This window comes from Streptomyces chengmaiensis (genome assembly GCF_029846775.1).
GTDB classification, from domain to species: domain Bacteria; phylum Actinomycetota; class Actinomycetes; order Streptomycetales; family Streptomycetaceae; genus Streptomyces; species Streptomyces chengmaiensis.
In genome coordinates this window covers 55,566-111,435 of the sequence record NZ_JARWBG010000008.1, presented here as the reverse complement: position 1 = coordinate 111,435, position 55,870 = coordinate 55,566, and the positions used below count along the sequence as shown (strand labels likewise).

Below are 55,870 nucleotides of genomic sequence, written 5' to 3'. Positions count from 1 at the left end.
CGTCCGGGCTGGTCTCAACCCGGCTGGCGCCGAGGGCATAAGACCTCCGGGAGCGCTGCTCCCGCAGGCTGCCTGAGCCAGGAATCCCCTCCCCTTCAGGGAGGGGAGGATTCAACCCTCCGGCTCTCCCTCGGCGTGGATGTGCGGCAGGATCCGGTCGAGCCAATGCGGCGCCCACCACGCGGACTTGCCCAGTAGCGTCATCACGGCGGGCACCAGCAGCAGCCGCACCACGGTCGCGTCGATGAGCACGCTGACGGCGAGGCCAAGGCCAAGCATCTTGACCACGATGTTCTCGTTGATGAGAAAGGCCGCGAACACGCTGAACATGATCAGTGCGGCGCAGGTGATGACCCGTGCGGTGATCTCAAGGGCGTGCGCCACGCTGGCCTTGGGGTCGCCGGTGCGCAGCCATGCCTCGTGGACGCGCGAGATGAGGAAGATCTCGTAGTCCATGCTCAGTCCGAAGACGATGGCGAACATCATCATCGGCACATAGCTCTCGATGGGCACGGTGCCGGAGACGCCGAGCGCGGGCCCGCCCCAGCCCCACTGGAAGACGGCTACGACGACTCCGTACGAGGCGCCGATCGACAGCAGGTTCAGCACGGCCGCCTTGACGGCGACCAGCAGGCCTCGGAAGACGATCAGGATGATCAGGAAGGCGAGGGCTACGACGACGGCGATGATGTAGGGGAGCTTGCTGGAGACGATCTCCACGAAGTCGACCTGGGCGGCGGTCGTGCCGGTGACGTACCCCTGCGCGGCGGTGCCGGAGACGGCCTGCGGGAGGACGTCGTCGTCGAGCCGGTTGACCAGGTCGGTGGTGACCTCGCTCTGCGGCCTCTCGGTCGAGTAGGCGGTGGCGATCAGCACATCGCCGTCCTGCGTCGGCTGCAGCGGGGTGATGACGGCCGCCCCGGGCACGTCGGCGAGCGCCTGCCCGGCCTGGGAGGCCAGGTCCGAGCGGTCGGCCTCCGGCACGGACGACTGGTCGATGACGATGGTCAGCGGTCCGTTCGAGCCCGGCCCGAAGGCATCGGACATCAGATCGAAGGCGCGCCGGTCGGTGAAGCTCGTGGGGTCCGCGCCGTTGTCGATGTTCCCGAGCTGCATGGAGAACAGCGGGATGGCGAGCACGGCGACGACGCTCACCCCGCCGGCCAGGAACCACCAGGGCCGGCGCTCCACCCGCTGGGCGTACCGGTGCCAGGTGCCCGACTCGATGCCTGCTTCCTCCTGCACCTCGGCGATGGGCTTGCGCACATGGAACCGGTCGATGTTCCGGCCGATGAGACCGAGCAGGGCAGGCACCAGCGTCAGGGCGCCGAGAACGGCGGTGACGACGGTGACGGCGGCGGCCACACCCAGCTTGGCGATGAAGCCGATGCCGGAGACCGACAGGCCCGCAAGCGCGATGATCACCGTGCAGCCGGAGACGAGGACCGCGCGCCCGCTGGTGTTCGCGGCCCGCCCGGCCGCGCGGACCGGGTCGGCGCCGTCCATCAGGGTCTGCCGGTGGCGGGTGAGCAGGAACAGCGCGTAGTCGATGCCGACCCCCAAGCCGATCATGGTGGCCAGGGTCGGAGAGACGGTGGCGAAGGTGAAGGCGGCTGCGAGCAGCCCCAGACCGGCCACTCCGACGACCACGCTGATCAGCGCGGTCAGCAGCGGCACCCCGGCGGCGATGACGCTGCCGAAGCCGACCAGCAGCACCAGGATCGCCACCCCGAAGCCGATCGCCTCACTGACCCGGTCGTCGGCCTCGGGCCGCGCCAGATTGCCGAGCGGACCGCCGTACTCCACCTCTACCCCGGCTGAGCGCAGCGGCTCCACGGCCCGGTCGACGCCGTCCAGATAGGAGCTGCCCAGTGTCGACGGCTGTACGTCGAACTGCACGGTGATGTACGCGGTGGCCGCGTCCGAGGACAGCGGCCCGACGTCCTGCCCGTCCTGGCCGTCCTGGCCGTCCTGGCCGTCCTGCGGAGGCGGCGTCTGCTGCGTCAGCGGGTTCTGCACGGAGAGCACATGGGGCAGCTGCTGCAGCTCGCCGACGGTCTGGGACATCTGCGGTCCGAAGTCCGTCAGGGGCCGCTCTGCGTCGTGCAGCACGATCTGACTGCCGTATCCCCCGGCCGCGGGCTCATGCTCCTTGAGCACCTGCTGCCCCTGGTAGGACTGGGTGTCCGTGAGCGTGAAGTTGTCGGAGTAGTCGCCGCCGTAGATCCGGTCCAGCGCCTGCACACCGCCGACGGCGGCCAGCCACGCCACGATGACCACGACCCAGTGCCGCGCACACCACTCCCCGAGCCTTCGCAACGCTCCCGCGCGATCCGACGCCATGTCACCACTTAAGCCGCAGAGACGCCGGCCAGCCCGCACACGTGAGCCGAACCGGTGAGCGGCCTGGAGACCACGGACGCTTCCCGTGTCGCGTGAACACACCGGCTGCCCGGCCGGGAGCCCATCGGGTGGGCCATCCGCGAAGGCCGGGCCGTACCGCACCGGCGTAGCCACTTCGGGAAAGGCCTGGGTGACCGCCGCTACCACGTCGCGCCGTCGGGCCAGGCCAGACGGCCAGCATCGGCGGAGGCCGCGGCCTGAGCCTCGACATCCACATGCACGAAGACGGCTGGCTGTCGATCCAGGTCAGCGACCCGGACCGCCTTACGGCGCTCCTGGGAACCCGGCCCGAAGGAGACTGGATCGCCGAGCACCGCCGACACCTGGAACAGGTCCGGCTGACCTGGCCCCGCGAAGTCATCGAGACCGCCTCAGGAGCCTACGAGTGGAGCCCCAACCGCAAGCGGTGACGCCCTGATCCAAGCAGCCGGCATCACGGCTTCCTTGACGGGGGTCGAGCCGTCGAGGGTGTTGCACTCGACGCCGGCTGTCCACACGGCTGCTCCGCGCGAACCAGGGTTCCCCCTCCTACTCCGTACGAGTGACGAACGACTTAGGTGAGGCCGGCCAGGGCAGGTCCTTGACGGCTGACAGGCAGTTCGTCGAAAGGAGCGAGGTATGGAACAGGCGAGGGAGAAGCAGGAGCTCGAGGCCGGCCTGCTGGTGCTCGGCTACATGTTCGGCGAGCGCCGCTACCAGAAGGCGCAGGCGTACGTCCACGACTTCAACGAGGTCTCCCAGGCGGGCATGCTCGCCTTCGGCGCGCAGCTCGAAGGCCGGCTGCGCCGGCACGACTTCTTCGCCGGGCGGTACCACGACAACCTGATCTTCGGTCTCACCGCTGAGGAGTTCTTCGCCGCGCACGGGCCCGCGCACGAGACCGCCTAGCCGGGGAGAGTCCGCCTGATACTCCCTGCCGACCGGTCCGGCACCACCAGCGGCCCACCCGCCGTCCTGATCAGACAAACGCCGAGATCCCGCCCAACCTTTCGGCTGAACGGGATCTCGTGCATCATCATGGCGCTGCCGCTGCTCTCTTCGAAGCCGAGTTCGACCCACGTCCTCTCTCAGCTGCGTGTGGGGCCTGGATGATGCTGCGGTGACGAACCTCAGCGACGACCATGTGAAGGTCCACCTCCGGTTGGACGTGGACGAGGACGGCTGGCCGCCGACGAGCATGGAGAGCTTGTGGGCGGTGGACCTCGGCGACGGGACCGCGGCACATCTCGAAGCGCGCCAAACGGCTCTCCCCGGACGAGGTGCAGGAGCTGATCAACGGGTACCAGGCGGGAGCCACGGTCTACGAGTTGGGCGAGCGGTTCGGCGTCAGCCGACAGTGGGTTGGCGAGACCCTCAAGCGGCATGGCGTGACGGCACGGCGTCAGGGGCTGTCACCGGAGCAGACAGACGAGGTGGTGCGCCTCTATGAGGCGGGCTACTCACTCGTCCGTGTCGGCGAGCGGCTGGGAGCCGACCCGACGACGGTGCTGCATCGGTTGCGGGAGCGGGCGTACGGACACGGGACACACACGGCCGAGAGCGTTCGTAGAGTGCTAAAGGACGACCGAACGGTGTGCTTCGATCAGGTCATCGATGCGCCGGTCGATCTTCTCGGGAACGTCCTCCTCGTTTTGCAGGAGGAAGGCGATGACGCGCCCGAGTTCGGCGCACTCGTCCTCCTTGAAACCGAGGCGTGTGATCTCGGCGGTACCGAGACGGAGGAATCCATCGGCGTTGATGCGATGGCGGCTCAAGTGGTCCCGCAGCCTGAAGGAGTCCTTCATCCCGTAGTCGGTGAGCACCTGATGGCAGTACGTCAGTTCCGGGAAGTTGCCGGCGTCGGCCCCGCGCAGCGGTATGCCCTCCTCGCGCAGGGTGTTCGCGAGCGCCTGGGAGTTGGCGACCACCTGCGGGGCGTACTCCTCCCACCGGGTCTCCTCCAAGACGATCCCGGTGGAGGCGATGCGTGCCAAGTGGGGGTTGCACACCAGGGTGGGGCCGTTGAGCGGGCGGAAGTTCGACAGGACCTCCACACGGCGGTGCAGGTTTTCGTCATTGGTGAGGATCAGTCCGCCCTGCGGCCCGGGAAACGTCTTGTGCGTCGAGCCCAGCAGCAGGTCCGCGCCCTCCGCCAGCGGGTCCTGGTACTGCCCGCCCGCGATCAGTCCGAGGGTGTGGGAGCCGTCGTAGGCGACCACCCCTCCGTAGCCGTGGACGATCTCCGCCACTTCGTGCACCGGCATGGGGTAGGTGACGATGGAGGAGCCCAGCACGACCAGCGGTGGCTTGACGTCCTCCAGCAGGGCGACCGTCGCGGGAAGGTCGAGTTGCCAGTCGGAGTCGGAGAAGGGCAGCGGCAGCGGGCGGCGGTCGAAGGCCTGGTAGTCGAGCGGGTATCCGCCTCCCGGGAAGAACGGGGGGACACGGCCCACGTGATCGTTGGGCTGGGTGAGCGCGAAGACCGCGGCGAGCAGACTCATGTTGCCCGAGACCGGTGACAGGTTGGCGTACCGCGCGCGGAAGACGCGCCGTGCGGCTTCCGTCGCGGTGGCCGTGATCGCCTGCGCAGGTGCGGTGCCGGAGTAGAAATCAGCCGCGTAGCGTGCCGTGATGTCCGAGCTCAAGGGGGCCAGCGCGCGCTCGGACATCCGGTTCTCACTCACGATGAGGTTGAGCGAGTCAAGGCGTGTCCTGGCGTGCTGCTCGAGCAGTTCGTCGATCGTGGTCATCTGTTGTTCCACACCATTCTTCGGTAGGTGAGCCGAGATTCGGTTGGTTCTGCAGTGCCCTGTCCGGTCCGGACGTTCGTTTCCGTTGGTGCAATTGACTCAACGGTCTTTCGGGATGTGCTGCAGCTTCGGATGGGGGGTCTTGCTGCGGCACAGCCGCAGGACCTCCGTGCCGAGGGCGGTTCCTGCCTCGGGAAAGGCATCCTGGTACCGCCTCAGGACCACCGACTCCCTAAAGAGATCCGAACGGGTTCCACCGGAATTCATCCGTTTCCGCTGGATCTCCTCGGAGACCTTCACACGCAACTGCAGCAGTTCGACGATCCGCGCGTCGAGTTCATCCACCCTTTCCCTGCGGGCGTCGATGACTCCCTGAACCTTGTCGGGAACGCTCACCCCAGCTCCTTCCATGTTCTCGACGACGCCGCCGTCGGCGTCGTGGACTTCTCTTGGGGAACAGGTGCCGTTGACGGGGCCCGGGCACCGGGCCCCGTCGATTCGTGCGCGCGGGTGCGGCCGCGGCAGGCCGATACACGTAACTGTTCAGCTTGAGCCGTTCAGGTGACCGCTGGGGCGGTCAGTCGTTGGGCTACCCATGGGAGCCGGCCCTGGGGGGCGGCTCCAACGAGGATCGCCGAGTCGTCCGACCGCCCGACACCCCCGGTTTCATTGAGCGGAACTCCCTCCGGTGTGATCTGCGTGACTACACGCGTGCACAAACCACCACGACCACCACGGCAGCCCCACGGGCGGTACCCCCGATATGTTTTCCGCGGTCCTGCAAGAGAGCCGCTGGCCTCCTGGCCCGGCATGACTGTTGCCCCCTGTCGAAGGCATGACCTGGGGGTGGTGTCGCCGGGCCCGAGGGGTGCCGTCGGAGACGCTGATTCGCAGCAGTGCCGGACATCGAACGGCAGCGACAGCATCTGAACAAGCGGCTCGGTGAGACAAACGACGACCTCACCGAGGCCGCTCGCTTGATCGAGGTGTCCCTGACACTGCTGGAGAACCCTCGCGCACTGTACGAACGATGCAGCGCCTGCCAACGGCGCCTACTGAACCAAGCGATCTTCCACAAGCCGTACGTGGATGACGACGAGGTGACGGACGTGGCCCTGAAGGAGCCGTTCGCACGGCTGCACGCGGCGCGGCAGAAAACAGCAACGTCACAGGTCGATGCCACCGCCACAAGGCCCGAGAACGCCAACAGGGCCCCTCTCCCGGAGGAGAGAGACCCTGCTTGGGCTGACACGATGGACCCTCTGACAGGTGGCATTGGTTCTGCCACGTGTTCTAGTAAGCCGTCCATGGTCGGGTGTTCGCGAGTAGCCCTGATCAGCCACGTCTCGACCTGTTGAAGATCGCTTCCGGTTCGCGAGCCGATCGTTTCCCCAGTTGGTGGGCTGCTCAGCAGTCGTAGCGGTGCGTGTACGGCATGTCGGGGCAGTGGGGGCAGAAGAAGAGGTACACGCCGCCGAGGTCGCCCATGTCCATTCCGTGGCCGATGGTGTCGACGACCGTGTGGTCGGTCTTGGTCCACCGGCTGGGGTCCGGGCTCTCGGGTTCCTGTTCGTCGAGCGGGAACCAGCGTCCTTCGACCGGTTCCGTGGCGGTGATGCTCAGGAGGTGTTCCATGCGCCGCCCGCAGCGGCAGTCTGGCCAGTCGGGCTGCTGTCCAACCGGGATACCCTCCGGCCTTGCTCTGGACGGTGGTGGCCACCTCGTAGTACGAGAAGCCGAACGCCTCCTCGACCTCATCGAATCGTCGACTCAACGTCTGTGCGAGGTCTCTCGGCAGGTCCCCGTTCGGGTACTCCACCGCCCGCGTCGGCGTCACTGTGCAGGGCCGGGGCATGAATTCCTCTTCGTACTCATACGGCTCCGGCCGGTCCGACAACACCACACCCACTGCCACCTGCCGCTCGTTGCGCCAGTAGACCCTCGGCAGCGCGGCCCCCGCTTCGTCGTCGTGGATCAAGGGGCACCACAGGACCTGCAGCACGTCCGTGCCTGCCGGGAACGGCAGTTCAGGCACGTCCCGCGCATAGAGTTGCACGACCGGCGCCATCGCCACCGGCTCAGGGCCGACCACCTCGGTCGGGGTCCGCAGCGGCTTCCAGTGACCTGGCTCGGCGCACATCGGCCACGCCTCATCGGCCGGCCACAGCAGGGGCCCGCCGATGCAACTGTCGTGCACAGTCGGTTCGCCGCTACGCGGATACAGCAGGGTCGTCTCCCGCGCGAGACCGGAGAGCTCCGGCATCAGCGATTCCACGTCGAATGGCGGTGCGGGGATGCGCCGGGGCATGTTGCCTTCCAGGTGGGGACGGGCAAGCGGGCCGTTGGCAGGTCAGCGCTAGCGGAGCTGTTCGCGCGGAGGCTGCGGAAGGAGCGTGTTCTGCAGTCGGTTGAGGCCGGAGCGTGTGTGTGCGGCGTGCATCCGCGTCCACAGCTCGGTCGTGGCCGGCTCGTCGCTGAGCCAGAGGGGTTGTACGTCTCCGTCGCCCTCATCGGACGTGACCATCCGACCGGACGGAGGGTCCAATCGGGTTTCGGGGTGCATGGGGTGGATGCTGGCGCTGTGACCGGGAGGTATCACCGAGAGGGTCCCATCACTCGATCGCGGAACTGCTGGAAAGCGTGCCAGCCCGACGTCTGCCCCGGAGTGATCAGGTCCCCTTCGGCGCAGTCGAGCGCCTTGCACCGCATTGCCTCGGCAAGACGGAGGACGGGCGTCAGCACGTCGTCGCCGGAGCCCCGGATGTGGAGCATGACGGAGTCCACCGGGTCTTCTGCGCCGATGTTGAGTTCCATGGACCAGGTGCGACTGAGGAGTTCGCCCCACGTGGGGTCGGAAAGGTCGATGTCGGGAACGGCCTCGGTGATAACTGCGAGGACGTCGTGCCGGCTGCCCAGCGGAGCGGGGGCATAGTCGTCGGGGATCTGCTGCACTGAGGTGATGTCATCGGGCAGACGGAGGAGGAGCACGTCCCAGCTCATGGTGACCTTTCGGGGATGACTCGTAGAGGGTGCAGGTGGTTCAGATCAGGCTGAGCTGTTCTCCGGGCATCTGTGGCGTGAGTACGTTCCGCAGGTTTCGGATCTGCGCGCGCCAGGGACCGCCATCCGATTCATCCCAGAGCTCCATCAGCTCGGACGGCTCAGTCATGACGCGGTCGAGGGCCTGGAGGGCAAGTTCGCGCAGGCTGGTGAGGTCGGGAAGCTGCTCTTCGGGGCCGTAGACGGGATCGGTCGGCTCACCTTCGGGGCAGTGCGCGGCAATGAGAGTGGCCGCGGCGACGGTTTCTTCGGAGTCGGGTGCTTCGAGGTAGCCGACGGTGTCGATCACGCGTGTGAGGGTGTCGCGGATGATGCCCGCGCGTGCGTCCATGGCGGCCTCATCCAGGGTGCCGCTGAAGTCGGCTGCGGTGTCGTTGTCGAAAGGCCCGACATCCCAAGTGCCCATGGTGTTCTCCTGCATCGTGGCCGGTTCTGGGCATCTTGACAGCAGCCACTGACAGGAGCCTTGCCTGGGCGGTGGGCAGGAGTTGGTCCCGCGTCGATTTCGAGTGGGCGCAAGGCGAATGTGTGCGGTCGGTTGAGGGCATCTGCGGTCACGCTCTGCGATCTTGTTGCCGCTCGCCCTACGATCTGGACGCGGGGATCATCACCGATACGCACGTGCCGTCCGAGGCGACGCGCAAGGCGCTACGGAAGCTCGGCAAGCACCTGGACAAGCCGCTGAACGCCAGAGATCAAAAGTAGCTGCTGTACTTTGCTGCTGTACGACGTGAAAGAGCCCCTGACGGATCTCTCCGACAGGGGCTCTGACGTCTGTGGACCCCACCCGACCCCACTGGAACGCAAAAGCCCAGGTAGACGCCTTGGAGGCGCTGCTACGCAAGCTACCAGACCCCTCCAGCCCAGCCATGCAACGCAAGCGGCGCGTCACTCCCCGAACTGCCAAGCAGATCAAGGGCGACCAAGCTCAGGAGCTCATCGCCGCATACAAGGCCGGAGCCACGGTGTACGAGCTTGGTCGACGCTTCGGCATCAACCGCCGCACCGTCGGCGACATCTTGAAGCGCCACAGCGTAAAAACCCGCTATCGCAAGCTCACCGCTGAACAAGTCGACACAGCAGCTCGCCTCTACAAGCAGGGCCTCTCGCTGGCACGAGTTGGCGAACGCCTCGACGTGACAGCCGACACCATCCGGAACAACCTCCTCAAACGAGGTGTGAGGATGCGAGACCGGCACGGGCGGGAGCAGTAGCTCCACTCGCCAAGAACCAAAGACGGCCGCTTCGTGTGAGCGGCCGTCTTGCACGTCCTCGTCGCTATGCCGCTTGGTCGTACTCGATGTTGAGCTTTCTGGCAGCTCGCTCGATCCAGTCTTCGTGGCGGTCGAGCTGGTGAGATATGACTGTCCGCTCGTCGCGTTCCATTTCAAGCATGCCGTGAACTTCGTCGACGCTTGATTGCACTTTGTCAATCTTTCGGTCTACTTCTTCGAAGCGACGGTCGACAGCATCGAACCGCTCATTCATGTGCTTCACGAATGACATAGCAAACTGATCGAGCTTGGCATCCATCTTCTTCTCAAGCTTCTCACTAATTCGTTCTTCGAATCCCTTTAAGACCTCCTCCAATTCTTTTCTATCCATATCCCCATTATGTACCGACCGCAGCACGAAATCAAGGCGGAAAGTCAACCCATTGACTCGTTCCGGCCTCGGGTTTTAAATAAGACTAGACATTCACCAAAACCAAAGGAGGGTTATTCAATGACTGAACAGCAACAACCAGAGGGCCAGGGCGAAGAAGCCGAAAAGAAAGTCTTCGCGCCACGGATCAGCCAGGAGTTACGTGCCCAGATAGAGGCATTGAGAGGCATCACGGGGCACACGATCAATCAACTTGGCGAAGAGGCACTACGAGACTGGACCGAGAAGATTCTCGGAGATCCAGAAGTCCGCAGCAAAGCCATGGCTGGAATCGAGGAACAACAGCGCCAGCTTCAAGAGCAACGTGCGGCTATCGAGAAGGTACTCGGCACGTCAGCGACAACCGCTTCGAGCGAGGTGCCGGCGGATACAGGGCCAGGTCGTAGCGGGCGGAGGGGAAAGTCTGCGCAAGAATAATCTTGACCTAATACCACACTCTCACCTATCGTTCGGTACCCTTTCACGAGCGTCACTCGTTAGAGTGAAGCAAGTAAAAAGCATCAATTGGATCTCCAGGATTATGCGACGCTTGAATAGCTAGGTCCAGCCCGGATCTAGCTATTGCTTACTTTTTTTGAGGGAATAGGGTTCCAGATGGCTCGCACAAGACAGCAAGATTCAGGTGCCGTGTTTTCCAGTTCCGATGTCGAACTGGCCAATACGTTCGAAAAGTTTCCCCCGAAGAGCCGAGAGCAATTGCTGCACATCTACCAGCAGAAAATGGAAGTTCAGAAGACTATCACTCGCTGGGTCTTTGGCGTCGCTTCGATTCTGGGGGCCTTCGCCCTGTCAATCTCACTACTGCTGGGCTTGAGAGGAGATCCCTTCCCCTGTGCCGGGGTAGCTACTGCAGTAATGGCAATGGTCATTGTGGTAGTAGCCACCATGGTGGGTCGCGTTCCTGAGAAGGCGATGCTCCGAGCAATCCGTCCAATTCAGCAGTAGTTACTTCCGACGCCAGGCATGATGCGTGCCCATCCAGTGAGTTGAGCTCGCTACGAGAGCGCGCATCATGTCTGCTTCCCGCGCCCACCCGACACAGCGAGCTCCCGCATCTCCCCCTCCAACACCCACACGAACGCCACGCCTCCCTTGGGGAACGTCCAGCCTTCGTAAGCAACTTCGACGCTCGGTGACGGGTCCGATGCTGAGAGGTGGGTGTACCGCGGCTGTCGTGGTCCGGAGAGGTAGTCCAGAACGTTCATGCGCCGGATACCGCAATCGCCGTACCAAAGCTCAGCCCTGAAGTCCTTGGTGGGCTGGGCGAGATCGAGGTGCAGGACGTGCCCGTGCTGCTGTACCAACACGCGGTAGGTGTACGACACGGTGATCTCCTCGTCGGACTTCGCCTCGCCGAGGTTGCAGGTGAAGACCTGCCCCTCCTTGCGCACGCTGCGACGTACCTTCTGCGGCTTGCCGTTGACGGCGATCTGCACCAGCTCGAAGACCTCGGGTGACGAGGCGTCGAGACCATCTACGGGCGGGAAGTACCACTCCGCTGCGGAAGTCGGATCGGCCAACAGGTCTCGGTACGCGTCCAAATCAGACACGCAGGAGAAGCGCAGCACCGGGCTCGACGGTACGAAGCGGTACTCCCAACGGATGGTGGCAACGAACATCGCGCCTCGGCCCTCCGCCGGCCCCTTCGTCCAGGGGGCGAGCGCTACCGCCACGTGGGCATCCTCCCAGCGTTGCCGGGCTCCAATGATCTGTTCCTTCAAGTCGCGGTAGGCGTCGGCAGCCAGCTCCTGGTCACCGAGACGGATGCTCAAGGTGTTCTCGACGATGCGGTCGAGCGTCTTCTTGGAGGCCACGTTCGTCAGGGAATCCGGCGCGAAGGCGAAGCCGTCGACCACGGCGTCCCGGATGGCTGGTGCTTCCTCCGACAGCACCTTGCGGAGACGCTGGTTGGCACGGGCCTCGGCGTCGGCCTGGTCGATGTACTCGAAGAAGATGGCGATGAGCCCGGTCGTGAAGAGAGCCGAGCCGACCTCCATCACGGGGAGGCTGTCAAGCCAGGCGCCGGCTGCGTTGCCGCTCGCCCAGTGGGCGAGGAGCATCAGAGCTATACCAACCACCGTGGCGACGGTCGCGAGGAGTGCAAGCTTGGTTTGGTATAGGCGCTCGAGCGGACTTGACATACACAAGATCAATTATAACAAACATGCAGCTCAGGGCAATGGTGAGAGCATGGGGAAGGCCCCGAGCCGCTAGGTACGGCTCGGGGCCTTCTGGGCCTGGCTCGCACGGGCGCTCAGCGCTTCGTGCCGCCGCTGCCTCCACTGTTGACGCACAGCATGGCCATCACCCCCTCCCAAGTGCCGGGGACCTTGGGCATGACTATAGGACACATAGTCATGGGATGCAGAGTGTTGGGATATATCGTCTCTGGATCTTGAGGCTTGGGACATATGTAGTTGGGCGTGGTATGGCAAAACAGCCCATCTCAGACGCTGCCCAGACCTTTGGGGCCCGAGTCCGCACCCGCAGGAACGAGCTCGGCAAGAGCCAGGAGCGCCTTGCCGACGACAGTGGTATGCACTGGACGTTTATTGGGCAGGTCGAACGAGGTCAGCGCAACGTCAGCCTGCACAACATCTTGAAGATTGCTGAGGCGCTGGGCATCGACCCAGGTGAGTTGATGCAGGGGCTGAAGGCGCCGGAGGACGTCGGCGACAGCAACGATCGAACCTCGGCTTCGTAAAAATGTATTGGCATCGCGCCACCCGCGACGCAGTAGAATTTCCGTGGGTCGCCCCTCGGACGGCCGAGAGTCCACGTGCCAAGTCTTGAGGTGCCCGTGATCTTCCGATCAGCAATGTCCGCCTTCTCGAGGCTCTTCCAGAAGTCATCAGCTGACGAGAAGGTGACTCCAGATTATCTCCTGGCTCTGGCCACCGAGTTCTATGTGCAGTCGCACGACTTTAACGGCCTACCGGTGCGCTCCCTCGAAATGGAACTGGATGACCTCCGAGTGCTCCTGCGGCCATTGGTCGAAGCGGGTACTGTTTACGTCAACTACGGTGACCGGCATCCCAACCCTCACATCTTGGCGTTCGAGCCGGAGCCCCGAGAGCAGCAGCTCGGAAAGTTGGCAACCAGCGACCTGACTGGCGCGTGTCTCTACCCCACGGTTGGTCACCTTGAATCGGTTATAGACCGCGACGCACACCGAGGTCGTCCGTACAGCCTCGAACTTGCCCTCGGGTATCCCGCCCTCGGATACCACTTCTTTGATCTCTCGATTCTGGAGTCGTACCGCAACGATCCTCGCTATTACTACAACTTCGACATCACCGGCAGGATCGGCATCCACGATGACCATTTCGGGCAGTCAACCATGCCTGAGCGGGATCAGGTGCTTCTTCAGTCATTTGGCCTGGCGCTACAAAAAGACGATGCATGGGGCGTCATCGTATTTCGCCGGTACCTATCTTCGCTCTCGCCCGAGCACCAGCAGATTTGGAAGGCCAAGCAGGAGGACGACAGAGACAAGTTCGCTCCACACCCGGACTACTTGCGGTCGAGCATCCTTGGAGAGTGGCAGGAGAAGCTCTCCTTGTTCAGGGCGTTCTTGGAAGAGATGGAGCAGATCAACGCTCTCGCGCAGCACATCGGCCGACCACCGCTCTTCCAGAATACCTACACTGAGAACTGGCCCAATGACTTTGGTTACCTGATCCGTCCGACGGGCCGCGAGCTGGCCAACTTCGCTGGCGTCCTCGACAAGATGCTCTCAGACAACATCAACCGAGAGTTCTTCCAGAACGAAGTTCCGTACGAAGACGAGCAGACCGACAAGAAGGGGCGCACGGTCGTCACACAGCGGGGAACCATCCGAATCCTTGACGAGTGGATCAAGGAGAAGGTCAGGTGTGAGAACCCTGAGCTCATCGAGCACGCCATCAAGACGTTGAAGGACGTCCGTAAAAAGCGGAACCCGAACGCTCACACGATCAGACCCGACGAGTATAACGTTTCGCTGTTCAAGGAACAGGTAAAGCTTATGCGCGACGCCTACCGGGCATTGGTGACGTTGCGGCAGATCCTTCAACTCCATCCGGCAGCGCATGGCTATGAGGTGCCGGACATTTTGGAGAACCAGGAGGTTTGGAACATCTAAAAGAGTATTTCAGATTTCACTTATAGCTCGTTAACTTGCCACTCTCTACCGCCACCCAGCTCCTGTATGTAACAGTATCGCTTTCCTTTGCCTGCCAGGGCACCTTCTAATTCTGAACTTCCGGGCTCGTAATCCGATTTGCCGCAGTCATTGGCGGAAATAAATACACTTTCACTGTTACGTCCTAGTGAATCAGGCAGGACGAGAGTCGCAATTCTTTCATCCTGCACGGTTACAGCCATGATATTGCAGTATGTGTCCTCAGGGGCTGTATGAACACTACACACCTGCTGATAAGCTGTTCCGTTCCACCAAGGCTTCAAATGGGCCACTTGGCCGGCATCACCGCCTCGCGTCTTCGAATTCTCCGCGAAAAAGCTATCATGGATCCAATTCCCCACAAAGTAGAGAATTGCTAAAAGGGTAACGGCGATCAGTAGGCCCGAAAAGCCGGATGATGCCGCGGGGGTCGCCTGGTCATTAAATTCTTCATTCATCTTCAATTCGCCTTGATTAATAGTTTACATTCTAAAAGATCAAGGCGAATTCGTCAAAATTTCTCCTGCCTGCGATCTCCTGCGCGAAACGTTTCGTGTTGGCCTAATAGCGAGCCTGCCCACCCGCCTCACCTGCCCCGCTAGCGAGCTCACTGTTGAAACACAACGATCTGGCGCAAAACACCCGTCGCCCAGTAGGATCCGCCCATGTCGACTCCTGCTGTCTGCGAGATCAATCAGTGCGGCGTGCTGGCCATCGGACGCTGTCACAACTGCGGTCTCCCCTTCTGTGGTTCTCATCAGGCCAGTGGCTACGCAGGCACGCCCATATATTCGAACGAGTGCGCGCCTTGCAACGTCAAGCTCGGCTCTCCAATTGACAGGATGAGCAGGGCAGGCATGAAGCTCCGAGAAAGCGCGGGCGCAACTACACCTGAGACGACCGACGAGAGCAACAGCTCATTCGAGGACCTGCTCAACTCCCAGCGGGCCAAGCTTTCCCGTGTCGAGAACGACGCTCAGCGGCAGGCGGACGAACAGGCAGCCAAGCGGGCATCTGATCGAAACGAAGCAGCAGAACGCGCCCAAGCTTTGCTACCCCAAGTAGAGTCCGCCGTCGCAGAACTTCGTCAGTTCGTTCCAATCGACGAAAGAATCTATCTTGGCTACTGGGAGGGCACCCCTACATTCGATGGTGGGTACCTCTACGGACGGAGCGGATTCCTACGCAAACCGGTACTCGCGAGGATCCGTTTTGGACTGCACTTCTTGAACTGGAAACGCTCATATATCACCGAGGGATGGCAGATAGGCAGCGTCCGTGTGCCGTTCGATGGCATTCCAACAACGACCGTGCACAGGACCGCCGACTTCGCCTCGTACGGCTTGAACTGGAACAACGAACCTGAATGCTCGCTCGATGAGTTGGCCCGTCTGGGAACCTACAGCTTCACTGCACCGGTCTATGACTACGATGCACGCTCTCCCAGCGGTTCGGAGCTGGTGACAGTGCGAGCAGACAAAAGGATTCAGGAATTCATCGCGTCAGCGGCCAAGATCATCGCTGAACTTGAACGAAGAGTGCTCGCCGACGAGCCGCTCTATCCGCCCACGAAGAGGCGCTGACTCCACCTGGTCGCCCTACACCCCCACACTCCCTACGCTACTCTCCATGCCTTCAACTGACGTGACAGTCCGTACCCTCGACGGCCTCCACCTGGCGGGCACCTTGGTCACACCGGAGCAACCAACCTCCCGTGCCGTGGTGCTCGTCCACGGTGGAGGCGTCACCCGCGAAGAAGGCGGCTTCTTCACGCGGTTGGCGACCGGGCTGGCCGAAGCCAGTGTGGCTTCGCTGCGCTTCGACCTCCGCGGGCACGGCCAGAGCGAGGGCCGTCAGGAAGACGTCACGCTCTCCGCCATCCTCAACGACATCCGGGTCGTGCTGGCGTACGCCCGCGAGGCGACCGGGGCCGCGGAGGTCACGCTGCTCGGAGCGAGCTTCGGCGGCGGAATCTGCGCCTACTACGCCGCCCAGCGTCCGGACGAGCTCTCCCGCCTGGTCCTCTTCAACCCCCAGCTCGACTACAAGAAGCGCACTATCGACAGCCGGCCCTTCTGGGAGAATGACTACCTCCAGGACGAAGCAGCACAGCAGTTGGCATCGGAGGGCTTCATCCAGTTCACGCCGACCCTCAAGCACGGGCGCCCCATCTTCAACGAGGTGTTCTGGCTCCGTCCCCATGAGGCCCTCGGCGACGTGCAGGCCCCGACCCTCATCGTGCACGGCACCAGGGACACCCTCGTACCGTTCGAGTCCTCCAAGTCGGCTGTCTCCCAGTTCCGGGCTCCGTGCCAACTGGTCGAGATCGAGGGCGCACAGCACGGCTTCGCCGTCCACGACGACCCGCAGTACCTCAACCCTCAGAGCCAGGAGTGGCAAGCCTTCGTGATTCGGACGGTGGCGGAGTGGGTGACCAACGTGCGTGGCAACACCGTTCGGTAGCACCAGCACTGGGAAGGCTGAGATACTCCCGGCATGCAGTCCGAGACACTTGTTGCACTCGCCGCCGCAGGAGGCGCCATCGCCGCCGCTGGCGCCTCCTGGGTATCGCTCCGGTTCGCTGCACGCGCTTCCAATGCTGCTGCAGCCCAGACTGAAATCCAGCGGGACCAGACGAGACTCCAGCAGCGGGCTGCCGATGCCGCCATGGCCCAGACTGACCTCCAGCGCCAGATCGCGGAAGAAGCTGCTCATCCCTACATCTGGGTGGACGTACGCCCGGACGAGGCCCAAGGGACGGCGTTCAACCTGGTACTCGGCAACTCTGGGCCGACGTTCGCGCACAATGTTCGGGCCACGATTTACCCGCCGCTCAGTGATGGTGGCCCCTCTTCTCGAGCCGAAGCAGCTCAAAGACGGCTACGCCACGGCATCAAAGCGCTCGGTCCGGGACGTAAGCTCGTCTGGTTCATCGGAGTTGGCTTCAAGATCGTCAAGGATGACGTCCCGCAGCGGCACACGATCACGATTGATGCAGATGGACCGCATGGCCCGATCCCTACGATGACCTACGAGATTGACCTTGCCGATCTCCGGGAAACCCGTGACGCCCCAGAGGGCAACCTGCATTACATCCGCAAGGCGATCGAAAGCCTCGAGGGAGCACTCCCGCAGCTGCGCTACCCCGTGCGCGTGATCGTCGAGAACCAGGACGGCCAGTCACCAACTGACTGACGCAACCTCTATAACCTTCACGAAGCCCGCAGAGCTTCGCGGAAGTCTCGTACCGCAGGCCGGCTACTCCACCGATCCAAGGTGTGCAGGACTTCCCCGAGGACACGCATGGTCCGCTCCGACTTCATGGTGTGCGCTACCTCGGCAGATGCCCGGCCGAGCTGGGCGGCTTCGTCGGGCTCACCGCACAGCGCCACAGCAGCCGCCCGCCGTGCGGTGAAGAACCCCGTGTCGCGTCGCGACAACGTCCCCGCTGAGATCGCCTCGCCAAACAGTTCCACCGCCATGCTCGGCTTTCCGGCCTCGGTGTACGTCACGGCGTTGCGGAGCATCAGGGTGTCTTCGGCGAAGTAGGCACCGAGCGGGTTCGGGTCATCGCTGGGCATGTTGGTCAACAAGCTGCGCGACTCGTCGAGCTTCTGCCTGACGGCATCCAGCGGTTCGCCGGTCATGGCCAAGCCGAGGGCCTCTTGCTGGGTAACCTCGGCGTGGACACGCGGCGGCAGTTGCCACCGCTCGTGACGAGCTGCCTGGGCCAAGGTGAGCACCCGCAGGGCATCTCGATCGTCATATGCCATCTGACTTTTCTTCAGCAGGACATACCCCTGCATGGATGCGTCGTCAGCCTCCTGAGCCCACTCCATGGCCCGGTTGTACCAGAAGCCGGCCTGACCTGGCTGGTGAATATCACGATATAGCCACCCAGCGAACTCCGCTCCATCCGCCCCGACCGACAGCAGCTCGCGGCGGGCCCGCGGCTTCACGTTGCGGGCGTGCTGCTCGATCGCGCCGAGCAGCCCGAGGACGACCGGCAGAGTCTTCTTGGGCCCGAGGGAGCCGTCGTCACGCTTAGCGTGGTCGAGCTGAGTGCGGAAGTAGTCGACGATCGGGCCGCCCTGGTAGCGGCGTGAATCGTCCAGAGCGCTCGCTACGCGCCGGAGCTCTTCCAGGCCCAGGCCGGGGAGGGCAGCAGCGGCGATGCCGCTGAGCAGGGTTCTACGGTGAAGCGGACTCATGGCCTCGTGTTCTGCGCTCGTGGTGCTGTCGGCTGGGATCGCCGACAGGCTGCCGAGGCCGCTGGTCGCTAGCGTGGAAGCGTCGATGGGTACGAAGACGGTCTGTCCGTCGACCACGACCGGAAGCAGCGTTGATCCCTGGGTCTGGGACGGCTGCTCTGGCCTCTGGAGATCGCTGTCCTCCCGCGGATTCGCAGGAGCGGCGAACTGACTTTCGCTACCTCGGAGCTTGAACCAAAGTAGGTCGGCCGGAACGCCGAGGCTATGCGCCCAACTCATGAGCTTTCCGAGGTCCTGCGGGGCAGGACCGTTCTCGATGCGGCTGAGCTGCGCCTGGGTGAGGCCGAGCCAGTTGGCGACGGCTCCCTGAGAGATGGGGCGCTCGTGGTGCGGGTGGGTGCGGTAGGCGTACAGAACCTTCCCGAAGTGCCAGCTCTCCAGGGCCTCGCTCATCTGCGGGTGTTGCCAGAACTCGTCGGGCAGAACGGGCGGTTGGCCGGCTGAACCGCGCTCCTGGCGGGCGCAGGCGCTACAGCGATCTCCGGCGTTATCCCTGGCCAGGCGGGTACCGCACTGGCAAAAGCGGGCTGGTGGTTGTGGTGCCATGCCGCTGTACTCCCGCCCCTGTTGCCGCTGGTTTTACCCAACCCAGCGTATTGCCATACGGGGCCCGTGGGTGGCAATACGCCGGAGGTATACCGGCGTATGCGTGGCCGTAGTTGGCGCAGGTGGGAGACCTAAGCAGGCTCGGTAGCCCCCGTTTTTCCCACCCGTCCAGCGGGGTGGGACAAGGAGCCGACCATGCGACCCACTTCACCTCGACGACTTGCCTACGGCTATCTCCGCATGCTGCCAGGGCTCGGCATCGACGACGTTCTACGACTCCAACGCGACCTGATGGTCTTTGCCGAGACCAACGGACTGGTTCTCGCAGACGTGTTCGTTGAGGCCCAGTGGCAGCAGCTCAGGGCGTGGCAGGAGCTTGTGGCCCACAGCCGCATGAAGAACGTAACCCACGTGGTGATGCCCTCGCCCGAACACCTTCACCAGATCCCGGTCCTGGCGGAGATCATGAAGGACGAGGTAGAGCGCGAGATTGGCGGCCAGCTCTGGTTGGTCGAGCCGTTCGAGGAGACCGCGCCTCAGAGCCAGGAGGCGGGCCGTGAGTAACCGACGACTGGTCAGCCGGCTGGAGCTTGCCGCCCAGCGCGACGCCTCGCCCTGGGCTCGTCGCCACGCCCGTGATGTCCTCGGTGCCTGGGGCCTGGTGCTCGAGCGGATCGACACGGTGGAGCTGTGCGTCAGCGAGCTGGTCACGAACGCTGTACTCATCTCCGAGGAGACCCTCGACGCTCCGGTGATGCGTATCTCGCTGACGCTGATCTACATGCCCGGCGAGCTTGTAGTTGAGGTAGCAGACGGCTTCTACCAACCGCCTGTGCGCAAAGGGATTGTCAGCCCCCAGGCCGAGAACGGCCGGGGGCTTTTCATTGTGGAGATGCTCGCCAAGGAGTGGGGATTCTTCCAGCCGCCGAACGGCGGCAAGGTGGTGTGGTGTCGGGTGGGGTTGGGGTGAGGGGTTCACCAACCGGGGTACACGAGCCCTGGACAGTTGAGCCCCTCGTACTGAGCGAGTTCAGACGGCCAGCCGTCCTTGAAGTCGGAAGCCGGATAGGTCAGTTCATCCTGGCTGACTTCGGCGAACGCGCCCCGATCATCAGCGCGGTAGATTGTCGTGACGCCTTTGAAGAGATCTTCCTTGGAGCGACTATCCCAGTCGCGGCTCAATGTAACAAATACTATTTCCGGATGCCCGTTCCGCGCTCGACAAGTAATCCCTGTCTGAAACCCCCATGTGCCGTGATTGAACCAGGAAGCGTCTCCCAGTCCTCGCAGTGGTCGTAGTTCACCGCTTTGATACTCAAAGTGCCAAACAAGGATCGAGCGACCACCGGCAAGACCAACAACGAAGAGATCGTCCTGATCGTCTTCGTTTAGATCGACTGGCTCTTTCCAGTTCAGCCATTTTGGCTCTGTGAGCTGGTGAGCGCTGTACTCCTTCTTGTCAACGATAATTTGAGAACGGCTTTCACCACTGCCGAACGCGACGTTGATACTCAGCTCTCCAGTTCCGTCGCCTCTTCCTTTCAAGAGCAATGCTGCTCTATCTTTTTTGTCGTCGCCGTCAAAGTCTCCTTCGCGGATCCCCAAGCAATCGTCCTGATGGGGCTCACAGGGGTCGGGGAGACCCTCTCCACGGTGAAGGAACCACCAGCCAAAACTCCCTGCTGCCAAGATGAGAAGGAGCACTGACAGTAGTCGATTCCTAGATGCCAATGCGCTCTCCCAACTAGGAATTGATGCGAGCACAGTTCGTGGTATCGGTCGTATACTGCCCAGGTTTTCCCTGGGCAATCACGCTCGCTGACTCTCCGCCCGCTAGCTCGAGCTCAGTAGGGATCCACAGCTCGCCGTACTTGATGCCCTGCACGGCTTCTAGATCAGCTTTGGAAGGGTATCCGTAGAGCCTTTCTTGCGCCGGCGTGGCCCGAGGGCATGGATCGGCTGTCAACTTGAATGTCTCTCGACCGTTTTCGTTGACGACATAGGTTCTGTACTGGCTGCCGCCCGCTTCGTAGTCCACAGCGATCTTGAAGGTGTACGCGCCCTGAAAGGCAAAGAAGGCTAGGTTAAAGGCTTCCCCATCTCCCTGGAAGCTAAGAGTCTTACGTTGCGCCTGGAAGAATGGCTCACCCGCATCGGCTCCGTCGGCCGGATAGACAGCCTCCATGGCCGGTGCGTTCATGTAGAACTCTGCATCGCCGATCCAGTCATTATTCTTGCTGGGCGGCATCAGGAAGGCACCACCTGTAGGCATAGGTTGCTTCTTGATATCTACAGGACGAATCTCAATGATCTCGATGTCCCTCTTGTCGTCATCCAATCGGTTGATTGCAAACTGGATGCGCAACTCACCGAGCAGGTAGCCGTGTTCCTCAAGTGAGTTCTGGAAGTCTGCGGGGAGCTTATCTACCCCGATAGAGTTGTAGCCCTGCAACGGCTTGGTTACCAGATCAACTTTGTCATCGGAGACGGCGGCGCTCCACGTACCGTTCATGCCTGTCACTGAGTATGTGTGCACATTAAGCGCATCACCGATGGGGAGCTTCGCTGGCGGCTTTGGTGAAGAGTTGAGTGTGTCGCCGGACCACTCTTCTCCCGTTTCCTCTGTGTCGTTAGGCCAGGGCAGGAACGTAAGAGGCAATGTCATAGCGAGAACAAGAGAAACGAAAGCCTGCCGAATGAGGAAGGTCCTTGCAGGTTCCTTGCGCTCTGGTAGTGGCTCTGGCGAGTCTGGCTCGCTGCGCTGTGGCTCCTCGGACAGCGTCAACGAGGCGTCTGATTGAACAGGTTGGTCTATTGGTGCTGGCTCATTGGCTGTTGGCTCCTGGAGGGACTCAGTCGCTGCTTTCTCAGGGAAGACGGCCACTTCGACACTGGTGGAAGGAACATCCTCCTGTACATGAGTACGGCTATTCGTTGCCGCTACTCCTGCGGGGCCATGAACAATCTGCGCCTCAGCGACAGCCCGCTCAAGCAAAGCGCTGTATTGCTTACAGATCTTTTTTGCGGCATACGTCGCAAACTTATCGAAATGTTTCCTTAGGTTTTCTACATCGCCAGCCTTGAGCTGTTTCTTCAAGTGCTGCGAGAAATCTTCACGCCGAACGCCCTTACCCGACCTTCGGCGCACCTGCCGGACATCATCAATATTGAGGTCGACCCTAATGGAGTCGCGACAGTCACTTTCATCCAAGAGGCGAACTTTTGCTTCAAACGAAGCAATAAGTTCATTCAGCTTCACAGTCAATGTCGACTGAATGTCACTCATGCTGTTGTCTGGTGTGACCCCCCAAAGAACGCACAGCTCCTCGCCTAGGATATCGAGGAGCTTTTCTTTTTCGCTCCCTGAGCGCCGAACCCCCTTTCCCTTACTAAGCTCTTGGATCCGCTTTCGCATCGCTTCTTCATTAGCTGTCAATCGCTCCTCAGTTGCCACACCGCCCCCTGACTGACATGCAACTGGCAGAATTATATCATTTTTTGCAGACCGGAAGCCCGGCCTCGGGTATCTACTATTGCATTTTTAGTCCAACTATGAAATAAATAGATACGTATGCATGGAGAACTAAATCAGCAGCGATACGAAGAGCGGAGGCGCAGGGAAGAAAGTTTGGCAGCGTCGCTTGATCGCCTGCCCATCCAGGAGTTTCTTTTCCTATATCGCGCTTGCCTGGACCAAGAAGATGGTGCGCCAAGCTTAGAGATATCGAGATTTGAAGACAGGCGCGATATTTATCTTGAAGAATCGATGGATTCCTATATCGGGTCCCTTAGTACTAGGCATCCCGAACGCGCAAAGGAAATATTCTTCAGCTTCGCTGGTAGCCCATTAAAGCAGGAGCGTCACAGAGTGGCCCACCTTGCTCGGCCGCTTATGCAAGTAGATCATGATATCGCCATAGATCTTTGGGAACGCCTTCTTCGAGATCCTGAACATGAAGTTAGAGCCAAAGCATTTGACGAGATGGAAGATGCTCTTGAAGACCCTGAGCTAACACCCGCTGACATCTTCCGCCTCACCAACGCCTATCACGAAGCAGAACAAGACGAGAACCTCCATGACCCCGTGCGTCATGCCGGAGAGCTTGCTCTGCGACGTCTGGTGAGCCTCATGGACTCCGAAAACGAGTCGTAGGAGCCCCTGTTACCACCTCCTGCTGGTATCAGAATCCCCTCATGATGTTGCTCTGACCTGCACTTTTCCCTAGTACCAATGGGAAGAGTCTTTGCCCTGTCGGACTCTCTCTGTCAGCTTTAAGCCATCGCCACAGAGCGACAGCCAAAAGGGCTCAACTGGGCTCTCAGATTCAGAACTCAACAGCGGAAGGACACTCGCCAATGAGTGAACTCATGCGCAGGCCGGCGGGCATGCCGGTCTCCCGACAAGTACACCGAGAGCTCCGGCAGGTTGCCGGAGAGCTCCACGTCGAGCAGGCCCGTACGCGGGCCGTTTCCTCCCTGGCCGAGAACGCCATGGGAGAAGTCGCCTACCTCAAGCGCCAGCAGGCGGAGTTGGAGCGAATGTGCCCCGACGCCGCAGAGGCCCTGGCCCTCATCGCCAACACGGCGGCCGGGGCCATCGCGAAGCAGGTTCACCGCTTCGGCAACGACCTGGCCTGACAAATGTCCATCTTCATCGGGCTGTGCCTGGTGCTGCTGGGTGTCGGTCTGGATCGCGTCTGGCTCTACATCCGAGAGCTCGACCGCCAGACCTACATCCAGCTCATCGAGGCGGAAGCCAAGCAAGAGATCAACGCCCAAGTACGCGACGCCGAAAGGCGGATGCGCCGAGAGGTGTTCCGGAGGAGCACGTGAGCGGTTTGGAAGTCGTGGCGGTCATCGCGGTCGCCTACGTCATTGGCCGCATCCGGCAATGGCAGAAGAACCGCGACGCCATCAAGACGGCGGAGGGCTTGGAGCGCATCGCCGACATCATGCGAAAGAAGGAGAAAGGAAGCAAGGAGTGAACCGTACTCCCACCACAGCGGTCGCCGTACCGCTGGAGCTGCTCAAGTCGAGGACCATCAGGGTTCTGACGGAATCGTTCCAGGAGGCTTTCACGGCCGCCTACGACGAGGAGCGGGCTCGCAAGGACACTGCCAAGCGCCGGCTGTTGACCGAGCTGCTGGGGGCTGACGAGTTCGCCAACCCGCAGCCCCACGAGGACTACCGTCCCGGCACGGCATGAACAACAACTGGGAAGGCATGGCGGCGACCGCTCTGCGGACGGTCGCCCTCCTGCTGGCAATCGCCATCGGGGCGAGGCTGGTCTACGAGCTCCTCGTACCTCTAATCCCGATCTTGGTCCCGCTGGTCATCCTCAGTTCAATCGGTGGAGCCGTGCTCCACTTCCGCGGCCGGCGTTGGTAGGACCGTGGCTCGCTGACATGGCGGGTCACGGTCCCTCGTAGACCATTCCACAACAAGCAAGTTCGTTGCATCTCTGCGTACCAGAAACGCGGAGCCAACAGAGAGGCACGGGCGTTTCTTCGCCTGTGCCTTCGTGCGATCTTTCGCCCGAACCAACGACTTTTCAATTAAGGCTATTTCTGTATAGCTAGAAGTGTACCCGTGCAAAAAGTACATCACGGGACGAAGAGAAAGGAGGAAGTTAGTACGTGACAAACCATCAAGTGAAGGAGGAGGGTCGGTCGCCAGACGTACCGCGCCGGTTCCGGACACTCCTCATCGATCCACCGTGGGCTGCAGGGCAGACCGGCGCAAAGGGCGCTGAGCGCCACTATCCGGTCATGTCGCTCAACCGGATTCGAGAGCTCCCCGTGGCCGAGTTGGCCGAGGACGACGCGCACCTGTGGCTGTGGACGACCAACGCCACACTCCGCGACGGCTTCGACGTCGCGGAGGCGTGGGGCTTCACGGTCCGCTCGCCCCTGACCTGGGTCAAGTTCCGGCTGGGGCTCGGCAACTACCTGCGCAACAGCACGGAGACGCTGTTGTTCGCCACCAGGGGGAACGCGCCAGTCGCGTTCCGGAGCCAGCCAACGTGGATCAACGCGCCGGTACAGGAGCACTCGCGCAAGCCCGACGAGCAGTACGCCGTGATTGAGCGGATTTCAGAAGGAGCGTTCATCGAGCTGTTCGCGCGGCGTCGTCCGCCGAGCAATCGGGACTGGTTCGTCTGGGGCAACGAGATCGCCTCGGACATCGTCGTTCCCGGCTACCCAGTGCCGAGTGACCGGCACCACAACCACCAAGCGAAGTAACAGAAGGGAGATATATGGCAAAACGAAGCAAACGAAGTCCCAGGCCCGAGCGCCGGTTCGTGGTGCGGGGCATCCAGCGCACAGAGATCGACCTACGGAAGCTTGGCCGGGCACTCATCGCCTTGGCTCAGGCCGAGGTCGAGAAGCAAGCCGCCGAAGCCCACCAGGGCATTGAGCACACCGAGGGGAAGGCTCAGCATGGCCAACCCCAGTAATGAGCTGCTGTTCTCGGAGCTGCACCTGCCCCGACCGCTCAGCGAGGCATCTGTGCTGGTGTTGCTGGGCCGTCTGGCCGCCGAGCGCACCGCCTCGCGGCTGGTGTTGGAAGCCCGAGCCGAACGCGGCTCTGTCCGCTACCTGCTGGGCTGTCGCTCGGCCGAGGTTAGTCAACTGCGGCGACTGTTCAAAGACTTCCTGCCGGGCTCTCAACTTGTGCAGTCCGACAACGGACGACCTCCGGCTCGACTTCGGGTCGACGTGGCCGGACGCTTGCGGCTCAAGCCCGCGGGGATGCCGCTACGAAGCGACGTCGCCGAGGCTACCTCGCGGGCGTTACTGTCCGCCTTGACGGCACCGCTCCAGGCCGACGAGGCCCTGGCGGTGCAGATCATCTTGGGTCCGCGGCGAGAGCCCCGGACCATGGCCAAGGATGTTCCGGACCCCGGAGCCTCCATGGTGCAGAAGCTGGTCATGGGCGAAGTTCTGGCCAGCACCGACACCAGGAGCAGACTCAGGGAACGCCAGTCACAAGCCGGGTTCGCGGCCACCATCCGGCTCGGTGTAGCCGGACCAGATACGCGCCGGCGCCGAAACCGAATCCTGAGCCTGCTCAGCGCGCTGACCGTCGCCCAAGGCGCGGGCGTGAAGATCGACCTCGTCCGCGAGTCGGCGGACCGTCTCAACAACGTGCGGCTGCCTTGGCTGTGGCCGTTGGCCCTCGGCGTCTCCGAGCTGGTCGGCCTGCTCGGCTGGCCCGTCGGTGAGGGAGACCTCCCTGGCAACCCCATGCATCCGCGAGTGCTGCGCGCGGCGGCGCACGTCCACTGTGGACCGCGAGTCTTCGCCCGCAGCGCGGCACCGGGAGATGACCGCCTGCTGGGCATCTCAGCAGCGGACCAGACTTTCCACGGCATCGCTTACGGACCAAGCGGTTCCGGTAAGACAACAGCCTTGCTGCACCTCGTCTTGGCGGACATCGAGGCTGGTCGCCCGGTAGTCGTTCTCGATCCAAAGCAGCAGCTAATCGACGACGTTTTGGCGCGAATGCCAGAGCACCGGGTGAACGACGTAGTCGAGCTCAATGCTGCCAACCAATCGCCGGTTGGCTTCAATCCGTTGGACGTCACCGGCCGTGACCTCGACGTGGTAGTCGACGGCGTCTTGTCGGTCTTCGAGAGCGTCTTCGCGGATGGCTGGGGGCCGAGGACGGCCGATATTTTCTCGGCGTCGCTTCGTACCTTGGCTCGGGGTAGCAGCCCGAAGCATCCGGCGACATTGGTGGACTTGCCGCGCCTGCTGACTGACGCTGGTTTCCGACGTCAGTACGTCGGCCAGACGCAGAACGACGTCGGCTTGGCTCAGTTCTGGGCCTGGTACGACAGCCAGTCGCCAGCGGCTCAAGCCAACATTATTGCCGCGCCCATGAACAAGCTTCGTCAGTTCCTGCTGCGGCCAGCCATGGTCCGGATGTTGGATCAGCGAGAGGGACACTTCCGGCTGCGCAATATCTTCCAAGACAACAAGGTCTTGCTAGTCCCGCTCAACGAGGGAATCGTGGGACCCGGGACGGCTTCACTTTTGGGGAGTCTGGTGATTGCCGAGATTTGGCAGGCTACACAGGAACGAGCCAATGAGCCTTACGCCAGTGAGCGACCGGGCACTGTATACGTCGACGAGGCACCGCGCTTTCTGCACTTGCCAATGTCACTAGCTGACGCTTTGGCCGTGAGCCGATCGCTATCTGTTGGCTGGTTCTTGGCCGCGCAGTTTCGTGACCAATTTCCGCCCGCCTTGCGTTCCGCAGTCGACGTCAATGCCCGTAGCAAGATTGTGTTTGCCAGCGAGTACGAAGATGCCCGGAATATGGCGAAACTGGCACCAGGGCTGGAAGCCGAGGACTTCATGGCGCTGCCGAGGTATCACGCGTATGCGAACTTGGTAGCAGATGGAGCGCCTTCTGGTTGGGCACTGGTCAAAACTCTGCCACCACCACCGGCTACGGCGGATGTTGAGGCAATCCGCGCCCTAGCACGAGCCAATTACGCTAGCCCAGTAGAGCCGAAGCTTGCGCGTTCGGAAACGGCTAGCTCGGAGGAATCCTCCGCAGCAGTGCCACCGACACCAGGCGGGCCGAGCGCGATTGGACGAAGGCGGCGAAGAGGTACGCAGTGAGCGCCGACTGGAGCGGCGGTGCGTTGGCCCGACCGTGTCGTCGGTGCTGTCTTCGCTCCTTGGTTCGCGACGGAGGTAGCCGAGGAGTTTGCCCAGCTCAGGCGGCAGTTCAGGCGCGAGGTGGGAAGGGATTGACCCGCTTCACTTGGTCATCTTCACCATCCCGGCTGGCTGGCCCTCGCTACCTCGTCCACATGCATACAAACAAGCTCAAGATCTCATCGGAGATTTTGGAAGGGAGGAAAGAACATGGAAAAGAAGAAGGACATAACTTGCGTACGGTCAACGCTCTCAGAGCGTGACCTTGGCATCCTGGGATCGGTGCGGAAATTCCGATTGCTGACCACCGCTCTGATTCGGCGGCTGCACTTTCCGAGTGGTAGTCAGAGCGCGCCGCGGGGCGCTTCAGGGGAAGGATCGTCCAAGCGGCACGCTACCGAAGCGGCTGCCTCGGTAGCCACCATGCGCGTGCTCTCACGCTTGGAGTCACACGGATTGGTCGCCAGGTTGTTTCGGCGGATTGGTGGCGTACGAGCTGGATCAACCGGCGTCATCTGGCAATTGACCAGTGCTGGCGAGCGGCTCACTCGGCAAGGCGATGACGAAGGCAAGCGACGTCGTTATCTGGAACCCTCAGCAGCCTTCACGTTCCACACGCTAGCTACGGCTGAGCTCGCGATGGAGCTCCACGAACTGGCGGACACTGGCGCTATTGAGCTCGTCCGCTTGGAAAGTGAGCCTGATTGTTGGAGGACGTTCTTGGCTCCGCATGGAGCTAAGCAGTGGCTCAAGCCGGACTTGTTCGCCATTACCGCCGGCGGAGACTTTGAGGACCACTGGTTTCTTGAGACCGACCTCGGCACGGAACACACACCAGTCATTGTCCGCAAGGCCACGACTTACCAGCAATACGCGGCCACTGGTGCTCACCAGAGTGAGCACGAGGTCTTCCCGGTCGTGGCCTTCGTGGTGCCGGATGACCGACGCAAAGGCACGATTGAAGCAGCTCTAAAAACCGAGTCCGCTACTCGAGAGTCGTTCCTGGCTGGCATGTTCCAGGTGGTCACGAAGGAAGGATTTTCCGGGTTCATAGCCAAGGGTGGCGCCTAAACGGCCCCACCCCGGCCAGTAACCGTAAAGCCACTGTACGTAATTAGCAATAACGGAGGTAAAATGGAAGTGGTAAGGCAAATAAAGAAAATGTTGACCGTGAATCGGAATGGGTCATCGAAACAGAAGGAGGTAATACATGGCAGGAGTAAAGAATCCAGCCGACCGTGTCACCGGGAACGACTACGTCGCGTACCTGCGGGTGTCTACCAAGGATCAGGTGAACACCGACTACAACCCCGAAGGGATCTCCATCCCGGCGCAGCGGGAGAAGGTGGAAGAACGTGGCCGGGAGCTCGGCTCAACGAAAGCAGCGGAGTTCATCGATCCGGGGCGCAGCGCCAAGACGATTGACCAACGCCTTGAGTTTCAGCAGATGATCGCCTACATCCGGGAGCATCCGAATGTCCGCTACGTCATCGTCTACATGCTGAGTCGCTTCGCGCGGAACCGGCTGGACGACGCGATCATGGTGGCCACGCTGGAGAAGCTGGGCGTCAAGCTGCTCTCAGCCGTCGAGAAGAACATTGACGACACCCCAACAGGGCGCATGCTCCACGGCATGTTGGCGGTCATCAACGAGTACGCCTCCAGCCAGAGCGGCGCGGACATCGCCTACAAGATGGAGCAGAAGGCCAAGAACGGCGGCACGCTGGGGCGGGCGCCAGTCGGCTACCTCAACGTCATCGAGCGGGGCGACGGCCGCGAGATCCGGACAGTGATCGTTGACCCGCAGCGCGGCCCGCTCATCAAGCTGGCCTTCGAGCTGTACGCCACCGGTGACTACACCTTGGCCGATCTCTCCGACGAGCTGTACGACCGCGGGCTCAGGATGCGGACCAACGGCCGGTACACGCAGACGCAGATCTCGATCAGCAAGCTCTCGGACCTGCTGCGGGATCGGTACTACATCGGGTTCGTACGGTTCAAAGGCCAGGAGTACAAGGGGCGGCACGAGCACCTCATCGACGACGAGCTGTTCGAGCGGGTGCAAGGCATCCTTGAGTCGCGCAGCGTGGCCGACGAACGGCGCCGGGTGCACCACCACTACCTCAAGGGTTCGTTGTTCTGCGGGCGTTGCAAGCACCTCAGCGGCACCAAGAGCCGCATGATCCTCTCGCACGCCAAGAACCGCCACGGCAATGTCTACACCTACTTCTTCTGCACTGGACGCTACAGCCACACCTGCGAGCTGCCGTACGTCAACGTCGGCCGCTTGGAGGAAGCCGTCGAGGATCACTACGCCAGCGTTCGCTTCAGCCCGCAGTTCATCTCCGACGTACGGGCTCACCTGGCGGAGGCCATCGGTGAGGAGAAAGCGTCGGCCAAGCTGCTGCACCAGCAGCTCTCACGGGAGCTGCGCGAGCTGGACACGCGCGAGAACAACCTGCTCGACCTGGCGACCGACGGCACCCTGCCTCAGGCCAAGATCCGCAGCCGCCTGCACGACATCGAGAGGCAGCGTCAGCGGCTGAAGGAACGGCTCGGCGCTACCGATGACGACCTCGGCGAAGCGGCTCGTCTCATTGAGGTGAGCTTGCAGCTCCTCGAAGACCCGCAGGCGCTGTACCTGCGGTGTAACGACGAACAACGTCGGATGTTCAACCAAGCCATCTTCGAGGGGCTATACGTCGAGGAGGACCAGGACTCTGGACGACCGACCCTGGAGCACGAGCTGAAGCAGCCGTTCGCGCGGCTGCACGCCGTGCAGCAGGAGCGCAGGCGGCCGGCTGATGCGGCCAGCCTGAGCGCTGAGGGTGCCGAGAGCACCCAGCCCGGCCAACAGCAGACTCAAAGTGACGAGGCGGCCACTGCACCAGATACCTCGGAGATAGTGCCCCAGAACGGCGAAAGCGCCCTCCCCCAGATGGGGAAGGGCGCCGCCATGGGCACCTTGGACGTGCTACTGGGTGGCATACGGTTGGCCGTATGTTCCAATAGCTCGTCCATGGTGGACCTGAGGGGATTTGAACCCCTGACCCCCTCGATGCGAACGAGGTGCGCTACCAGTCTGCGCCACAGGCCCTTGCGACGTGTGAAACCTTAGCACCCCATCCGGGGTGCTTGGAAATCCGTTCCCCGCTGGTCATCGGGCGGGCAGTCCGCGAAGCGGAGCGCCCCGGGTCACTCGTTGGCCGCGCGGGGACGGTCGTCGTCGGCGTACTGGTCGAAGAGGGGGGTGCGGCTGCGGTCGGGGCGGGGGCGGCGTGCGGGTTCCGGGGTGGGGTCCGCGGAGGAGGAGCGGGCCGCGCTCCAGGTTTCCGGGTCGCCCACCTCGACGCCGCCCGTGGCGCGTGGGGCCACCGGGGCGGTGACATAGGTGGGGAGGGGGACCGGGACCGGTTCCCAGCTGTCGCCGCGGGCGGGGCCGCGGTCGCGCTGCTGGTCGAGCCATTCGGCGTGGTCGGTCTGCTCGACGAGCGCGCGGCGCCCGGCCTCCTGCGGGGAGAGCGTCGGGGCCGGCTCGGGCGCGGGGTGCGGCTCGGTGTCCTCTTCCGGCGGGGCGGCGGCCTGCGCGGCCTCCTGCTGGCGGCGGGGGCGGCGGCTCTCACGCAGGCGCTGCGCCGCCGCCTCGGCGCGGCGGCGGTCCATGGTGAACACGAAGCGGCGGCGCTCCTGGGCGCGCAGGTGCACGATGTACGTGCTGAGCAGCACGGCCGGGACGCCCGGCGCCCAGAGGAAGCCGACCCCGCCGACCGCCGCGACGATCGCGCCGAGTGTGAAGGCGAGGAAGAGGATCACGGTGGTGCGGCGGCGTCGGGCCAGGGCCTTGCTGCGGCGGGCACGCTCGGCGGCGGCCCGGTTCAGCCGGGGTCGGGCGCGGGGGCCGGGAGGGCGTCCCGGCCGCCGCTCCGGGAGGCCGGCACGGGCTTCGGCGCGGCCTTCGGGCGCGGCAAAGGCCCGGACGTCCACGGAACCCCGGGGTTCCGTGAGGGCGTCCGGGTCCGCGTCGGGTGCCTCGTGCCCTTCGGGCTCCGCCGTGCGCCCCCGCAGCTCCTTGGCGTACCGGCGCTCCATCGCCGCGCGTCCGGACAGCAGCCGGATGGCGGTGGAGAAGCGTTCCGTCGGACGTGCCTCGTTGAGTTCGTCCTGCCTGCGGAGCCACATCGGCACCAAGTAGGCGGCCCAGGCCCCGACGATGACTGCGTAAATGAGGCCGCTGCTGCTCACGCCTCACACCGTAGAGGGGTCGGCGCAAGCGCATCGGCCAATTGGCGCGGTGTGTCGCACGATCTGGCTGATATCACGGAACTTTTTTGTGATTGTTCGGATCAGACGATGGCTGAGGCCGATCAATTTCGAACATTTATTTTATTTCTGGTCTGGCGCCAGGCCGGGCCTGGTGCCAGCGGTGCAGCAGCCCCTGCGGGATCTCCTCGGCCGTCAGCGCGAAGACCAGATGGTCCCGCCATGCACCGTCGATGTGCAGATAGCGCGGACGCATCCCCTCCTCCCGGAATCCGAGTTTCTCCACGACCCGTCGGCTGGGGAGGTTCTCCGGGCGAATGCAGACCTCGATGCGGTGCAGCCCGACCGTCTGGAAGCAGTGGTCGACGGCGAGCGCCACCGCCGTCGGCATGACGCCGCGGCCCGCGACGGCGCGGTCCACCCAGTAGCCGACATGGCCCGAGCACATCGAGCCCCAGGTGATCCCCGCGACGGTGAGCTGGCCGACGAGCTCTCCCCGGTACTCGATCACGAAGGGGAGCATGCGCCCGGCGTTGGCCTCCGCCCGCAGATGGCGGACCATCTGCCGGTAGGTGGGCCGCTGGGCTGCCGGACCGCCGGGGGCGGGCGGCGGCACGGTCGCCTCCCAGGGGCGCAGCCAGTCGCGGTTGCGCCGGTTGACCTCCCGCCAGCTCCGCTGGTCGCGCAGCTTTATGGGGCGGAGGACGACCTCGCCGTCCGCCAGCACCGCCGGCCAGGAGGGCGCGTTCAGCTTGTACTCCCCTCAGAACCCGTACCCGTACCCGTACTCGTGCTCGCTTCGACGCTCGTACCCGCGTCGACGCTCGTACCCGCCTCGGCACTCGTGCCCGCCTCGGGGCGGGGGTGGTCTCCGCCGTGGATCTGGTCGACCGCATGGCGCAGCAGCGTGCGCAGCACCGCCAGGCCGTCGCGCACCCCGCCCGTCGAGCCGGGCAGGTTGACGATCAGGGTGCGGCCCGCGACCCCGGCGAGCCCGCGCGAGAGCGCCGCCGTCGGCACCTTCCGACTGCCGTGGGCGCGGATCGCCTCGGGGATGCCCGGGATCTCGTAGTCCACCACGGCGCGGGTGACGTCCGGGGTGCGGTCGGTGGGCGAGACGCCGGTGCCGCCGGTGGTGAGGATGACGTCGTACCCCCGGCCGACGCCCTCGCGCAGGGCCTGTTCCACGGGTGCGCCGTCGGGGACCACCCGCGGGCCGTCGACCGTGAAACCCATCGCGGCGAGGCCCTCGGCGAGGACCGGACCGCCCTTGTCCTCGTAGACGCCCGCGGAGGCCCGGTTGGACGCGGTGACGACGAGCGCCCGGTACGGGTGGTCCGCGCGGTCGGCGGGTGCGGAGGCCGGGGCGGGGCCATGGCTGTGGACCCGTACTTCGCCCGCGCGCGCCGCCCGGCTCATGACCGGCTCCAGTCGCCCGACTTGCCGCCCGTCTTCTCCTCCACGCGGACGTCCGTGATCACCGCGCCCTTGTCGACCGCCTTGACCATGTCGACGACGGTGAGGGCGGCCACGGAGACGGCGGTGAGCGCCTCCATCTCGACGCCCGTCCGGTCCGTGGTCCGGACGACAGCCGTGATCTCCACCGCGTCGTCCGCGACGGTCAGATCAACCGTGACGCCCGAGACCGCCAGCGGGTGGCAGAGCGGGATCAGATCGGGGGTGCGCTTGACGCCCATGATTCCGGCGATGCGCGCGGTGGCGAGCGCATCGCCCTTGGGCATGCCCTCGCCCCGCAGCAGTTCCACCACGCGGGGCGCGACCAGCACTCGGCCGCTGGCGCGGGCGGTGCGGGCCGTGACGTCCTTGCCGGAGACGTCCACCATGCGGGCCGCCCCCGCGTCGTCGATGTGCGTCAGCCTGCCTTGCGTACTCATCTGCTGTGGCGCTCCCGGTCGGGCCTTGTCAGGCGTGGCCTGGCGGCCGCGCCCGGCGTGCTGCCGGTGCGGCCCCGCGGCCTGCGGGTGTGCGGGGCCGCGGGCCTGTGTGGTCAGACACCGTACCGCCACCGTATGCCCGTCACCCGGTCAGTACCGCCGCTGCCGCGCGTACGCACGGCCCGTCCCGTCCGCAGGAGCCCTCCGGCCGGTCGGCGCCGCCGCCGCGAGCCCGCGGCCGCCCGCCGGTCCGGCCCTCACCCCAGCAGGACCACGTCCACCTCGGCCCCCGGCTCTGCGGACGCCTGGGACTCGGGGATCACGATCAGACAGTCGGCGTGCGCGAGGGCCGCGATCAGATGGGAGCCCGAGCCGCCCACCGGGGCGACCGTGCCCGTCTGCGGGTCGTACGTCCCCCGCAGGAACTGGCGCTTCCCCTCCGGTGACGTCAGCGCCTTGTCGGTCTTGAGGGCGGCCCGCGCCCGGGGCCGGTGCAGATCCTTCAGGCCCATCAGGGCGCGGATCGCGGGCCGTACGAACAGCTCGAACGACACATACGACGAGACCGGGTTTCCGGGGAGGGCGAGCAGCGGGGTGTGCTCCGGGCCGATCGAGCCAAAGCCCTGCGGCTTGCCCGGCTGCATGGCCAGCTTGCGGAACTCCACGCCGCCGCCCGGCTCGTCCTCGTCGCCGACCGAGGAGAGTGCCTCCTTGACCACGTCGTACGCCCCGACGCTCACCCCGCCCGTGGTGACCAGCAGGTCGGCGCGGATCAGCTGGTCCTCGATGGCGGCGCGCAGCTCGTCAGCGTCGTCGGTGACCGCGCCGACGCGGTAGGCGAGGGCCCCCGCGTCGCGCGCGGCGGCGGTGAGGGCGTAGCTGTTGGAGTCGTAGATCTGGCCCTCGCCCAGCGCCTCGCCCGGCTGGACCAGCTCGCTGCCGGTGGACAGCACCACGACGCGCGGCCGCGGCCGAACCCGCACGGTCGCCCGGCCGATGGCCGCGAGCAGCCCGATCTGGGGTGGTCCGAGGACGGTGCCCGTCGCCAGCGCCACCTCGCCCGCCTGGACGTCGCTGCCGCGCGAGCGCACATGCGCGCGCGCCTCGACAGAGCGGTGCACCCTGACCTCGCCGCCGGCCGCCTCGGGGGCCTGCCCCGCCGGGAGCATCGTCGAGGCCGCGCCGCCGCCCGAGCCGCCGTCGGTCCACTCGACCGGGACGACCGCCTCCGCGCCGGGCGGCAGCGGGGCCCCGGTCATGATCCGGGCGGCCTGTCCCTGGCCGACCGTCGGCAGGCCCCCGCTGCCTGCGGCCACGTCGCCGATGACGGCGAGGACGGCGGGATACTCCTCGCTCGCTCCGGCGACGTCGGCGGTGCGGACGGCGTAGCCGTCCATGGAGCTGTTGTCGAAGGGGGGCAGGGCGACCGGCACGGTGACGTCCTCGACGAGGACGCAGCCCTGGGCGTCGGGGAGCTGGAGCTCGATCGGATCCAGCGGGCGGATCGCGCCGAGGATGTCCTCCAGATGGTCGTCCACCGACCAGATCGCACCGCTGCTCACGCTTGCTGCATCTCCCCGGTCATGTCCTCGGTCATTTCCCCGGTCATGTCCTCGGTCATGTCCTCGGTCATGTCCTCGGTCATCTCCTGGGCCATCTCCTCGGTCACGAAGCCGCGCAGCCAGGTCCGGAACTCCGGGCCCAGGTCTTCACGTTCGCACGCGAGTCTGACAATGGCCCGCAGATAGTCGCCGCGGTCGCCGGTGTCGTACCGGCGGCCCTTGAAGACGACGCCGTGGACCGGGCCGCCCAGGGACTCGTCCTCCGCGAGCTTCTGCAGGGCGTCGGTGAGCTGGATCTCGTTGCCCCGGCCGGGCTCGGTCTTGCGCAGTATCTCGAAGACGGCCGGGTCCAGGACATAGCGGCCGATGATCGCGAGATTGCTCGGGGCCTCCGACGGGTCCGGCTTCTCGACGAGGTCGGTGACCCTGACGACGTCCGCCTCGCCGGTCGTCGTCACGGCCGCGCAGCCGTACATGTGGATCTGCACGGGGTCGACCTCCATCAGCGCGATGACGCTGCCGCCCTCCTGCTCCTGGACCTCCACCATGCGGGCGAGGAGCGGGTCCCGGGGGTCGATCAGGTCGTCGCCGAGGAGGACGGCGAAGGGCTGGTCGCCGACGTGCGGGGCGGCGCACAGCACGGCGTGTCCGAGGCCGCGCGGATCGCCCTGGCGCACATAGTGCATGGTGGCCAGGTCGCTGGACTCCTGTACCTTCGCCAGCCGGTTGGCGTCGCCCTTGCGGGTGAGCGCTTCCTCCAGCTCGTAGTTGCGGTCGAAGTGGTCCTCGAGGGGGCGCTTGTTGCGACCGGTGATCATCAGTACGTCGGAGAGGCCCGCCGCCACCGCCTCCTCGACCACGTACTGGATGGCGGGTTTGTCGACCACAGGCAGCATCTCTTTGGGGGTGGCTTTGGTAGCGGGCAGGAACCGGGTGCCGAGACCCGCGGCAGGGATGACAGCCTTGCTGATCCTGGGGTGCGACTGAGTCATGCGGGCACTTTATCCGGTGGCTATGGGCTGAAGATGAGCCTCCGGTTAACTTCAGCCTCATAAAGCTTCATAAAGCTGGACACGAGAGGTTTGAGAGACGAGTGATAGGCGAAGACATGGCGGGTACATACGGAATGCCCGATGCATCCGCCAAGGCGGTCCTGCGGCGTGAACTCCTCGACGCGCGGGGGCGGCTGTCCTCCGATGAGGCACGGGCCGCCTCCGCGGACCTCGCCCGCCATGCGCTCGCCCTGCCGGAACTGGCCGACGCGGGCACCGTCGCAGCATACGTCTCGGTGGGCCGCGAGCCCGGCACCCGGCTGCTGCTCGACGCGCTGCGCGACCGCGGCGTACGGGTCCTCCTGCCGGTGCTGCGGGAGGACAACGACCTCGACTGGGCGGTGTACGAGGGGCGGGAGCGGCTGGTGCGCGCCCGCCTCGGGCTGCTTGAGCCGCACGGCGAACGGCTCGGCGTCCAGACCGTGCTGGAGGCCGGCGCCGTACTGCTGCCGGGTCTCGCCGTGGATGTGCGCGGCATGCGGCTGGGGCGGGGCGGCGGCTCGTACGACCGGGTGCTGGCCCGGCTCGCCGCGGCGGACGCGGACCCCGCCCTGGTGGTGCTGCTGTACGCGAACGAGGTGGTCGGACGGGTCCCGGAGGAGCCGCACGACCACCCCGTGCACGCGGTGGTGACGCCCGAGTCGGTCAGGCGCTTCCCGGACAGGGCTGCCTGAGCCGCCCCCGGGCCGTCGTCTCAGCCCTTCGGGGCGAGAGTGAGCGTGTCGACGGTCGCTTCGTCGACCGCCTGCTTCCCGAAGGCCCAGCCGAGCAGCTCGCCCTTGGCCCACTTGTCGGTCTGGTCGGTGTAGTGGGCGTGGTACGCGTGCCCCGACGCGCCGGCCAGATTGATCCAGCGGGACTTGTCCCAGTCGCCGACGGTGACGACCATCCGCATCGACGGCACCCAGACGACGTCGTATCCGACGGCCGCGTTCCAGCCGGTGGCGTTGACGGCCGCCTCGCCGCCGCCCAGGTTCCACGGGCCGCGGTTGAGGATGCGCTGCAGGAAGCCGGGCCCCTCGGCGCCAAGGGTCTGGTTGGTCAGGGTGAGCTGGTGCAGCCGCCCCCAGGTCCAGGTGGAGGCGTCCTTCCCGAGCTTGGCCGTCAGCTCCCAGCGGGCGTCCTTCATGGCCCGTGCCAGCAGCTCGTCGCGGGTGGCGGTCGCCTCGTCCGTACGGCCGCCCGGGGAGCGCCACCACCGGTTGTCCTCGTCCTTCAGCAGCCGGCGCACCACCTCGTACCAGCGGTCGCCGCCGTCGGGCTGCGCGGAGTCGCCGTCGCGCTCGCCGCACTCGCGCACCCACTCGCCCAGGTCGTCGTCGGGCGCGGTGTCGTCGGCCGGGCGGACGTTCAGGCACTCGCCCTCGACGCGGACCTCCTTGGGCAGCTTGTTGCCGAAGGACAGTTTGAGGACGTTGCGCCAGACGGCGTTGAAGTAGGCGGCTGCGCCCGAGTCGGGCTCCTGGGTGTAGTCCCAGCCCTCCAGCAGTTTCTGCGCCTCGCGCACATACGGGTCGGAGACGTCGATCTTCAGAAGATAGGGCGTCAGCAGCTTGGCGATCTCGCTGCTGTTGTCCGTCTGCATGGTGCGCATGTCCTCGGTGGACACCTTGCCGCCGTCCTGGATCTTCGACTCGATCAGATCGTTTATGCGCTGGCTGCGGGCGCCGTAGCCATAGTCCTCCGTGATCAGATACGGGTACTTCTCGGCGTCGACCACCGCCTGGTTGGCGGTCACGATGTAGCCGCGCTCCGGGTTGTACTCGTACGGCAGCTCGTCGAAGGGGATGTAGCCCTTCCAGCGGTAGGCGGGGTCCCAGCCGGGCGCGGGGTTCCGGCCGTCGCTCTTGGAGCGCTCTGGGATCTTGCCGGGGGCCTGGTAGCCGATGTTGCCCTTGGCGTCGGCGTAGATCAGGTTCTGGGAGGGGACCTCGAACTGCCTGGCGGCGGCCCGGAACTCCTTGAAGTCCTTGGCGCGGTTCAGGCCGAACACCGCGTCCATGGAGGCGCCGGGCTGGAGCGCGGTCCACTGGAGGGCGACGCCGTAGCCGGTGCCGCGGTCGGGGGCGGAGTTGGCGACGGGGGCGCGCTGGCCGACCGACTCCAGTTGCGTGCTGCGGTCGGAGACCAGGGGGCCGTGCTCGGTCGAGCGGATCCTGATCGTCTTGTCCGCGCCTCCCGCGACCTTGATGACCTCGTCGCGAACGGCGAGGTTCTTGCGCTCGGCGCCCACGAGGTAGCTCTCGCCGTCGAGCTTCTCCAGATAGAGGTCGGTGACGTCCGCGCCGAGGTTGGTGAAGCCCCAGGCGATGTCCTGGTTGTGGCCGATGATCACACCGGGCATGCCGGAGAAGGTGTAGCCGGCGACGTCGTAGGTGCAGGAGTCCGAGGCCTCACGGCAGTGCAGGCCCATCTGGTACCACAGGGACGGAAGCTGCGGGGCGAGGTGCGGGTCGTTGGCCAGCAGCGGCTTGCCGGTGGTCGTGTACTTGCCCGAGACGACCCAGGAGTTGGAGCCGATGCCGCTGCCGTTGGGGCCGAGGAGCTCCGGGATGGCGTCGAGGGTCTCGGAGAGCGCGGAGAGCTGGGAGGAGAAGTTCCCGGCTCCCGTGCCGCTGCCGGACCCCGAGCCGGACCCCGAGCCGCTGCCGGACCCCGAGCCGGACCCCGACCCCGGCACCGAGCCCGACCCCGAGCCGTCGCCGGAGCCGTCGCCCGAAGACAAGCCGTCGCCCGAAGACGAGCCGTCGCCGCCCGAGACGTCGGAGGGCTTGGCATCCGGGTCGTACTTCTCCGTGACGGGGTCGATCCCGCCCTCCTCGACGATCGGCTTGTTCCGGTCGTACGGATACGGGGGGTACAGCTCCTTGATCTGCTTCTCGTCCAGCCGACTGGTCAGCAGCGAGCGGTCTATCTCCTCCTGCATATTGCCGCGCAGGTCCCACGCCATCGCCTTGAGCCAGGCCACGGAGTCCACCGGGGTCCACGGCTCGGGCGTGTAGTCGTTGGTGAACGCGAGCGCCGCGTACTCGACCGAGATGTCCCCGCCGTCGCGCCCCTGGAGGTAGGCGTTGACGCCGTCCGCGTACGCCTGGAGGTTCTTCTTCGTCCCGGCCGAGAGCTTGGTGTCGTACTCCTGCTGGGCCACCCGCCGCCAGCCGAGCGTCCGCAGGAAGGCGTCGGTCTCGACCTGCCCCGAGCCGAACATCTCCGAGAGCCTGCCCGCAGTCATATGGCGGCGTACGTCCATCTCCCAGAAGCGGTCCTGCGCATGGACGAACCCCTGGGCGCGGAAGAGGTCTTCGTCGCTGTCCGCATAGATCTGCGGGATGCCGTAGTCGTCGCGCTTGACCTCGACCGGGCCGCTCAGGCCCGCGATCTCTATCGTCCCGGTGGTCTGCGGGAAGGAGGCGCGTACCGTGCTGACGCTCCAGTACGCGCCGTAGCCGATGCCCGCGATGAGCGCCAGCACCAGGACGACGACGAGCAGTCGGGCGCGTCGCCCCTTCTTCTTCTTGGGGGAAGAGGCGGTTTCGTTGGAGGGCATCGCTGTCCTTCGAGGGGCAGGGTGGTCCTGGAGTGCTGGAGCAACTGTAGGCGCAGCGCCTGGCCCGCCCCGACGGCGGTGTCCGTAAGCCCGGCTGATCCACCCCCAGTTCCCGTACACCCGTTCGGACGCATCAAGGAAACATTAATGATTAGGTAAGGTAACAAAACGAAATACGCCAAGGCATGTGCGTCGGACATGTGCACTGACAGGGAAGGACCGGCCGCTGACTGTCGACCAGCTCAACGAACTCCTGCTGATGTGCTCGCTCGTGCTGCTCATCGCGGTCGTCGCGGTGCGCCTCTCCTCCCGGAGCGGTCTGCCCAGCCTGCTGCTCTACCTCGGGATCGGCATCGCGATCGGCCAGGACGGCATCTTCAACGTCCGCTTCGACAACGCCGAACTGACCCAGGTGATCGGCTATGCGGCCCTTGTGGTGATTCTGGCCGAGGGCGGTCTGGGCACCAAGTGGAAGGAGATCAGACCCGCGCTGCCGATGGCGGCCGTGCTGGCGACCGTCGGCGTCGCGGTGAGCGTGGGAGTCACCGCGGCGGGCGCGCACTACCTCGTCGGGCTGGAGTGGCGGCAGTCCCTGATCATCGGGGCGGTCGTCTCCTCGACGGACGCCGCCGCCGTCTTCTCCGTACTGCGCAAGGTGCCGCTGCCCTCACGGGTGACGGGCGCGCTGGAGGCGGAGTCCGGCTTCAACGACGCCCCCGTGGTGATCCTCGTCGTGGCCTTCTCCACGACCGGCCCCGTCGACGCGTGGTATCTGCTCATCGGCGAGATCGCACTGGAGCTGGCCATCGGCGCCGGGGTCGGCGTCGCGGTCGGCTGGCTGGGGGCGTACGGGCTGCGCAGCGTGGCGCTGCCCGCGTCCGGCCTCTACCCCATCGCCGTCATGGCGATCGCGGTGGCGGCGTACGCGGCGGGGGCCATCGCCCACGGCAGTGGCTTCCTCGCCGTATATCTGGCCGCGGTGGTCCTCGGGAACTCACGGCTGCCCCACGCTCCGGCGACCCGCGGCTTCGCCGAGGGAGTGGGCTGGATCGCCCAGATCGGGATGTTCGTACTGCTCGGCCTGCTGGTCACCCCGCACGAGCTGGTCGACGACTTCTGGCCCGCGGTGGCGGTGGGGCTGGTGCTGACGACGGTGGCGCGACCGCTGTCCGTGTTCGGCAGTCTGCTGCCGTTCCGCCTCCCGTGGCAGGAGAAGACGCTGATGTCCTGGGCCGGGCTGCGCGGCGCGGTGCCGATCATCCTGGCGACGATCCCGATGGTGTCCGGCATCCGGGGCAGCGACCGGGTCTTCAACATCGTCTTCGTGCTGGTCGTGGTGTACACGCTGGTGCAGGGGCCGACCCTGCCCTGGCTGGCGAGGGCACTGCGGCTCGGGTCCCCGGACGCCGCCGCCGATCTGGGCATCGAGTCGGCCCCGCTGGAGCGGCTGCGCGGACATCTGCTGTCGGTGTCCATCCCGGACGGGTCGAAGATGCACGGAGTGGAGGTGGCGGAGCTGCGGCTGCCCGCCGGAGCGGCCGTCACCCTCGTCGTACGGGACGGCAAGAGCTTCGTGCCGCTGCCGACGACCGCGCTGCGGCAGGGCGACGAACTGCTGGTCGTGGCGACGGATCCGGTGCGGGACGCGGCCGAGCGTCGGCTGCGGGCCGTGGGGCAGGGCGGCAAACTGGCGTACTGGCTGGGGACGGGCCCCGGCTAGGGCGAACGGAAGATTACGTTCCGGTTAATCGCAGGCGGGGAATGATCCGTGTCGCCGGTTTCACAGGCGGAACGGCCGTAGTCCCTGTACCATGAAGGCACACTGATCGACCAACTCTGCCTGATGCAGAGCTGGCGCGACCGTATGGCGGCCGCGGAGCCCTCGCAGTGGGCCCCGGTATCTACCGCAGTTCCGCGCAAGAGGACAGCTCTCGGCTGCTCCCGTACACCCCGGGGAGCGCTACCAGGCGGCAGAAAGGCCAGGGCCGTGGCATCCACGGTCGCCACCGAGAAGCGCCCGGGATACGGGCAGCTGCTGCGCACCCCCGGAGCCTGGACCTTCCTGCTCCCCGGCTTCTTCGCCCGCCAGCCCTTCGCGATGCTCACCATCGGCATCGTGCTGCTGGTGCAGCACACCACCGGCTCGTACGGGACCGCCGGCGCCGTCGCCGCCGTCACCGGTGTCTCCATGGCGCTGTTCGCTCCGCAGAGCGGCAAGCTCGCGGACCGCTTCGGGCAGCGCGCGGTGCTGCTGCCGGGCGTGGCAGTGCACGCGGCGTCGGGCGGTGCGCTGACCGCGCTGGCCCTCGCCGACGCGCCCCTGTGGGCGCTGTTCGCCGCGGCCGTGCCCACCGGCGCCTCGGTCCCCCAGGTCGGCCCCATGGTGCGGGCCCGCTGGGCGGCCAGGCTGGAGGGCTCTCCGCTGATGTCGACGGCGGCGGCCTTCGAGTCCGTGACGGACGAGTTCACCTTTGTCGTCGGACCGGTGCTCGCGACCGCGCTGTGCACCGGCGTGCACCCTGCCGCCGGGCTGATCGCGGAGGCCGGGCTGACCGTCGTCGGCGGCCTCCTCTTCGCCGCCCAGCGCCGCACCCAGCCCGCCCCGCGCCCGGCCGCCACCGCGTCCGCGCCGCACGCCTCCGCGCTCTCCGTGCCGGGCGTGCGGGTGCTGGCCGTCGCCTTCCTCGGCATCGGCTCGGTCTTCGGCGGCATGCAGGTCTCGCTCACCGCCTTCTCGGAGGAGATCGGCAACCCCGGCGTCAACGGCGTGCTGTACGGGATCTTCGCCGCCGGCAACATGCTCGCCGGCGTCGCCTGCGGAGCCATCGCCTGGAAGAGCGGCCCACGGCGGCGGCTGATCCTGGGCTATGCCGCGCTGACGCTCGCCGCCTCCGGGCTGTGGGCGGCCCACTCGGCAGTCCTGCTCGCCGCGCTCGGCCTGCTGGTCGGACTGTGCATCGCTCCGGCCCTGATCACCGGCTACACGCTCGTCGAGACCCTGGTGCCCGCCTCCGCCCGGACCGAGGCGTTCACCTGGCTGACGGGGGCGGTCGCCCTGGGCCAGGCCTCGGCGGTGACGGTGGCCGGACAGCTCACCGACGCCCATGGCTCCGGCGCCGGATTCACCGTGCCGCTGATGGGCACGGCCCTCGCTCTGGCCACTCTCGTCACCCTGCGCTCGCGGCTGTCCCCGAAGGCGCGGGGGCGGATCGCGGCACGTGGCGTCGGTCACCGCGTGCCCGTGACGGTGGACTGAAGCAGCGGAATAGGTCACTATGGAACATCGTTAGCACTCACTGAGTCAGAGTGCCAGGAGGAAGACAAGTGCCGACCTACCAGTACCAGTGCACCGAGTGCGGCGAGGGCCTCGAGGCGGTGCAGAAGTTCACCGACGACGCCCTGACCGTGTGCCCCAGCTGCGACGGACGCCTGAAGAAGGTGTTCTCGGCGGTCGGCATCGTCTTCAAGGGCTCCGGCTTCTACCGCAACGACAGCCGCGGCTCGTCGTCCGGCAGCTCCCCCGCCGCGTCGTCCAAGACCTCGGCTTCGGGTTCGTCGGAGTCGTCGTCCGCGTCGGAGTCGTCGTCCGCGTCGAAGTCGTCGTCCGCGGCCTCCTCCTCCTCGTCCTCGTCATCGTCGGCGGCGAAGTCCTCCAACGCCAAGCCGGCCGCGGCATCGAGCTCCGGCACCGCCGCCTGACTCACAGCCTTCCGGGTTTCCAGGGCCCCGTCGTACACGCTGTACGGCGGGGCCCTCGCCGTGCGCACCAGGCGTACGGAAGGCGCGGTCGGCTACTGTGACCGCCGTGGCGACGACCAAGGCGACCAAGACGACCAACGCGACCGCAGCAGCGGCACAGACGGCTGAGATCGGTGTGATCGGCGGCTCCGGGTTCTACTCCTTCCTGGACGACGTCACCGAGATCCAGGTGGACACCCCGTACGGCAGTCCCAGCGACTCCGTCTTCCTCGGCGAGATCGCCGGCCGCCGGGTCGCCTTCCTGCCCCGGCACGGGCGGGGGCACCATCTGCCGCCCCACCGCATCAACTACCGGGCCAATCTGTGGGCCCTGCGGTCGGTGGGGGTGCGCCAGGTGCTGGGCCCCTGTGCCGTGGGCGGGCTGCGGCCGGAGTACGGGCCCGGCACGCTGCTCGTGCCCGACCAGCTGGTGGACCGCACCAAGGCCCGCGCGCAGACGTACTACGACGGGCTGCCGCTGCCGGACGGCGTCATCCCCAATGTGGTGCATGTGTCGCCCGCCGACCCGTACTGCCCCGAGGGGCGCAGGGTCGCCCTGACCGCGGCACGCGGGCAGGACTGGGAGGCCGTCGACGGCGGAACGCTCGTGGTCGTCGAAGGGCCCCGCTTCTCGACGCGGGCCGAGTCGCGCTGGCATGCGGCCATGGGCTGGTCGGTGGTGGGCATGACCGGCCACCCCGAAGCGGTGCTCGCCCGCGAGCTGGAGCTCTGCTACACGTCGATCACGCTGGTGACGGACCTGGACGCGGGCGCGGAGGCGGGCGAGGGCGTCTCCCACGAGGAGGTGCTGGAGGTGTTCGCCTCCAATGTGGACCGGCTGCGCAAGGTGCTGTTCGAGGCGGTGACCCTGCTGCCGGAGACCGACACCCGGCGGTGTCTGTGCACACATGCGCTGGGCGGGGTGGATCCGGGGATCGCGCTGCCCTGACACCCGGCAGGGGCTGTGGGCACGGACCACCCATGTGAGTGAGGGAGTTGTCCACAAGGCGTCGGCCGTCCACAGGCCTCTGCGGGCTTTCGGCGGATGGCGGATCGTGAGGGGCGTTCGGTTCGACGCGCTTCTCACGACGGGCGGTACGGCGATGTCCTTCTCTCCTGCTTCCTCTGCTTCCTCCTCCGCGGCTTCTGCTCCTGCTGTGGCTTCTGCTCCTGCTGCGGCTTCTGGGCCTCTTGCGGCTGCTGGCTCTCTGGCGGCTGCTTCCGCTGCTGCCGCTTCCTCTTCTTCCTTCCGTCCCGTTTCTCCGTGCTCGGTGGCGCACCGGCTGCCGCAGTCGGTTCCTGATCCGGTCAGGGTGCCGCCGTTCGCCCCCCTGCGGGTGCGGGGCGGGAGGCAGCGACTGCGCAGGGCGCTGCTCCGACGCCGGAGGGCGCTGGCTGCCGGGCTCGCGGTGACGGCCGCGGCGCTGGCGGCTTCGAGCGCGCACGGCCTGGAGGGGACGCGGAGCCCGGCGGGGACGGGTGCGGACGCCAAGGCGGCGGCAGCGGCGGCTCATTCGGCCCGGTCGCCGGTGCAGATGGTCTCGGCGCCGGTGCGGATCGCGGATGCGGCGACGGTCAGGCTGCTGCGGCCGGGCGATCGCGTGGATGTGATCGCCTCAGCGCTCTCACCGGCGGGGGAGGCGAGCGAGGCGCACATCGTGGCCTCGGGCGCCCGGGTGGCAGAGGTGCCGCGGCCGGAGCAGTCGTCGGCTGCCTCAGCGGCCTCGGCCGCTCTGCCCCCTTCGTCCGGCGGCGGCGCGCTCGTCGTGCTGACGGTGCCGCGCCCCGTCGCCGCCGAGCTCGCCGGCGCGGGCGCGACGTCCCGGCTGGCGGTGACGGTGTGCTGACGCCCGAGACTCGCACTGGCGCACCGTCAGGTCACCTGTTCCCGGGGCCCGACTGGACAGCGCCGCCCCGCACTGCCGTAGGTTTCGCTTTCGCCGGATGCCACCTTGAACACGAAGAAAGGCCCACGCGTGAGCGACAGCAACAAGAAGCCGAACGTCCTGGAAGGCTTCAAGGCGTTCCTGATGCGCGGCAATGTGATCGACCTCGCGGTCGCGGTCGTCATCGGCGCCGCGTTCACCAACATTGTGAACACAGTGGTGAAGGGGGTCATCAACCCGGTGGTGGGCGCCTTCGGCACCAAGGATCTGGACTCCTACAGCTCCTGCCTCAAGGGCCCCTGCGAGGTCGTGGACGGCACGGAGATCGGCATCCGGATCATGTGGGGGTCGGTGCTTGGGGCCACCCTGACCTTCCTGATCACCGCGGCGGTCGTCTACTTCCTGATGGTGCTGCCGATGTCGAAGTACCTGGCCCGCCGGGCCGAGGCGCAGAAGGCGCAAGAGGGGGCGAAGAAGGCACCGGAGGCAACCGAGCTGGAAGTGCTCAAGGAGATCCGCGACGCCCTCGTCGCACAGCGCGTCCCCGGGCAGAGCGCACCGAGCACGCAGTCTCACCCGGGCTGACTGCGCAGAGACCGATCGCTCAGAGATGGTGGGGCGGCTTCTCGTCGAGGAAGCGCGCCAGATCCGCGGCGCTGTCGCCGCTGCCCGGAGCCCGCTCGCCCCACCCACGGTCCGTATCGTCCGCGGACTGCTGGTCCAGCGGATCGTCGAAGATCAGTTTCGGCGTTGATGCGGGATCGGGACTGGACTTCTGCCGAAGCCGCTCCGCTGCTCGCGGTCCGGGGGCGGGGGCGGTGCTCATACCTCAAGGGTACGGCCCTCAAGGGTACGGCGGATCGCGCAGTTGAGCCGCCCTTCGGGGGCCTCGCAGACCGCGGAGGTCTCCGGGCCTCGCAGACTTCGGGGCTCGCAGACTTCGGGGCTCGCAGACTTCGGGGCTCGCAGACTTCGGGGCTCTTGGGGCCGCTCGCCGTGGCGAAGCGACCGGACTGGCCCTCTGCCAGCCGTCCTGGGCAGCACTGACGGCGACGCCGGACGACGTGAAGCGCCGGCTGTTCCCGGTGCTGGAGGTGACGGTGGAGCACTCCGCCGGGGAGGCAGCGGTTGCGGTCGGCGTGACGCTCACCTGTCGGGCGGGGCAGAGAGGTCGTGAAACGCTTCTGAGCTCCGCAGGTCTTCGGCCGCCGCCCGGACAACCCACGTGGTACCCATGGGCGTTATGACGGAGAAAGCCCGGCGGGATCGGGAAGCGACGGGGCTGCGTGATGCGCTGACGGATGTGGCGGGGCTGCGGGTGGGGCATGCGCGGGTGCCGGGCGAGCGGGCGCTCAGCGGCACGACCGTCGTCCTCGCGCCGGAGGGCGGTGCCGTCGCGGCCGTGGATGTGCGCGGCGGCGGGCCCGGCACCAGGGAGACCGACGCCCTGGACCCCCGCAATCTGGTGCAGCGGGTGGAGGCGGTCGTGCTGACCGGCGGCAGCGCGTTCGGCCTGGATTCCGCCGGCGGGGTGATGGCATGGCTGGAGGAGCGGGGACGCGGCGTCCGGGTGGGATCCGATCCGGCGCAGGTGGTTCCGGTGGTTCCGGCGGCCTGTGTGTTCGACCTGGGGCGCGGCGGCGACTGGCTTGCGCGGCCTGACGCGGACACAGGGCGGGCCGCGGTGCGGGCGGCGGCGGAGACGGCGGAGGGGGCCGCCGTCGAGGAAGGGTCCGTGGGTGCGGGGACGGGTGCGCTGGTGGGCCCGCTCAAGGGCGGTGTCGGCACGGCGAGCACCCGGCTGGATTCGGGGGTCACCGTCGCCGCGCTGGTCGTCGCCAATGCGGCGGGGTCGGTGGTCGACCCGGGGACGGGCGCGCTGTACGGACGGCTGGAGGACTATGTCGCGGGCCGCGTCGCGGCGCCCTCCCCAAAGACGCGTGCGGCGGCCGAGCGGACACTCGCGGAGGTCCGGGAGAAGATGGGGCCGCCCCCGCTCAACACCACGCTGGCGGTGGTGGCCACGGACGCGGAGCTCACCCGCGCCCAGGCGCAGAAGCTCGCGGGCACGGCGCACGACGGTATCGCGCGCGCCGTGCGCCCCGTGCATCTGCTGAATGACGGCGACACCGTCTTCACTCTGGCGACGGGCGGCGCGGGTCCGCTCGACACCGCGGACCCGCTGGCCCTCAACCCGGTTCTGGCAGCCGGTGCGTCCGTGGTGACCAGGGCGATCGTCCGGGCTGTCCTGGCCGCGGAGTCCGTTGAGGGGCCCGGCGGGACCTTCCCCTCGTACCGTGCGCTGTACGGATTCGAGCCGCGCTCCCCCGGCGGCTTCAACTGACCGGAAAGCCACGATTGCTGGCCGGGGGCGCACGGGAACCTCATATGCGCCCCCTTCGTTTTGCCGAACCGCAGACACGTTGTCAGACCGAGGGACTACGTTTAGCAATCACCGAGTGACATGTGGCGACGGCCTGGAGACCGACCTTGAACGATCCGCACGAGACACCCGAGAGCCATCTTGAGCGACTTCTGGGTCGGGCGCTCAACTCCTTCGAGCTGCCCGACGCGACCGTCGAGCGGCTTGAGTCGGCGCTGGCGCACGCCAGTTCGCTGCACTCGTCGCACCACAGCGCGACACTGCACCGCTCGCTGTACCGGCATGCGTATCTGCTCAGCGACGGCAGCTCGCTCACCCTCTGGGAGCTGGTGCACAACACCGGCCGGGGCGGCGAGGAGCAGCACGAGCTGTACGAGGTCGAGGCGGAGGCCAGGCTGGCCGCGTCCCGGCTGTCGCCCGCGTCCCCGGCGGGCGGGGGCCGCGGCCCGCTGGGCGGGTTCGAGGACGACTTCGACGCGGACTTCGAGCTGCTGGCGTCGCTGATGGCGACGCCGCCGGCCCCGGCGCCGCGGGTGTACGTCCCGGACGACTCGGCCGACCATGCCCGCCGGGTCCTGCGCCGCGCGGAGAACGCGGACCGGCCGGGCGAGCAGACCGCCCGGCGGCTGCGGGCGGCCTTTGCCCACCACATCACCCAGGTGTTCGGCCGCCAGTGCCGGGTGGCCGGCAAGGACGCCGGCTTCACGCTCTACGAGCACGGGTTTCTGCTGCTCGACGGCAGTGAGACAAGCCTGTGGGAGGTCGAGCACACGGCGACGCCGGACGGCCGCCATATGTGCGAGGTGTACGGGGACGAGGGCGCCGCCCGCGCGGCGATGGAGCACCGCGCGCAGGTGCGCTGACCGTCGTCCCTGTCCTTCGGCCGCATCCTCAAGCGGACGAGATCGGCCTCGTCGGGGTTCCAGGCACAGGGGTCTGGGGCGGAGCCCTGAAAACGGGGTCCGAGGCGAGCCCCGGACCCCGTCGCGCGATGGGTTCAGTGCGCCAGCGCGGGCGCCTCCTCACGCTGCCCGGCCACGGGTTCCGGCCGGGCGTCGTCCGGCGCCCCGCCCTCGATGTGCTGCTTCGGCCGTGCCGGGAGGGCGAACATCAGCAGGAAGATGACGGCGAGCACGCCGGCCACCCACCACAGGGAGTTCTGGAACGCCTCCGCGAATGCCGTGCCGACCTGCCCGGGAAGCAGCCGCTCCTCGTCGATCACCCCGAAGAAGACCACGGAGACCAGCCCGAGGCCCAGCGCGTTGCCCATCTGCATGGTGGTGTTGATCAGCCCGGACGCCGAGCCCGAGTGCTCACGCGGCACCTCCGACAGGACCGCGTCCGTCAGCGGGGCGACGATCAGGCCCATGCCCGCGCCCATGACCGTCAGCGGCAGGATCATCTGCCAGGAGTGGATGCCGGTGCCGTACCGTCCGGCCTCCCAGATGTAGAGCAGCAGACCGGTCGCCATGATGATCGCGCCTGCCTGGAGGACCTTGCGGCCGAAGCGCGGCACCAGTTTCTGCACCGAGACACCGGCGGCTGTGGAGACCGCGAGGGAGAAGGGCACCCCGGTCAGTCCCGCCCGCAGCGGCGTCCAGCCCAGGCCGATCTGCATATACAGCGTCCAGACCAGGAAGAAGATCCCGCAGGCGATGCCGAAGGTCAGCTGGACGGCGATGCCCGCGGCGAAGCTCTTCACCCGGAACAGCGACAGCTCGACGAGCGGGGAGCCGTCCCGCTTCGTCTTGTACTTCTCGTAGACGCCGAACGCTGCGAAGACGAACAGGCTGCCTGCCATGCACAGATGGCCCCACAGTGGCCAGTCCAGCTCCCGCCCGCGCGTCAGCGGGTAGACCAGCATCAGCAGCGCGAGGGTGACCAGGGCGACGCCGATCAGATCGAGCCGCAGCGCCTTGGGGGCGCGGGACTCGCTGATGAAGGTGCGGCCCAGGATGATTCCGGCGATGCCCACCGGCAGATTGATCAGGAAGATCGGCCGCCACTCGAGCTCGAAGAGATTCCACTGGGTCAGCAGCGCACCGAGCAGCGGCCCGGAGACCGCGCCGAGGCCGATGACCGCGCCGAACATGCCGAAGACCTTGCCCCGCTCATGCGCCGGGAAGGTCACATGGATGATCGCCAGCACCTGCGGCACCATCATGGCCGCGGTGGCGCCCTGCAGCAGCCGGGAGGCGACGAGCATCTCCGGGTTCGCGGCGAAGCCGCAGAGCGCGGATGCGATGGTGAAACCGGTGATGCCGAGCAGGAAGAGCCGCTTGCGACCGTAGATGTCGCCGAGGCGGCCACCGGTGATCAGCCCTGCGGCGAAGGCCAGCGCATACCCGGCGGTGATCCACTGGATGGCGCCGAAGGACGCGCCGAGGTCCCGCTCGATGCTGGGGATCGCGATATTGACGATGGTGACGTCGACCAGGTCCATGAAGGCCGCGGTCATGACGACGGCGAGAGCGATCCAGCGTCGCCGGTCCGCCGCGGAACGGGCCGCGGGGACATCCTCGGCCGCCGCGGATATGGAGTCTGCGGCCGAGCCTTGGGCTGGGGAGGGAGGCTGTGAACTCATGCCCATGAAGATAGGAGTCATATAGGTCAGATCACGGCCTACATAGCGGGCATTCTGAGGGACATGACGGACACACCGGCACGACTGCTGAATCTGCTGTCTCTCCTCCAGACTCCGCGCGAGTGGCCCGGCAGCGAGCTCGCCGAGCGGCTCGGGGTCAGCCCGCGCACCATCCGGCGGGACATCGACCGGCTACGTGACCTCGGCTATCCCGTCGAGGCGACGATGGGCGCGATCGGCGGCTATCGGCTGGTGGCCGGCGCCGCCATGCCCCCGCTGCTCCTCGACGACGAGGAGGCGGTCGCCATCGCGGTGGGCCTGCGGGCAGGCGCGGGCCATGCCATCGAGGGCATCGAGGAGGCATCCGTACGGGCGCTGGCCAAGCTGGAGCAGGTGCTCCCGTCGCGGCTGCGCCACCGGGTCGCCACGCTTCAGGCCGCGACGATCCCGCTCACCCGCGGCGACGGCGCGACGGTCGACCCGCACACCCTCACCGTGATCGCGGGCACGGTGACCGCGCGCGAGCGGCTGCGCTTTGGCTACCGGGCCGGCGACGGCGCGCAGACCAGTCGTCAGGTGGAGCCGTACCGGCTGGTGTCGACGGGAAGGCGCTGGTACCTGGTCGCCTACGACCTCGGCCGGGAGGACTGGCGGACCTTCCGGGTCGACCGGGTCTCCGAGCCGTTCGCCACCGGGGCTCGCTTCACCCCACGTGAGGCCCCCGTGGGCGACGCGGCGGAGCTGCTGAGCCACAGCATGTCCCGGACGCAGCCGGAGCACGACATCGATGTGACCTTCCGGGCCCCGGCCTCGCATGTGGCGGCCCGGCTGCCGGACCATCTGGGCAGGCCGGCGGAGGAGGCGGCGGCAGGCGACGACGACGGCGGGCAGCGCTGCCGGCTGCGCACCCGGTCGGCGGACTCCCTGGAGTGGGTGGCGCTCCGTCTCGCCCTGGTCGACTGCGAGTTCACGGTCCACGGCCCGCCGCGGCTGGCGGAGTACGTGCGCCAGCTGGGCGGCCGGCTCTCCCGCGCGGGCGGAGCCGCCCAGGCCGCGGCCGGAGACTTTCCCCATCCCCATCCCTAACCCGAAACCGGGGCAAGCCCCCGGCCCGCGTACGGCCTGACGCCCGTGTCCCCCGTCGCCGGACGGGCTCGTCTCAAGCCGCGTCGGCGTTTGAGGCCCCCGGTCTGGAGTGGTCCCCCCCGTCCGGGAAATGGGTCAAATGGGTCCCCTCACGCGCCCTCAGGCGTAGTGGGCAGGGCGGGGAAAGAGCAACCGGCCGCAGCGCAGACGTAGAAGGACCCCGGCACGGGGGGGGGGAAGGTGCCGGGGTCCGCTCAGGTGGGTCCGCGGGGACGGACCGCGTACTCACGCCGCCGCGTCGAAGCCCGTGTCGCGGGCCAGCTTCTTCAGCTCCAGCAGGGCGTGCTTCTCGATCTGGCGGATCCTCTCACGCGTCAGACCGTGCTCCTTTCCGACCTCGGTCAGCGTCCGCTCGCGGCCGTCCTCGATGCCGTACCGCATACGGATGATGGAGGCCGTCCGGTGGTCGAGCCTGCCGATCAGATCCTCCAGCCCCTCGCTGCGCAGCAGCGAGAGCACGGACTGCTCCGGGGAGATCGCCGAGGTGTCCTCCAGCAGATCGCCGAACTGCGTCTCACCCGCGTCGTCCACCGACATGTTGAGGCTGACGGGGTCGCGGGCCCAGTCCAGCACATCGGTGATCCGCTCGGGGGTGGAACTCAGCTCGCCCGCTATCTCCGCGGCCTCCGGCTCACGTCCGTGCTCCCGGTTGAACTCGCGCTGGACACGGCGGATTCGGCCCAGCTCCTCCACCAGGTGGACGGGGAGCCGGATGGTGCGGGACTGGTCGGCGATGGAGCGGGTGATCGCCTGGCGGATCCACCAGGTGGCATAGGTGGAGAACTTGAAGCCCTTGGTGTAGTCGAACTTCTCCACCGCGCGGACCAGGCCGGCGTTGCCCTCCTGGATCAGGTCGAGCAGCGGCAGCCCGCTGCGCGGATAGCGGCGGGCGACCGCCACCACCAGACGGAGGTTGGACCGGATGAAGACGTCCTTGGCACGCTCGCCCTCGGCAACCAGCGCTTCCAGCTCTTCGCGCGTCGCGCCGCCGGCGTCGGACTCGGCCTCTCCGTCGAGGATCTGCCGGGCGTACACCCCGGCTTCGATGATCTGGGACAGCTCGACCTCTTTGGCGGCGTCGAGCAACGGCGTACGCGCGATCTCGTCGAGGTACATGCCGACCAGGTCGCGGTCGGCGATCTCCCCGCCCACTGCGCGAACGCTGCCCGCCCGGTCGGGCCCGGCCTCGGCGGACTCGGACTGACGGCGGGCGACGGCACGGGTTGCCATGCGTGCTCCCTTTGCTCTGTAGGTCGCGACACCCTTCGGGTGCCCTGCATCCGATGGAAACAACGACTGGAATCCGGACAGAATTCCCATGCGGTGCATTGATTTTCGCGATCATGCAGTACCCTGTGCCGCCACCAGGGGAGGACACATGGCGCAGGACCGCGCGGAAGTGCAGGTCAGGGCGGGCGCGGAGACCGATCTCGAAGCCCTCGTCGACCTCTACAACCACTACGTGAGCATGACGGCCGTCACGTTCGACACAGCCCCCCTCACTCCCGAGCAGCGCCGCCCATGGCTGCACTCCCACCCTGAAGACGGTCCGCACCGCCTTCTGGTTGCTCAGGATGTCCGGTCTGGGCGGATTCTCGGCTATACGACAAGCAGCCCGCTGAGCCCCAAGCCCGCCTATGCCACGTCTGTGGAGGTCTCCGTCTACTGCGCGCACGACGCGGGAGGCAGGGGCGTCGGCACCCGCCTGTACGAGGCGCTGTTCCGGGTACTGGAGGGCGAGGACGTCCATCGCGCCTACGCCGGGATCACACAGCCGAACGAGGCGTCGGCCCGGCTGCACGCCCGCTTCGGCTTCAAGGAGGTCGGGCGCTACGGCGAGGTGGGGCGGAAGTTCGGCACGTACTGGGACGTCGTCTGGTACGAGAAGGAGCTCCGGCCCCGCGACCCCGGCCGGCCCGCCCCGGCATCCGGCCGGGGGCTTTGACTCCGCATTGTTAAAGCTTCAAGAACAGCCTCGTACAGTGGGGACATGAACACCGCACCCCGCTGGCTGAGCGATGAAGAGCAGCGCGTCTGGCGCGCGTACCTCCATGCCACCACGCTTCTCGAGGACCATCTCGACCGCCAGCTCCAGCGTGACGCGGGCATGCCGCACATCTACTACGGGCTGCTGGTCCAGCTCTCCGAGGCGCCGCGCCGCAGGCGTCGGATGACCGAGCTGGCCATCGAGGCCAAGATCACCCGGTCGCGGCTCTCGCATGCGATCGCCCGGCTGGAGAAGAACGGCTGGGTACGCCGTGAGGACTGCCCCTCCGACAAGCGCGGTCAGTACGCCCTGCTGACGGACGAGGGCATGGAGGTCCTCAAGCGCGCCGCTGCCGGGCATGTGGACGCGGTGCGACAGGCGATGTTCGACCGGCTCACGCCCGAACAGAGGGCCCAGCTCGGCGAGATCATGCGGGTGCTGGCGGAGGGGCTTCAGCCGCAGGACCCGACGGCCGATCTGCCCTGGCTGCGCTGAGGGACGCGAGGAGGGAAGGACGGAGGACGCGGCGGGCCCCGCCCGGTCGAAACCGGGCGGGGCCCGCCGCTTTCCAGTACTCGGCTTTAAAGTGCTCGGCGCCTTTCGGCACCCTGCCGCTTTCCGCGTGCGGCGCTCTGCCGTTCTCCGGCGCTCTGCCGCTTTCCGTGTGCGGCGCTCAGTGCGCGGCGACCGGGACCAGGACCTCGTCCTGCTCGACGCCGTCCGTCGTCGCCGTGCCGTCCCCGCCCTGGCGCCCCGTGTTGATCAGCGCGAAGGCGACGCCCGCGGAGACTGCCAGAATGCCCACGGCCCACCAGATGGCGGTCGAGAAGCCGTGCACCATGCCCTGGAGCTCCAGCAGCCGCGCGTCCGTCGCACCCGCGGCGTGCGAGGCGATGTACGAGGTCGTGGCCGAGGCCGCGATCGTGTTCAGCAGCGCCGTGCCGATCGCCCCGCCCACCTGCTGCGAGGTGTTCACCATGGCGGAGGCCACGCCGGCGTCCGACGGGTTCACCCCGTGCGTGGCCAGCGACATCGCCGGCATGAAGGCCGTACCCATGCCCAGGCCGAGGAGCAGCTGCGCGGGCAGGATCAGCCCGGCATACGAGGAGCCGATCTCCAGCTGGGTCAGCATCAGCATGCCGAGGGACGCGACCAGGAAGCCGGGCCCCATCAGCAGCCGCGGCGGGACGCGGGTCATCAGCCGGGCGCCGATCTGCGTGGAGCCCACGATCATGCCTGCGATCATCGGCAGGAAGGCGAAGCCGGTCGCCACCGGGGAGTAGCCCTTCACGACCTGCAGGTAGAAGGTCAGGAAGAGGAAGAGCCCGAACATCGCGATGATGGCGAGGCCCAGCGACAGATAGACGCCGCCGCGGTTGCGCTCGGCCAGCACGCGCAGCGGAAGAAGCGGCGACTTGACCACGGCCTCGGTGGCGACGAAGCCTGCGAGCAGCACAGCGGAGGCGATGAACATCGCGATGGTCAGGCCGTCCGTCCAGCCTGCGGACTCGGCGCGGGTGAAGCCGTACACCAGGGCCACCAGGCCGAGGGTGGACAGCACGACGCCGGGAATGTCGAGGGAGGAGCGGTTGCGCGCGTCGGCGGGCTCACGGATGACGAAGTACGCGCCGATGGCGGCGACCACCGCGAACGGGATGTTGACGAAGAAGGTCCAACGCCAGTTCAGATACTCGGTGAGGAAGCCGCCGAGGATCAGGCCGACGGCGCCGCCGCCGCCCGCGATCGCACCGTAGATGCCGAAGGCCTTGGCGCGCTCCTTGGCGTCGGTGAACATCACCGCGAGCAGGGAGAGCGCTGCGGGCGCGAGCAGCGCACCGAAGACGCCCTGGAGGGCGCGGGCCCCGAGCATCATCGCCTCGCCGGTGGCCGCGCCGCCGAGCGCCGAGGCGGCCGCGAAGCCGAGCAGGCCCACGACGAAGGTGCGCTTGCGGCCCCACAGGTCGGCGACCCGGCCGCCGAAGAGCAGCAGTCCGCCGAAGGCGAGGGCGTAGGCGGTGATGACCCACTGGCGGTTGGCGTCGGAGATGCCCAGGTCCTGCTGGGCGGTGGGGAGCGCGATGTTCACGATCGTCGCGTCGAGCACCACCATCAGCTGGGCGAGCGCGATGAAGACCAGCGCCTTCCAGCGGCTGGGATCCGGGAGGGATATGTCGGGGCGGGATATGTCGGGCGCTTTCGGCATGGGTCTGGCCACCTAGGGATTGGGAAAGGGCACAAAAAGGGTGCTGACGCTGTGACAGATGAGGAGGTCGAGGCACTAGGGGTCCTGAGTTACACGATGGTCCCCTGACGCCGTGAAGG

The 55,870-nt window shown here is 66.3% G+C and carries 56 protein-coding genes, 1 tRNA gene and 3 pseudogenes (1 of these 60 running past the window's edge); 34 read left to right on the top strand and 26 right to left on the bottom strand.

All coding sequences use genetic code 11. The features are described from left to right. Nucleotides 1-76: the end of an RNA-guided endonuclease InsQ/TnpB family protein gene (locus tag QCN29_RS09925; RefSeq protein ID WP_279927466.1), read on the top strand. The gene continues 1,148 nt to the left of window position 1, outside the view; only the last 76 of its 1,224 coding nucleotides appear in the window; its start codon lies off the left edge, out of view; the stop codon is at nt 74-76. A gap of 35 nt (nt 77-111) precedes the next feature. On the opposite strand, the gene QCN29_RS09920 is transcribed toward QCN29_RS09925, so the two are convergent. Beyond that, nucleotides 112-2,343: an MMPL family transporter gene (locus QCN29_RS09920; RefSeq protein WP_279927405.1), complete on the bottom strand. Its 2,232-nt coding sequence runs from the start codon at nt 2,341-2,343 to the stop codon at nt 112-114. Between the two features lie 230 nt (nt 2,344-2,573). Between QCN29_RS09920 and QCN29_RS09915 the strand changes: the two are divergent. After that, nucleotides 2,574-2,813 (top strand): annotated as a pseudogene (locus QCN29_RS09915) (DUF5959 family protein); the annotation flags it as partial. A gap of 208 nt (nt 2,814-3,021) precedes the next feature. After that, a complete protein-coding gene (locus tag QCN29_RS09910) occupies nt 3,022-3,291 on the top strand; it encodes a GNAT family N-acetyltransferase (RefSeq protein ID WP_279927404.1) in 270 nt (89 codons plus the stop codon). A 665-nt stretch (nt 3,292-3,956) separates the two neighbouring features. Here QCN29_RS09910 and QCN29_RS09905 read toward each other — a convergent pair. The 6 genes from QCN29_RS09905 to QCN29_RS09880 form a co-directional block, all read right to left on the bottom strand. Continuing rightward, nucleotides 3,957-5,132, bottom strand: coding sequence for a PLP-dependent aminotransferase family protein (locus QCN29_RS09905; protein WP_279927403.1), 1,176 nt, complete (start codon nt 5,130-5,132; stop codon nt 3,957-3,959). Nucleotides 5,133-5,231: 99 nt separating this feature from the next. Then, nucleotides 5,232-5,528 carry a chorismate mutase gene (locus QCN29_RS09900; RefSeq protein ID WP_279927402.1) on the bottom strand — a complete coding sequence of 99 codons (297 nt, stop codon included), beginning with the start codon at nt 5,526-5,528 and terminating at the stop codon, nt 5,232-5,234. Nucleotides 5,529-6,539: 1,011 nt separating this feature from the next. After that, on the bottom strand, nt 6,540-6,767 hold the full coding sequence (locus QCN29_RS09895) for a hypothetical protein (RefSeq protein ID WP_279927400.1): 228 nt from the start codon (nt 6,765-6,767) through the stop codon (nt 6,540-6,542). 721 nt (nt 6,768-7,488) lie between these two features. Further along, nucleotides 7,489-7,656: a hypothetical protein gene (locus QCN29_RS09890; RefSeq protein WP_279927399.1), complete on the bottom strand. Its 168-nt coding sequence runs from the start codon at nt 7,654-7,656 to the stop codon at nt 7,489-7,491. Between the two features lie 71 nt (nt 7,657-7,727). Continuing rightward, nucleotides 7,728-8,132: a hypothetical protein gene (locus QCN29_RS09885; RefSeq protein ID WP_279927398.1), complete on the bottom strand. Its 405-nt coding sequence runs from the start codon at nt 8,130-8,132 to the stop codon at nt 7,728-7,730. A 40-nt stretch (nt 8,133-8,172) separates the two neighbouring features. Then, nucleotides 8,173-8,613 (bottom strand): DUF4259 domain-containing protein, encoded by a 441-nt coding sequence (locus QCN29_RS09880; RefSeq protein ID WP_398859166.1) that lies wholly within the window; start codon nt 8,611-8,613, stop codon nt 8,173-8,175. 448 nt (nt 8,614-9,061) lie between these two features. Between QCN29_RS09880 and QCN29_RS09875 the strand changes: the two genes are divergently transcribed. Then, nucleotides 9,062-9,406, top strand: a complete 345-nt coding sequence (locus tag QCN29_RS09875) for a helix-turn-helix domain-containing protein (protein WP_279927397.1) — start codon at nt 9,062-9,064, stop codon at nt 9,404-9,406. 64 nt (nt 9,407-9,470) lie between these two features. On the opposite strand, the gene QCN29_RS09870 is transcribed toward QCN29_RS09875, so the two are convergent. Then, the gene (locus tag QCN29_RS09870; RefSeq protein WP_279927396.1) at nt 9,471-9,797 is read right to left on the bottom strand and encodes a hypothetical protein; all 327 of its coding nucleotides are present in this window, start codon (nt 9,795-9,797) and stop codon (nt 9,471-9,473) included. Nucleotides 9,798-9,917: 120 nt separating this feature from the next. Between QCN29_RS09870 and QCN29_RS09865 the strand changes: the two genes are divergently transcribed. Further along, entirely contained in the window at nt 9,918-10,274 is a 357-nt protein-coding gene (locus QCN29_RS09865; RefSeq protein WP_279927395.1) for a hypothetical protein, read from the top strand. 177 nt (nt 10,275-10,451) lie between these two features. Then, nucleotides 10,452-10,802 carry a hypothetical protein gene (locus tag QCN29_RS09860; protein ID WP_279927394.1) on the top strand — a complete coding sequence of 117 codons (351 nt, stop codon included), beginning with the start codon at nt 10,452-10,454 and terminating at the stop codon, nt 10,800-10,802. A 65-nt stretch (nt 10,803-10,867) separates the two neighbouring features. On the opposite strand, the gene QCN29_RS09855 is transcribed toward QCN29_RS09860, so the two are convergent. After that, nucleotides 10,868-11,917 carry a hypothetical protein gene (locus QCN29_RS09855; RefSeq protein WP_279927393.1) on the bottom strand — a complete coding sequence of 350 codons (1,050 nt, stop codon included), beginning with the start codon at nt 11,915-11,917 and terminating at the stop codon, nt 10,868-10,870. A gap of 368 nt (nt 11,918-12,285) precedes the next feature. On the opposite strand from QCN29_RS09855, the gene QCN29_RS09850 reads away from it, so the two are divergent. After that, the gene (locus QCN29_RS09850; protein ID WP_279927391.1) at nt 12,286-12,561 is read left to right on the top strand and encodes a helix-turn-helix domain-containing protein; all 276 of its coding nucleotides are present in this window, start codon (nt 12,286-12,288) and stop codon (nt 12,559-12,561) included. A gap of 114 nt (nt 12,562-12,675) precedes the next feature. Beyond that, the gene (locus QCN29_RS09845) at nt 12,676-13,980 is read left to right on the top strand and encodes a hypothetical protein (RefSeq protein ID WP_279927390.1); all 1,305 of its coding nucleotides are present in this window, start codon (nt 12,676-12,678) and stop codon (nt 13,978-13,980) included. 20 nt (nt 13,981-14,000) lie between these two features. Here the strand turns inward: QCN29_RS09845 and QCN29_RS09840 are convergent, their stop codons facing one another. Further along, nucleotides 14,001-14,477 carry a hypothetical protein gene (locus QCN29_RS09840; RefSeq protein ID WP_279927389.1) on the bottom strand — a complete coding sequence of 159 codons (477 nt, stop codon included), beginning with the start codon at nt 14,475-14,477 and terminating at the stop codon, nt 14,001-14,003. A 207-nt stretch (nt 14,478-14,684) separates the two neighbouring features. Between QCN29_RS09840 and QCN29_RS09835 the strand changes: the two genes are divergently transcribed. From QCN29_RS09835 to QCN29_RS09825, 3 genes are read left to right on the top strand one after another with little or no spacing between them, the layout of a single operon-like run. After that, complete coding sequence (locus tag QCN29_RS09835) at nt 14,685-15,602, top strand: hypothetical protein (RefSeq protein WP_279927388.1); 918 nt, start codon at nt 14,685-14,687, stop codon at nt 15,600-15,602. A gap of 46 nt (nt 15,603-15,648) precedes the next feature. Continuing rightward, nucleotides 15,649-16,482 carry an alpha/beta hydrolase gene (locus QCN29_RS09830; RefSeq protein ID WP_279927387.1) on the top strand — a complete coding sequence of 278 codons (834 nt, stop codon included), beginning with the start codon at nt 15,649-15,651 and terminating at the stop codon, nt 16,480-16,482. Between the two features lie 33 nt (nt 16,483-16,515). Next, nucleotides 16,516-17,214: a hypothetical protein gene (locus tag QCN29_RS09825; RefSeq protein WP_279927385.1), complete on the top strand. Its 699-nt coding sequence runs from the start codon at nt 16,516-16,518 to the stop codon at nt 17,212-17,214. 17 nt (nt 17,215-17,231) lie between these two features. Here QCN29_RS09825 and QCN29_RS09820 read toward each other — a convergent pair whose 3' ends face one another. Further along, nucleotides 17,232-18,683, bottom strand: a complete 1,452-nt coding sequence (locus tag QCN29_RS09820) for a helix-turn-helix domain-containing protein (protein WP_279927384.1) — start codon at nt 18,681-18,683, stop codon at nt 17,232-17,234. A gap of 348 nt (nt 18,684-19,031) precedes the next feature. Here QCN29_RS09820 and QCN29_RS09815 point away from each other — a divergent pair, with 348 nt between their 5' ends. Then, nucleotides 19,032-19,400: a hypothetical protein gene (locus QCN29_RS09815; protein ID WP_279927383.1), complete on the top strand. Its 369-nt coding sequence runs from the start codon at nt 19,032-19,034 to the stop codon at nt 19,398-19,400. Then, nucleotides 19,393-19,806 (top strand): ATP-binding protein, encoded by a 414-nt coding sequence (locus QCN29_RS09810; protein WP_279927382.1) that lies wholly within the window; start codon nt 19,393-19,395, stop codon nt 19,804-19,806. Before QCN29_RS09815 ends, QCN29_RS09810 begins: the two co-directional genes overlap by 8 nt. 5 nt (nt 19,807-19,811) lie before the next feature. Here QCN29_RS09810 and QCN29_RS09805 read toward each other — a convergent pair whose 3' ends face one another. Together QCN29_RS09805 and QCN29_RS09800 are read right to left on the bottom strand one after the other, a co-directional pair. Next, a complete protein-coding gene (locus tag QCN29_RS09805; protein WP_279927380.1) occupies nt 19,812-20,441 on the bottom strand; it encodes a hypothetical protein in 630 nt (209 codons plus the stop codon). Nucleotides 20,442-20,580: 139 nt separating this feature from the next. After that, complete coding sequence (locus QCN29_RS09800) at nt 20,581-22,290, bottom strand: hypothetical protein (RefSeq protein WP_279927378.1); 1,710 nt, start codon at nt 22,288-22,290, stop codon at nt 20,581-20,583. Nucleotides 22,291-22,464: 174 nt separating this feature from the next. On the opposite strand from QCN29_RS09800, the gene QCN29_RS09795 reads away from it, so the two are divergent. The 9 genes and pseudogenes from QCN29_RS09795 to QCN29_RS37060 all read left to right on the top strand — a co-directional run. Further along, complete coding sequence (locus QCN29_RS09795) at nt 22,465-22,989, top strand: hypothetical protein (protein ID WP_279927376.1); 525 nt, start codon at nt 22,465-22,467, stop codon at nt 22,987-22,989. Nucleotides 22,990-23,192: 203 nt separating this feature from the next. Then, the gene (locus QCN29_RS09790; protein ID WP_279927374.1) at nt 23,193-23,474 is read left to right on the top strand and encodes a hypothetical protein; all 282 of its coding nucleotides are present in this window, start codon (nt 23,193-23,195) and stop codon (nt 23,472-23,474) included. Between the two features lie 3 nt (nt 23,475-23,477). Next, on the top strand, nt 23,478-23,669 hold the full coding sequence (locus QCN29_RS09785; RefSeq protein WP_279927372.1) for a hypothetical protein: 192 nt from the start codon (nt 23,478-23,480) through the stop codon (nt 23,667-23,669). Further along, entirely contained in the window at nt 23,666-23,821 is a 156-nt protein-coding gene (locus tag QCN29_RS09780; RefSeq protein ID WP_279927370.1) for a hypothetical protein, read from the top strand. Before QCN29_RS09785 ends, QCN29_RS09780 begins: the two co-directional genes overlap by 4 nt. Continuing rightward, nucleotides 23,818-24,042: a hypothetical protein gene (locus QCN29_RS09775; protein ID WP_279927368.1), complete on the top strand. Its 225-nt coding sequence runs from the start codon at nt 23,818-23,820 to the stop codon at nt 24,040-24,042. Before QCN29_RS09780 ends, QCN29_RS09775 begins: the two co-directional genes overlap by 4 nt. Before the next feature lie 430 nt (nt 24,043-24,472). Then, nucleotides 24,473-25,078, top strand: coding sequence for an MT-A70 family methyltransferase (locus QCN29_RS09770; RefSeq protein ID WP_318036703.1), 606 nt, complete (start codon nt 24,473-24,475; stop codon nt 25,076-25,078). 198 nt (nt 25,079-25,276) lie between these two features. Continuing rightward, entirely contained in the window at nt 25,277-27,469 is a 2,193-nt protein-coding gene (locus tag QCN29_RS09765; RefSeq protein WP_279927366.1) for a type IV secretory system conjugative DNA transfer family protein, read from the top strand. Nucleotides 27,470-27,718: 249 nt separating this feature from the next. Then, entirely contained in the window at nt 27,719-28,579 is an 861-nt protein-coding gene (locus tag QCN29_RS09760) for a replication-relaxation family protein (RefSeq protein ID WP_279927365.1), read from the top strand. Between the two features lie 139 nt (nt 28,580-28,718). Next, nucleotides 28,719-29,531: pseudogene (locus QCN29_RS37060) on the top strand (recombinase family protein); the annotation flags it as partial. Between the two features lie 396 nt (nt 29,532-29,927). Here the strand turns inward: QCN29_RS37060 and QCN29_RS09750 are convergent. The 8 genes and pseudogenes from QCN29_RS09750 to galU all read right to left on the bottom strand — a co-directional run. Beyond that, the gene (locus QCN29_RS09750; RefSeq protein WP_279927362.1) at nt 29,928-30,170 is read right to left on the bottom strand and encodes a hypothetical protein; all 243 of its coding nucleotides are present in this window, start codon (nt 30,168-30,170) and stop codon (nt 29,928-29,930) included. 358 nt (nt 30,171-30,528) lie between these two features. Continuing rightward, nucleotides 30,529-30,605: transfer RNA gene (locus QCN29_RS09745), tRNA-Ala, on the bottom strand. A gap of 98 nt (nt 30,606-30,703) precedes the next feature. Further along, nucleotides 30,704-31,750 carry a divisome protein SepX/GlpR gene (gene sepX / locus QCN29_RS09740; RefSeq protein ID WP_279927361.1) on the bottom strand — a complete coding sequence of 349 codons (1,047 nt, stop codon included), beginning with the start codon at nt 31,748-31,750 and terminating at the stop codon, nt 30,704-30,706. 136 nt (nt 31,751-31,886) lie between these two features. Beyond that, nucleotides 31,887-32,519: a GNAT family N-acetyltransferase gene (locus QCN29_RS09735; protein ID WP_279927463.1), complete on the bottom strand. Its 633-nt coding sequence runs from the start codon at nt 32,517-32,519 to the stop codon at nt 31,887-31,889. Beyond that, nucleotides 32,516-33,187 carry a MogA/MoaB family molybdenum cofactor biosynthesis protein gene (locus tag QCN29_RS09730; protein ID WP_279927359.1) on the bottom strand — a complete coding sequence of 224 codons (672 nt, stop codon included), beginning with the start codon at nt 33,185-33,187 and terminating at the stop codon, nt 32,516-32,518. The genes QCN29_RS09735 and QCN29_RS09730 overlap by 4 nt, the downstream gene beginning before the upstream one ends. Beyond that, on the bottom strand, nt 33,184-33,663 hold the full coding sequence (gene moaC / locus QCN29_RS09725) for a cyclic pyranopterin monophosphate synthase MoaC (RefSeq protein WP_240138053.1): 480 nt from the start codon (nt 33,661-33,663) through the stop codon (nt 33,184-33,186). The genes QCN29_RS09730 and moaC overlap by 4 nt, the downstream gene beginning before the upstream one ends. Before the next feature lie 257 nt (nt 33,664-33,920). Then, on the bottom strand, nt 33,921-35,225 hold the full coding sequence (glp, locus tag QCN29_RS09720; protein ID WP_279927358.1) for a molybdotransferase-like divisome protein Glp: 1,305 nt from the start codon (nt 35,223-35,225) through the stop codon (nt 33,921-33,923). 92 nt (nt 35,226-35,317) lie between these two features. Continuing rightward, a pseudogene (galU, locus tag QCN29_RS09715) lies at nt 35,318-36,217 on the bottom strand (UTP--glucose-1-phosphate uridylyltransferase GalU); the annotation flags it as partial. Nucleotides 36,218-36,351: 134 nt separating this feature from the next. Between galU and QCN29_RS09710 the strand changes: the two are divergent. After that, nucleotides 36,352-36,951, top strand: coding sequence for a 5-formyltetrahydrofolate cyclo-ligase (locus tag QCN29_RS09710; RefSeq protein ID WP_279927356.1), 600 nt, complete (start codon nt 36,352-36,354; stop codon nt 36,949-36,951). Between the two features lie 20 nt (nt 36,952-36,971). Here QCN29_RS09710 and QCN29_RS09705 read toward each other — a convergent pair whose 3' ends face one another. Continuing rightward, entirely contained in the window at nt 36,972-39,824 is a 2,853-nt protein-coding gene (locus QCN29_RS09705; protein ID WP_279927354.1) for a penicillin acylase family protein, read from the bottom strand. 259 nt (nt 39,825-40,083) lie between these two features. Between QCN29_RS09705 and QCN29_RS09700 the strand changes: the two genes are divergently transcribed. The 6 genes from QCN29_RS09700 to mscL all read left to right on the top strand — a co-directional run bounded on the left by QCN29_RS09700 (nt 40,084) and on the right by mscL (nt 46,033). After that, nucleotides 40,084-41,544 (top strand): potassium/proton antiporter, encoded by a 1,461-nt coding sequence (locus QCN29_RS09700; RefSeq protein WP_279927461.1) that lies wholly within the window; start codon nt 40,084-40,086, stop codon nt 41,542-41,544. A gap of 267 nt (nt 41,545-41,811) precedes the next feature. Further along, complete coding sequence (locus QCN29_RS09695; RefSeq protein ID WP_279927352.1) at nt 41,812-43,080, top strand: MFS transporter; 1,269 nt, start codon at nt 41,812-41,814, stop codon at nt 43,078-43,080. A 68-nt stretch (nt 43,081-43,148) separates the two neighbouring features. Further along, on the top strand, nt 43,149-43,523 hold the full coding sequence (locus QCN29_RS09690) for an FmdB family zinc ribbon protein (protein ID WP_279927350.1): 375 nt from the start codon (nt 43,149-43,151) through the stop codon (nt 43,521-43,523). A 106-nt stretch (nt 43,524-43,629) separates the two neighbouring features. Continuing rightward, a complete protein-coding gene (locus tag QCN29_RS09685; RefSeq protein WP_279927348.1) occupies nt 43,630-44,511 on the top strand; it encodes an S-methyl-5'-thioadenosine phosphorylase in 882 nt (293 codons plus the stop codon). Between the two features lie 364 nt (nt 44,512-44,875). Beyond that, nucleotides 44,876-45,409, top strand: coding sequence for an RcpC/CpaB family pilus assembly protein (locus tag QCN29_RS09680; RefSeq protein ID WP_318036702.1), 534 nt, complete (start codon nt 44,876-44,878; stop codon nt 45,407-45,409). Nucleotides 45,410-45,538: 129 nt separating this feature from the next. After that, a complete protein-coding gene (gene mscL / locus QCN29_RS09675; RefSeq protein WP_279927344.1) occupies nt 45,539-46,033 on the top strand; it encodes a large conductance mechanosensitive channel protein MscL in 495 nt (164 codons plus the stop codon). A 19-nt stretch (nt 46,034-46,052) separates the two neighbouring features. On the opposite strand, the gene QCN29_RS09670 is transcribed toward mscL, so the two are convergent. Next, nucleotides 46,053-46,274, bottom strand: coding sequence for a hypothetical protein (locus QCN29_RS09670; RefSeq protein ID WP_279927342.1), 222 nt, complete (start codon nt 46,272-46,274; stop codon nt 46,053-46,055). 408 nt (nt 46,275-46,682) lie between these two features. Between QCN29_RS09670 and QCN29_RS09665 the strand changes: the two genes are divergently transcribed. Further along, on the top strand, nt 46,683-47,792 hold the full coding sequence (locus QCN29_RS09665; protein WP_398859165.1) for a P1 family peptidase: 1,110 nt from the start codon (nt 46,683-46,685) through the stop codon (nt 47,790-47,792). 146 nt (nt 47,793-47,938) lie between these two features. Next, nucleotides 47,939-48,694, top strand: coding sequence for a DUF6227 family protein (locus tag QCN29_RS09660; protein ID WP_279927339.1), 756 nt, complete (start codon nt 47,939-47,941; stop codon nt 48,692-48,694). 134 nt (nt 48,695-48,828) lie between these two features. Here the strand turns inward: QCN29_RS09660 and QCN29_RS09655 are convergent, their stop codons facing one another. Further along, the gene (locus QCN29_RS09655; RefSeq protein WP_398859164.1) at nt 48,829-50,415 is read right to left on the bottom strand and encodes an MFS transporter; all 1,587 of its coding nucleotides are present in this window, start codon (nt 50,413-50,415) and stop codon (nt 48,829-48,831) included. Between the two features lie 63 nt (nt 50,416-50,478). Between QCN29_RS09655 and QCN29_RS09650 the strand changes: the two genes are divergently transcribed. Further along, a complete protein-coding gene (locus QCN29_RS09650; RefSeq protein ID WP_279927337.1) occupies nt 50,479-51,501 on the top strand; it encodes a helix-turn-helix transcriptional regulator in 1,023 nt (340 codons plus the stop codon). A gap of 285 nt (nt 51,502-51,786) precedes the next feature. On the opposite strand, the gene QCN29_RS09645 is transcribed toward QCN29_RS09650, so the two are convergent. Continuing rightward, nucleotides 51,787-52,791 (bottom strand): sigma-70 family RNA polymerase sigma factor, encoded by a 1,005-nt coding sequence (locus QCN29_RS09645; RefSeq protein ID WP_279927336.1) that lies wholly within the window; start codon nt 52,789-52,791, stop codon nt 51,787-51,789. Nucleotides 52,792-52,939: 148 nt separating this feature from the next. On the opposite strand from QCN29_RS09645, the gene QCN29_RS09640 reads away from it, so the two are divergent. Next, nucleotides 52,940-53,506: a GNAT family N-acetyltransferase gene (locus tag QCN29_RS09640; protein WP_279927335.1), complete on the top strand. Its 567-nt coding sequence runs from the start codon at nt 52,940-52,942 to the stop codon at nt 53,504-53,506. A 45-nt stretch (nt 53,507-53,551) separates the two neighbouring features. After that, entirely contained in the window at nt 53,552-54,043 is a 492-nt protein-coding gene (locus QCN29_RS09635) for a MarR family winged helix-turn-helix transcriptional regulator (RefSeq protein WP_279927334.1), read from the top strand. Nucleotides 54,044-54,221: 178 nt separating this feature from the next. Here QCN29_RS09635 and QCN29_RS09630 read toward each other — a convergent pair whose 3' ends face one another. After that, complete coding sequence (locus QCN29_RS09630) at nt 54,222-55,751, bottom strand: MFS transporter (protein ID WP_279927332.1); 1,530 nt, start codon at nt 55,749-55,751, stop codon at nt 54,222-54,224. Nucleotides 55,752-55,870: the final 119 nt, after the last annotated feature.

Excerpts from the sequence above, each read along its gene's own strand:
- QCN29_RS09920 (WP_279927405.1), bottom strand. The coding sequence starts at position 2,343 with ATGGCGTCGGATCGCGCGGGAGCGTTGCGAAGGCTCGGGGAGTGGTGT.
- QCN29_RS09910 (WP_279927404.1), top strand. The coding sequence starts at position 3,022 with ATGGAACAGGCGAGGGAGAAGCAGGAGCTCGAGGCCGGCCTGCTGGTG.
- QCN29_RS09905 (WP_279927403.1), bottom strand. The coding sequence starts at position 5,132 with ATGACCACGATCGACGAACTGCTCGAGCAGCACGCCAGGACACGCCTT.
- QCN29_RS09895 (WP_279927400.1), bottom strand. The coding sequence starts at position 6,767 with ATGGAACACCTCCTGAGCATCACCGCCACGGAACCGGTCGAAGGACGC.
- QCN29_RS09890 (WP_279927399.1), bottom strand. The coding sequence starts at position 7,656 with ATGGTCACGTCCGATGAGGGCGACGGAGACGTACAACCCCTCTGGCTC.
- QCN29_RS09885 (WP_279927398.1), bottom strand. The coding sequence starts at position 8,132 with ATGAGCTGGGACGTGCTCCTCCTCCGTCTGCCCGATGACATCACCTCA.
- QCN29_RS09880 (WP_398859166.1), bottom strand. The coding sequence starts at position 8,613 with ATGCAGGAGAACACCATGGGCACTTGGGATGTCGGGCCTTTCGACAAC.
- QCN29_RS09875 (WP_279927397.1), top strand. The coding sequence starts at position 9,062 with ATGCAACGCAAGCGGCGCGTCACTCCCCGAACTGCCAAGCAGATCAAG.
- QCN29_RS09870 (WP_279927396.1), bottom strand. The coding sequence starts at position 9,797 with ATGGATAGAAAAGAATTGGAGGAGGTCTTAAAGGGATTCGAAGAACGA.
- QCN29_RS09865 (WP_279927395.1), top strand. The coding sequence starts at position 9,918 with ATGACTGAACAGCAACAACCAGAGGGCCAGGGCGAAGAAGCCGAAAAG.
- QCN29_RS09860 (WP_279927394.1), top strand. The coding sequence starts at position 10,452 with ATGGCTCGCACAAGACAGCAAGATTCAGGTGCCGTGTTTTCCAGTTCC.
- QCN29_RS09855 (WP_279927393.1), bottom strand. The coding sequence starts at position 11,917 with ATGCTCCTCGCCCACTGGGCGAGCGGCAACGCAGCCGGCGCCTGGCTT.
- QCN29_RS09850 (WP_279927391.1), top strand. The coding sequence starts at position 12,286 with ATGGCAAAACAGCCCATCTCAGACGCTGCCCAGACCTTTGGGGCCCGA.
- QCN29_RS09845 (WP_279927390.1), top strand. The coding sequence starts at position 12,676 with ATGTCCGCCTTCTCGAGGCTCTTCCAGAAGTCATCAGCTGACGAGAAG.
- QCN29_RS09840 (WP_279927389.1), bottom strand. The coding sequence starts at position 14,477 with ATGAATGAAGAATTTAATGACCAGGCGACCCCCGCGGCATCATCCGGC.
- QCN29_RS09835 (WP_279927388.1), top strand. The coding sequence starts at position 14,685 with ATGTCGACTCCTGCTGTCTGCGAGATCAATCAGTGCGGCGTGCTGGCC.
- QCN29_RS09830 (WP_279927387.1), top strand. The coding sequence starts at position 15,649 with ATGCCTTCAACTGACGTGACAGTCCGTACCCTCGACGGCCTCCACCTG.
- QCN29_RS09825 (WP_279927385.1), top strand. The coding sequence starts at position 16,516 with ATGCAGTCCGAGACACTTGTTGCACTCGCCGCCGCAGGAGGCGCCATC.
- QCN29_RS09820 (WP_279927384.1), bottom strand. The coding sequence starts at position 18,683 with ATGAGCGAGGCCCTGGAGAGCTGGCACTTCGGGAAGGTTCTGTACGCC.
- QCN29_RS09815 (WP_279927383.1), top strand. The coding sequence starts at position 19,032 with ATGCGACCCACTTCACCTCGACGACTTGCCTACGGCTATCTCCGCATG.
- QCN29_RS09790 (WP_279927374.1), top strand. The coding sequence starts at position 23,193 with ATGAGTGAACTCATGCGCAGGCCGGCGGGCATGCCGGTCTCCCGACAA.
- QCN29_RS09785 (WP_279927372.1), top strand. The coding sequence starts at position 23,478 with ATGTCCATCTTCATCGGGCTGTGCCTGGTGCTGCTGGGTGTCGGTCTG.
- QCN29_RS09765 (WP_279927366.1), top strand. The coding sequence starts at position 25,277 with ATGGCCAACCCCAGTAATGAGCTGCTGTTCTCGGAGCTGCACCTGCCC.
- QCN29_RS09760 (WP_279927365.1), top strand. The coding sequence starts at position 27,719 with ATGGAAAAGAAGAAGGACATAACTTGCGTACGGTCAACGCTCTCAGAG.
- QCN29_RS09730 (WP_279927359.1), bottom strand. The coding sequence starts at position 33,187 with ATGAGCCGGGCGGCGCGCGCGGGCGAAGTACGGGTCCACAGCCATGGC.
- moaC (WP_240138053.1), bottom strand. The coding sequence starts at position 33,663 with ATGAGTACGCAAGGCAGGCTGACGCACATCGACGACGCGGGGGCGGCC.
- QCN29_RS09710 (WP_279927356.1), top strand. The coding sequence starts at position 36,352 with ATGCCCGATGCATCCGCCAAGGCGGTCCTGCGGCGTGAACTCCTCGAC.
- QCN29_RS09705 (WP_279927354.1), bottom strand. The coding sequence starts at position 39,824 with ATGCCCTCCAACGAAACCGCCTCTTCCCCCAAGAAGAAGAAGGGGCGA.
- QCN29_RS09700 (WP_279927461.1), top strand. The coding sequence starts at position 40,084 with ATGTGCTCGCTCGTGCTGCTCATCGCGGTCGTCGCGGTGCGCCTCTCC.
- QCN29_RS09670 (WP_279927342.1), bottom strand. The coding sequence starts at position 46,274 with ATGAGCACCGCCCCCGCCCCCGGACCGCGAGCAGCGGAGCGGCTTCGG.
- QCN29_RS09665 (WP_398859165.1), top strand. The coding sequence starts at position 46,683 with ATGGGCGTTATGACGGAGAAAGCCCGGCGGGATCGGGAAGCGACGGGG.
- QCN29_RS09655 (WP_398859164.1), bottom strand. The coding sequence starts at position 50,415 with ATGAGTTCACAGCCTCCCTCCCCAGCCCAAGGCTCGGCCGCAGACTCC.
- QCN29_RS09650 (WP_279927337.1), top strand. The coding sequence starts at position 50,479 with ATGACGGACACACCGGCACGACTGCTGAATCTGCTGTCTCTCCTCCAG.
- QCN29_RS09645 (WP_279927336.1), bottom strand. The coding sequence starts at position 52,791 with ATGGCAACCCGTGCCGTCGCCCGCCGTCAGTCCGAGTCCGCCGAGGCC.
- QCN29_RS09640 (WP_279927335.1), top strand. The coding sequence starts at position 52,940 with ATGGCGCAGGACCGCGCGGAAGTGCAGGTCAGGGCGGGCGCGGAGACC.
- QCN29_RS09635 (WP_279927334.1), top strand. The coding sequence starts at position 53,552 with ATGAACACCGCACCCCGCTGGCTGAGCGATGAAGAGCAGCGCGTCTGG.
- QCN29_RS09630 (WP_279927332.1), bottom strand. The coding sequence starts at position 55,751 with ATGCCGAAAGCGCCCGACATATCCCGCCCCGACATATCCCTCCCGGAT.